A 51,140-nucleotide genomic window follows, 5' to 3' on the forward strand; every position below is an offset into this window, starting at 1 on the left:
GTCAAGAACACGTTCGCGCAAATCGGGAGAATAGGGCTGGGGCATGGCTCGCCTCCCGGGCCATATCCCAATCAACGCACAGACCACCCGAAGGGATTCAAGCCCAGATCAAAAGCGCTTTAGCCAACCGGCTAGGTGTGCGGCGACGGGTGCCATCCCATCATTGAAGCTGTGGGCACCGTTTCAATTGAATCTCATGGACAGCTTAAGCAGATCAAAGGTGCAGCCAAGTTCTGTACCTGTTGCGTATCACTGTTGCGTATCTTGTCAGAAACTCATCAATGCGTAGTATTGCATCGCAATAAGGATAAAGGCTCCTCCACGTGCCATTGCACACAGGGCTGAGAGCCGAAATTTGGAAGTATGGTGCTGCGTCGATAGTCCCGATCAGGAGGTTACGCATGCGCTTTCCTCGATCCGTGTTTGTTGCAAGCGTTCTTTTTTCATGGTTCGGCGCGGCGAGCCTGGCCTTGGCTCAGGGCACTCCTGCGCCGCCGCCGCCGGTCACAGTCGCAAAACCCCTCGTGAAGGATATCGTCGAGCGGGATGACTTCATCGGGCGCTTCGAGGCCATCGATCAGGTCGATATACGGGCGCGGGTCTCGGGTTACCTCGACAAGGTGCATTTTCAAGATGGCACCTTTGTCAAGGCGGGAGACCTCCTCTTCACCATCGACCAGCGGCCCTATCGCAATGCGCTTGAGCAGGCACAATCAGCCGTCACATCGACTCAGGTTCGCCTGGAATTCGCGCAGAGCGACCTCGAGCGCGCCGAGCAACTGCGCCGAACCGGCAATATCACCGATCAGCTTTACGATCAGCGGCGGCAGGCGTTCCTGACGACCAAGGCGGAGCTGGACCGTGCGCAGGCAGCGTTGCGGCAAGCGCAGCTCGATGTCGAATTCACGGAGATCAAAACGCCCCTGTCGGGGAGAATTTCGCGCAAGCTCGTCTCCGAGGGCAATCTGGTCAATGCCAACGAGACGATCCTGACAAACGTTCTCTCGCTCGATCCGATCCAGTTCTACTTCGATGTCGATGAGCGCTCCTATCTGGCCTTTTCGCGGCAAACCCGTGGCGGCACGAATACCTCGGCTAGCGGAGAGACCAACGAAGTCGTGCTCACATTGACGGACGAGCGCCTCGGGCAGCGCAAGGGGCATCTCGATTTCGTCGACAACCGGCTCGACTCGGCAAGCGGCACGATCCGTGTGCGCGCGGTCTTCGAGAACAAGGATCGTTTCCTGACCCCCGGCCTGTTCGGCCGCGTCACGGTGGGCGCCTCCGATCCTTACAAGGGCATTCTCCTGCCCGACGAGGCCATCGGCAGCGACCAGGACAGGCGCGTCGTCTACGTGGTCGGCGAGAATAACACCGTCAATCTCAAGCCCGTGCGTATCGGTCCAAGGATCGACGGTTACAGGGTCATCCGGGACGGGCTGACCGGCAACGAGACGGTGGTCGTGAACGGTCTTGTCCGGATTCGGCCCGGAGCGCCGATCACGCCGCAACTGACGACCCTTCCCCCGATGCGGGAACGAAACGGCAGCTGATCTCACGCGAGGAGGGCGCTTTTCATGCGCTTTGCCCATTTCTTCGTCGACCGCCCCATTTTTGCGACGGTCCTGTCGGTGCTGTTCCTGGTCATCGGCGGGATCGCGTATACGACTCTGCCGGTCGCGCAATATCCGGAGATCGCGCCGCCAACCGTGGTGGTCCGGGCGAGCTATCCGGGAGCCGATGCGCAGACGGTTGCGGCGACGGTTGCGACACCGCTGGAGCAGCAGATCAACGGTGTCGAGGACATGCTCTACATGTCCTCGTACTCGACCGGCGACGGCGCTATGGCGTTGACGATCACCTTCAAGCTCGGCGCCGATCTCGACAAGGCCCAGGTGCTGGTTCAGAACCGCGTGGCCATTGCAACGCCGCGCCTGCCGGAAGAGGTGCGGCGCCTCGGCGTGACGACACTCAAGAGCTCGCCCGATCTGATGATGGTCGTGCACATGCTCTCGCCGGACAATTCGTATGATCAGCTCTATGTCTCGAACTATGCCCGCAACTATGTGCGCGACATCCTGTTGCGGCTCGATGGCGTGGGCGATCTCATCATCTTCGGTGAGCGGCAATATTCCATCCGCATCTGGCTCGATCCGGAGAAGCTTGCCTCCTACGGCATGACGTCGAGCGAGGTGGTGCGCGCGATTCAGGAGCAGAATGTTCAAGTGTCCGGCGGCGCCTTGGGGCAGGAGCCGACACCGACGGATGCGGCGTTCCAGCTGACGGTGACGACACAGGGTCGCTTCGAGGATCCACGCCAGTTCCGGCAGATCATCGTTCAGGCGACACCGCAGGGCCGTCTCGTGCGGCTGCAGGACGTCGCCCGCATCGAGCTCGGCGCCCAGGATTACGTGACGAATTCCTATCTTAACGGCAAGCCTGCCGTCGCGCTCGCGATTTTCCAGCGGCCTGGCACCAACGCGCTCGCCGCGTCGGATCAGATCACCCGGACCATGGAGGAGCTCAAGGGCAACTTTCCGCCGGGCATCGCTTATCAGATCGTCTATAATCCCACGGAATTCATCGCCGAGAGCGTGAACGAGGTCTACAAGACCCTGTTCGAGGCCACGGTGCTCGTCGTGATCGTGGTGTTCGTGTTCCTGCAGAGCTGGCGCACGGCGATCATTCCCATCGTGGCAATTCCCGTCTCGCTGATCGGCACCTTTGCCTTCATGGCGGCCCTTGGATTCTCGATCAATACCTTGACCCTTTTCGGCATGGTTCTGGCCATCGGCATCGTGGTCGACGATGCCATCGTGGTGGTGGAGAATGTGGAGCGTAACATCGCTCTCGGCATGTCGCCGCGGGATGCCGCCCACACGACCATGGACGAGGTCGGCACCGCTCTCGTGGCCATCGCGCTGGTCCTGGTGGCAGTCTTCGTGCCGACGGCTTTCATTCCGGGTATATCCGGTCAGTTCTACCGGCAATTCGCCCTGACCATCGCAGTCTCTACAGTCATCTCGGCCTTCAACTCCCTGACATTGTCGCCGGCCCTCGCGGCATTCCTCCTGAAGCCGCACAGCCATGAGCACTCCAGGAATCCGATTGCCCGGTTTGGACGAACACTGGCCAACGGCTTCAATCGCGGTTTCGATGCCACAGCCAATGGCTATGCCAGGACTGTGGGAACGCTGGCGCGACACAAGCTGATTGTATTGCCGATCTATGTCGGCCTTCTGGCCGGCACCGTATGGATCGCCAACCACGTACCGCGTGGCTTCATTCCGACGCTCGACCAGGGCTATGCCATCGTGGTGATCCAGCTGCCGGATGGCGCCTCCCTGTCGCGCACCGATGCAGTGGTGCAAAGGGCATCGAAGATCATTCAAGAAACGCCAGGCGTGAAGAATGCTGTGGCCTTCGCGGGGTTTTCGGGCGCCACCTTCACCAATGCGACCAATTCCGCGGCGATCTTCGCCGGGTTCAAGCCTTTCGACGAGCGGATCGAGGCGGGCGATACCGGATCTAAAATCATCGGCGATCTTTTCGCCCGCATGCAGCAGATCGAGGAGGCGTTCATCATCGCCATTCCGCCGCCGCCGGTGCGCGGGCTCGGCAATTCCGGAGGCTTCAAGGTCCAGATCCAGAATCGGACAGGCGACGATGTGCGCGGCATTCTGGCGGTCGCCTATCAGCTGATGGGACAGGCGCGGCAGAACTCGAACCTGGCCGGCGTCTTCACGACATTCTCGGCCAATTCGCCGCAGGTCTATCTGGAGATCGACCGCCAGAAGGCGAGCATCCTGAACGTGCCGATCCCCAACATCTTCGAGACGCTGCGCATCAATCTCGGCACGGCCTATGTCAACGACTTCAATGCCTTCGGGCGCGTCTACCAGGTGCGCGCCCAGGCCGATCAGCGCTTCCGTATCGATCAGGAAGATATCAACCGATTGCGGGTTCGCTCGTCCACGGGCGCTCTCGTGCCTTTGGGCACGCTCGTCGAGATGCGCGAGGTCTCTGGTGCCGATCTGATCCAGCGCTACAACATGTTCACCTCGGTGGCCCTGCAGGGCAATGCCGGTCCGGGCACGTCCTCGGGCACCGCCCTCGATACCATGGAGCAATTGGTTCGGCAAAATCTTTCGCCCGGCATGGGTTTCGAGTGGACGGAACTGGCCTTCCAGGAACGGCAGACCGGCAACACGGCGGTGTTCATCTTCGCCTTGTCGGTGCTCTTCGTATTCCTTGTGCTGGCGGCCCAGTATGAAAGTTGGTCGATGCCCATCGCCATCATCCTGATTGTCCCGATGAGCGTGCTCTCTGCGCTGATCGGCGTGATGATCCGTGGGCAGGACAACAACATCCTGACCCAGATCGGCCTGGTGGTTCTGGTTGGATTGGCTGCCAAGAATGCGATCCTTATCGTCGAATTCGCAAGGCAGGCGGAATTTGAAGGCAAGACGCCGGTCGAGGCCGTCGTCGAAGCCTGCCGGCTGAGGCTACGTCCCATCCTGATGACGGCATTCGCCTTCATCCTCGGTGTGCTGCCGCTTGCGATTGCGACCGGACCCGGAGCCGAGATGAGACAGGCCCTGGGCACGGCCGTGTTCGCCGGCATGCTCGGGGTGACCGTGTTCGGGTTGTTCCTGACGCCGGTCTTCTACGTGGCCGTACGGCTTGTGGTCCTTCGGATGTTTAGGCGCGCGGGCATGAAGCGAGCCGGTGCCGTGGAAACTCAACCGAAACCCGCCGAGTAGATCGATGGCAGGCGCGCCGCTTGATCGACATTCGGCTTTGACCAACCATCCAATGTGCCGTCATGGATGGCTGACAGAATCATCGTTGTGAAGAGACCCCTATGGACGCAGCCAGGGCAGCCAGCATCGCGAAATGGGTCACCGAGGCCGGATTGATCGGTATGTCGGAGCTTGAGCTCCTGCATGGCTTCTGCGACCGCCTGATTGCGGAAGGATTGCCTGTCTCGCGGGTCAATATCGTCATCGACACGCTGCACCCGATCCATGAGGGACGCGTTTTCCGCTGGCGTCGTGACGATCAGGAAAGCCTCAATCCGGTGGTCGAATATGGCCGCACCAATGTGGAAGGCGAGGCGGCCGAAAACTGGCGCCGGAGCACCTACTACCATCTTCTCGTCAGCGGAGAGGACTTCCTGCGACGGCGGATCGGCCCCGGCCATCCTGAGGACTTCTCCGTCCTCAAGGATCTGCGGGCCGATGGGCAGACGGATTATGTGGTTCTGATTCATCGCTTTGCTGTCGAAGGCGCGATCGGCGAGATGGATTGCTTCTATTCCTCCTGGACGACGGACGCTCATTCCGGCTTTACCGATGAGCACATCGCGCTTCTGCGCGAGCTGGCCTCACCCCTGATGCTCGCCTTGAAATGCGCTTCGCTCGCGCGTATTGCCAAGACCCTCGTCGAGACCTACCTCGGGCGCGATGCCGGCCGGCTCGTCCTGAACGGTCGCATTGCCCGCGGCGTCACGGACCGGATCCAAGCTGTTCTGTGGTTCAGCGACCTGCACAGTTTCACCCACATCACGGAGACGGCGGATCCCGAGCAGATCATCCCCTTCCTGAACGATTATTCGGAAGCCGTCATCTCGTCCATTTATGAAGCAGGCGGCGATGTCCTGAAGCTCATCGGGGATGGCGCACTTGCAATCTTCAAGGAGGAGGATGCGAGTGAAGCCTGCCGGTCCGCTCTCAAGGCGGAGCGACTGATGCGCTCTCGCATCCAGGCCCTGAACGACGAGCGCCGATCATGCAACCTGCCGGTCACGAGCGCTTATCTCGGCCTGCATATCGGCGAGGTCTTTTATGGCAATATCGGCAGCCAGGACCGCCTGGACTTCACGGTCGTGGGGCCGGCCGTCAATGAAGTGAGCCGGATCGGCGCTTTGTGCCGTTCCGTCGAGCGCGATGTCTTGGTTTCGTCCGCTTTTCATTCGACGGCCTCGGCGCATGATCAGGAATGCCTCGTGTCGGTCGGCCGTTATGCGCTGAGAGGGGTTGCCCGGCCGCAGGAGCTGTTCACGCTCGATCCTTCACGTTTGGAGGAAGAGGGATCTCGAGCGGAAGCGGAATAGGAAACTGGGCTCCGCTCTAAATCTTTGTTGCACCGCTTATTCCGAGCGAGCGGCTTTTGTCTTTCGCTCGACGGGGGTGATCGTCACAGTGCGCATTTCGCCTTTCTTGAGAAGCACGAGTTCGACGAAGCGCCCGATCCGCTCGCCGTTCAGCAGGCGCACCAGATCGTCGACGCCACCGACCGGCTCGCCGTCGAGCGAGAGGATGACATCGCCCTGTTCGAGCTGCGCATGTTCCGCTGGGCTGCCCGGTTCCACTGCGGCGATGACCACGCCGAATTTTCCGGTCAAACCGGCCGCATAGCTGATGCGCCGCGGCAGCGGCACCGTCTGTCCCGCGATGCCGATCGAGGCTCGGCGAACGCGGCCATGGCGGATCAGTTCCGACACGACGAAACTTGCCGTGTTGCTCGCGACGGCAAAGCAGATGCCCTGAGCTCCCATGATGACGGCCGTGTTGATGCCGATTACCTCGCCGGAGGTCGCCACAAGTGGGCCGCCGGAATTGCCCGGGTTCAGGGCTGCATCGGTCTGGATCACATCGTCGATGAGCCGTCCCGACTTCGCTCGCAGGCTTCGCCCGAGAGCGGAGACCACACCGGCCGTCACTGTCGACTCGAATCCCAACGGGTTGCCGATGGCGATTGCGACCTGACCGCGCTTCAGTCGTTTGGAATCGCCCAGGGTGGCGAAGGGAAACCTGTCGCCATTGGCGCGCAGCAGGGCGAGATCCGTGTCGGGATCGTCACCGATCACCCGGGCGTCGATGGTACGTCCATCGGATCCGGTGAGACGCGCCTCCCGCGCGCCCTGCATGACATGGCTGTTGGTGAGCAGCAGCCCATCGGGCGAGATGATGACGCCCGAACCCATGCCGGCTACTCGTCCCGAAGCCTGAGGCTCGACCCGTACCACCGCGGGACCGATGCGGTCCACGACGCTTGTCACGGCCTTCGAGTAGGAATCGAGCAGTTTATCGTCATCGCGGGCATCGGAAGCCGGTCGTGACGGCGATGTGGAGTCACTCGTGTGGAGGAGAAAGGTTGGAGTGCGATCGAGCATGGAGCCCTCCAGGGATAACGCTATTTCACATCATGTGGTGATGCGAAGTACAAGACCCAAGAGCTCGGAACGCATCGCCGGTATGTCACAGCAGGATGAGGCCGAGACGGACCGCCTGCGCGACGGCGTCCGTTCTCCCGGTTGCATCGAGTTTCGCCGCGATGGAGGAGACGTGGAATTTCGCGGTGTGGAATGAGATCCCGAGCTTACGGGCAATGAGTTTGTTCGATGCGCCTTCCGCCAGCAGCCGCAGGACTTCGAGCTCGCGCGGGGTGAGCAGGTCGTCCCGCGGCGGATCATGCGGAGCCGGACCCCGGCCGATCCCGGCAGCACTTTGCGGCAGGATGACGAAGCCCCGGCTGGCGGCCTCCATCGCCAGCAGAAGATCTGAGACGGCGACATCGCGGGGAAGAATTCCGCTCGCTCCGGCTTTGAGCGCTTCAAGTCCGTTCAGAATATCGCCGAGGAGGATTGTCGGGGCCATCTCGGAGAAGGACAGGTGATCCGTGAACACCACGTCAGGGTTGTCTGAGTGCAGGGTGCTGATTCCGGCTTCCTCAGCCAGGATCGTGGCGATGTGATCGAGCAGGCTCGCATCGTCGATGTGAAGAGCGACCTTCCACAAGGCTTCACCCCATCGGCGCCTTTCGCTACTGAGGCTTCGGGCGCTCCCTGATCTCTACCGCAAGAGTCATATGCGCACCCGTCCGCACAATTCCTAGATTGACGGATCGGCCCACGCTCTCGGGGCCTAGAAGCGTATAGACGCGGCGGACCGAGGGCAGGATGTCGGCATTCCATCGGACGAGGATGTCGCCTTGGCGAATCCCCGCCTTCTGTCCTGGACCGTCCTGGTCCACGCTGACGACGATCAAGCCACGCGGTTCCGCAAGCCCCGCCGCATCGGCTGCAGCCTTGTCGATGCGGATCGGCTGGAGCCCGAGGCCCAGATAGCCGCGGGCCACGCGGCCCTTGTCGAGAAGCTGGGGAGCCACCCGCTCGATGGTCTCTGATGGGATGACGAAAACGCGGCCTCGCGGGCCGAGGACCGTCATGCCGACGATCCGGGCGCTGGTATCGAGGGCGACGCCGCCTTCCGATTGGAAGTTGAGCCTGAGATCCAGATGGATCCTGCGGTCGATATGGCCGCCGCGCAGGCTCTTCCAGGGGCCACTTGCAAGGGCAACGATGCCCAGCGCCGCACTCAGGCCCTCCGGCATCCGCCCTACAGCGAGAACGAGGTGGCCGGTCCGGAGCCCGTCGGTCGCACTGAAGATGATCTCCTCCAGCGGCTGCTCTTCCGTGCGAAGAAGAGCGATGTCCGTGCTCGGGTCGCGGCCGACAAGACTGGCTGAGACCTGGCTTCCATCGGGACGAGTGATTGTCACGTCTCCATCGGCTTCCAGTGCTTCCTCTGCCGTCACGATGAGCCCAGGACGCCAATGGAAGCCGCTCGACGTTCCGCGTCTGCGACCGTGAACTGTCACGAGTCGGGGCGCGATGCCATCGAGCAGATCAGCGACATGGTTCGAGATCGCGTCGAGGGAAAAACCGGTTGATGGATCTGGCATGACAAACCTCTTCGGTCATCGTCCAGACGATCCTGCCGACAATCGGCCTTCTTCGGTACTGACCGAGCGGCTAGGTGGTGTGCGCCGCCTCACATGAAAAAGGCCCCGCCTTGCGGGCGGGGCCTGTATCGGTCAGCTGCGCTTCGGCGGAGAAGCGGGCCAGCTCTTGATGAGCGTGTCGTAATCCACCGTCTCACCCTTCGGCTTCTCGTTGGCCAGCTTGCGCTGGGGCGCGATGGTGCCGGCGGCTTCCGCCTTCTTGTACCATTCCTCGGCGGAGGTTTTCGGGTTCAGCTTCGGACCGCATTCGCCTTGCACATTGGCGCGCTCGAGACGGCCGAGCACTTCGTCCTGGGCTGCGGCAAGCGAGGTCATCGCTTCCTGCGGGGTCTTGGCGCCTGAAGCCGCGTCGCCGATATTCTGCCACCAGAGCTGCGCGAGTTTGGGATAATCCGGCACGTTGTTGCCGGTCGGCGTCCATTGCACGCGGGCGGGCGAGCGGTAGAACTCGACGAGGCCGCCGAGCTTCGGCGCGCGCTCCGTCATCGATGGGTGCCAGATATCGCTCTCGCGGATGAAGGTGAGGCCCACATGGCTCTTCTTCAGCGAGACCGTCTTCGAGGTGACGAACTGCGCATAGAGCCAGGCCGCTTTACGGCGGTCGACGGGAGTGGACTTCAGCAACGTCCACGATCCCGCATCCTGGTAGCCGAGCTTCATGCCATCCTTCCAGTACGAGCCGTGGGGTGAGGGCGCCATGCGCCATTTCGGCGTGCCGTCCGCGTTCACGACGGGAAGACCGGGCTTCACCATGTCGGCGGTGAATGCCGTATACCAGAAGATCTGCTGGGCGATGTTGCCCTGCGCCGGCACCGGTCCCGACTCGGAGAAATTCATGCCCTGCGCTTGAGGCGGGGCATATTTCTTCATCCAGTCGAGATATTTGGTGATGGCGTAGACGGCAGCTGGGCCATTGGTGTCGCCGCCGCGGTCGACGGAGGAGCCGACCGGGCGGCAGCCCTCCATGCGGATGCCCCATTCATCGACGGGCAGGCCGTTCGGGATGCCCTTGTCGCCGTTGCCGGCCATGGAGAGCCAGGCATCCGTGAAGCGCCAGCCGAGCGACGGGTCCTTGCGGCCGTAATCCATGTGGCCATAGACCTTGACGCCGTCGACCTCCTTCACGTCGTTGGTAAAGAATTCGGCGATGTCCTCATAGGCCGACCAGTTCACGGGAACGCCGAGATCGTAGCCGTACTTGGCCTTGAACTTCTCCTTGAACTCGGGGCGCTGGAACCAGTCGTAGCGGAACCAGTACACATTCGCGAATTGCTGGTCCGGCAATTGATACATCTTGCCGTCTGGTGCCGTGGTGAACGACTTGCCGATGAAGTCGGCGACGTCGAGGGTCGGCGAGGTCACATCCTTGCCTTCTCCCGCCATCCAGTCGTCGAGCGGGATAGCCTGCTTGTAGCGGAAATGGGTGCCGATGAGATCGGAATCGTTGACCCAGGCATCGTAGATGTTGCGCCCCGACTGCATCTGCGTCTGGATCTTCTCCACCACGTCGCCTTCCTGGATCAGGTCGTGGGTGAGTTTGATGCCGGTAATTTCGGAGAACGCTTTCGCAAGGGTCCGCGCTTCGTATTCATGGGTCGTGATGGTCTCGGAGACCACGTTGATCTCCTGGCCCGCGAAAGGCTTGGCCGCATTCACGAACCATTCCATCTCCTTCAGCTGCTCGTCCTTCGAGAGCGTGGAGGGCTGGAATTCGCTGTCGATCCAGCGGCGGGCTTCTTCCATGCCCGCGAGAGCAGCGCTGGAGCCCAGCGCCATAGCGAGGACACTCGTCGTGACAAACAGCTTTAAGTGCCGGTGAGATTGGGTGAGTTTCATTCGTTCCTCCCAAGTAATGCCCTGGCCGGCTTGTGCGCTGGTCTTGTTCCCTCCGGCCCGGGCTAACCGGAGGATTGACTTGAGCCTTTTCTCCTAGACGTAGCGAAATACGAGAGCTGCGTAGAGCAGGGAAAGGCCGGAAGCCCACCACAGGTCAGGACCGACGAAGCCCAGCCAGGCGAGGTGGATGAAGGCCGCACCAAGAAGCGAGATGAAGAGGCGGTCGCCGCGCGTCGTCGGGATCCGCAACACACCAACGCGCTCCGTCTCGGGACGATAGATCGCGAGCAGGGTCATGAGCAGCAGCAGGCTCGCGATGCCGGCAAAGAAGAGGCCGGTCTGCCATGTCCAGGCCATCCAGGCGAGATCAGGCATGATGCTCTCCTTAAACCCGGCCCAGGGCGAAGCCCTTGGCGATGTAGTTGCGGACGAACCAGATCACGAGCGCCCCCGGCACGATGGTGAGCACGCCGGCGGCGGCAAGCAGGCCCCAGTCCATGCCGGCGGCTGAGATGGTGCGCGTCATGGTGGCGGCGATGGGCTTGGCATTGACCGAGGTCAGCGTGCGCGCCAGCAGCAGCTCGACCCAGGAGAACATGAAGCAGAAGAAAGCGGCAACGCCGATGCCGGAGGCGATCAGCGGCATGAAGATCTTCACGAAGAAGCGCGGGAAGGAATAGCCGTCGATGGCGGCGGTCTCGTCGATCTCCCGCGGCACGCCCGACATGAAGCCTTCCAGAATCCACACTGCCAGCGGCACGTTGAAGAGGCAATGCGCCAAAGCGACGGCCCAGGGTGTGTCGAAGAGACCGATGGCCGAATAGAGGTTGAAGAAGGGCAGGGCGAAGACCGCGGCCGGCGCCATGCGGTTGGTCAGCAGCCAGAAGAACAGATGCTTGTCGCCGAGGAATTTATAGCGGGAGAAGGCATAGGCGGCCGGTAACGCGAAGGAGATCGACAGCACCGTGTTGATGACGACATAGGTCAGCGAGTTGATATAGCCCGAGTACCAGCTCTCGTCGGTGAAGATCTTGATGTAGTTGTCGAAGGTGATCTCCCGCGGCCAGAGCGTGAGGCCGGACGTGATTTCCATGTTGGTCTTCAGGCTCATGTTCACGAGCCAGTAGATCGGCAACATCAGGAACAGAAGATAGAGGGTCATCACTATCACGCGTCCGTTGACGCGCGGGCCGGACAGGGCGCGGTTCGCAGCCAGGGGCGCTGCGATGGGCTTGGTCTCGGAAGAACCGACGGCGATGGTTCCGGTCATGCTTCGACCCTCTCGCGTTCGGCATCCACATTGGTCATGACGGTGTAAAAGACCCAACAGATGACGAGGATAATCAGATTGTAGACCAGCGACATGGCCGCCGCCTTGCCGAGGTCGAACTGGCCGAGCGCCAGCTTCACCAGATCGATGGACAGGAAGGTAGTGGCATTGCCGGGACCGCCGCCGGTGATCACGAAGGGCTCGGTGTAGATCATGAACGAATCCATGAAGCGCAGCAGCACTGCGATCAGCAGCACGCGCCGCATCTTCGGCAGCTGGATCGTGCGGAACACCGCCCAGCGTGAGGCGCCGTCGATGCGGGCGGCCTGATAATAGGCATCGGGAATGGATTTAAGCCCGGCATAGCAGAGGAGGGCGACGAGGCTTGTCCAATGCCATACATCCATGACGATAAGCGTCACCCAGGCGTCGATGGGATCGTTGGTGTAATTGTAGTCGATGCCGAGATGGTTGACGGTCCAGCCGAGAAGGCCGATGTCGCTGCGGGCGAAGACCTGCCAGATCGTGCCGACTACGTTCCACGGGATGAGAAGCGGCAGCGCCATGAGCACGAGGCAGAGCGCAACCGTCCAGCCTTCGCGCGGCATGGCGAGCGCTACGGCAATGCCGAGCGGCACCTCGATCATGAGAATGATCGCCGAGAACAGGAGGCTGCGCCACAGGGCACTGAAGAAGCGTCCGCCAAGCTCCGTCGAAGGATCGAGCAGTTCCTGGAACCAGCCGATTCCATTCCAGAAGAACTGATTGTTGCCGAACGTGTCCTGGACCGAGTAGTTCACCACCGTCATCAGCGGCAGCACGGCCGAGAAGGCCACGATGGCAAAGACCGGCAGAACGAAGAGCCAGGCTCTGTTGTTGACGGTCTTCGTCATGCCCTGTGCCCTCCGATGGGCTCGCCCGAGACGAGATGCCCATTGGCATAGATGTGGATTTGGCGCGGATCGAGGGCGAGCGCGGCCTCGCTCCCCTCGATGGAAATGCCCTCCGGAACGCTGGCGGCAAGGGCGCGCCCGCTCATCTCGACGCGGGCGATGCGGGCACGCCCGATATCGTCGATGCGCCGGATCTGGACCGGCAGTCCGAATCCCTTCGGCTGGAGCCGCACGAACTCCGGCCGGATGCCGAGCTCGACCCGCTCGCCGTCCGACAGGATGCGATAGCTCCGCTGTAGGGGGATTGCCTCATTGCCGATGAATGCGGTGGCGCCTTCGACCCGGCAGGGCAGAATGTTCATGCCCGGCGAGCCGATGAAGTGCCCGACGAAGGTATGGGCCGGACGCTCGAACAGTTCGTCCGGCGTTCCCGTCTGCACCACGGCGCCATCATGCATGACCACGACCTTATCGGCGAAGGTGAGCGCTTCGGTCTGATCATGCGTCACATAGATCATGGTGATGTCGAGCGCGCGGTGGATTTCCTTCAGGGTCGAGCGCAGCTGCCATTTCAGATGCGGGTCGATCACCGTGAGCGGCTCGTCGAACAGGATCGCAGCCACGTCGGGGCGCACGAGGCCTCGCCCGAGGGAGATCTTCTGTTTCATGTCGGCCGTGAGATTGCTGGCCTTGCGGTCGAGCACGCGGGTGAGGTCGAGCAGTCGCGCGATCTCCTCCACCCGCTGGGCCGTCCTGTCACGCGGCACGTGTCGGTTCTTGAGCGGGAACGCCAGATTCTCTCGCACGCTCATCGTGTCGTAGACCACGGGGAACTGAAACACCTGTGCGATGTTGCGCGCTTCCGTCGGCAGATCCGTCACATCGAGGTCGTTGAAGAGCACGCGCCCGCGCGTTGGGCGCACGAGGCCGGAGATGATGTTGAGCAGGGTGGTCTTGCCACAGCCCGAGGGACCCAGCAGCGCGTAGGCGCCGCCCTGGTTCCACACATGGTTGATCTCCTTCAGAGCGTAGTCATCCGCCGTGCGGGGATCGGGCTTGTAGGCATGGGCGAGATGATCGAGCGTGATGCGGGCCATCTCTCTCTCCTCATGCCGCTTTCTGCGCCGGGTCGGCAGCGGCGAGGCGGCCCGCGGCATCGAACAGGAACAGGTGTCGCGGATCGATATAGGTTGTCACGGCGGATTTCGGCTCGAGCCGCCTCACGCCGGGGACGAGCGCCACGAGGCGGTGCTCGTTGGCGTCGAGATGGACATAGCTCTCCGACCCCGTGATCTCGGAGACGGACACGATGGCCGGAATGGCGATCTCGTCCGGATTGGCCGGCTCAAGCTCAAGATGATGGGCTCGGAATCCGATCGTGTATTCCCCGTCGGGTACGGCTTCGAGCGGGCCTGACGCCCGAATCTCGCCGCCTGTGCTCAAGGTCGCGCTGCTGCCGATCTTGCGGGCTTTCAGGGTGTTGAGCGGCGGATCGGAAAAAACGCGGGCCGTGGTCAGGTCGTGAGGGTGGCGGTAGACCTGCGGTGTCGATCCGAACTGGGTCACCCGCCCTTCGAACAAGGTGGCTGTATTGCCGCCGAGAAGCAGGGCCTCGGACGGTTCCGTCGTGGCATAGACGAAGATAGCGCCTGAGGCCGCGAAGACCCGTGGCAGCTCCTCACGCAGCTCCTCACGCAGCTTGTAATCGAGATTGGCCAAGGGCTCGTCGAGCAGGACGAGATCCGCCCGTTTCACCAGCGCCCGGGCGATGGCGGTGCGCTGCTGCTGGCCGCCGGAGAGATTCAGCGGCTTGCGGTCGAGATAGGGCTCCAGCTTCAGAAGCTTGGCCGCCTCGCGGACACGTGTCTCGATCTCATTCTTAGGTAGGCCGGAGACGCGCAGGGGTGAGGCGATGTTCTCGTAAACATCGAGCGAGGGATAGTTGATGAACTGCTGGTAGACCATGGCCACGCTGCGGCGCTGCACAGGCCAGCCCGTCACATCCTTGCCATCGACGAGAACTCGGCCGGTCGTGGGCGCGTCGAGCCCGGCCATGAGCCGCATGAGCGAGGTTTTTCCGGCAAGCGTCGCCCCGAGCAGCACATTGAGGGAGCCGCGCTCCAGGGTCAGGTGGACATCGTCGATATGTACCGCTGCTCCGACTTTCTTCGAAACGCCTTCGAGAGCGAGAGTCATCAGCACGTCCCTGGGATTTGAGCAGGTTCGAAGGCAGCAGCGGCAAGATATGTGGAGATTGTCGCGGCGCCATGTTCCGCCGCGTTTCGGGCCCTATCATGCCCGCATGCGCTAACCCTTACTGCGACGTCGAACGTCGCCGATTCTTGCGAACCCAAGAGCGCCTCTCCCGGCTGCAGACCCTTCAGAGCCTGAGCTTTCTTTTATTGTTATGGTGAAGGTATCTTGCCCCAAAAGCGAAAGCAACTGTCCGGCACCAGCCTGGAACTGGTCTTTGACTGGACTGAATCCACGGACGCTTGGCGTGGCGAGACCGGACGCTCGATCGGTAATTTTTGAACTGAAACGCCCTTCGAGAGTTCAAGCACCACGTGCCGGTTTCGCTTCTCCCCGATAGTGGCCGGTCCATTTCTCGAACCGGCTGGGAGAATGCCATGCCAGACACTGCAAAGCCGCTTGCCGTCGTGACGGGCGCGTCCTCAGGTATCGGCTATGAGCTCGCGAAACTCTGCGCCCAAAACGGCTACGATCTGCTGATCGCCGCTGACCGGCCCGCCATCCAGGATGCGGCCAAGGAGTTCCAGGGCCTTGGCGCAAAGGTCGAGGCTCTGGAGGTCGATCTCTCCACCCATGAGGGCGTTGACAAGCTCTACGCGGCTGCCAAAGGCCAGTCGGTTGATGCGCTTCTGGCCAATGCAGGGCACGGACTCGGTCATGGTTTTCTCGATCAGGATTTCGCTGAGGCACGCCATGTGATCGACACCAACATTACCGGCACGCTCTACCTGATCCAGAAGATCGGCCGAGACATGCGCACAAGGAACGAAGGGCGCATCCTCATCACCGATTCCATCGCCGGATTCATGCCGGGCTCCTTCCAGGCGGTCTACAACGGCACTAAGGCCTTCATCGATTCCTTCTCCTTCGCGCTCAGAAATGAGTTGAAGGATACGAATGTGACGGTCACCTGCCTAATGCCCGGCGCCACCGAGACCGAGTTCTTCAAGCGCGCCGGCATGGAAGACACACATGTCGGTCAGGACAAGAAGGACGATCCCGCCTTCGTGGCGAAGGTCGGCTTCGATGCCATGATTCGCGGTGACGGCGATGTGGTGAGCGGCTGGAAGAACAAGTTCACCACAATCCTTTCCAATGTGACGCCGGCCGGTATGCTCGCCGAGCAGCACCGCAAAATGGCCGAGCCCGGATCGGGCAAGCGCTAAGCGCAACTGTGCTGCGTCCTTCTCGCCGATATGTCCCTCGCGGTTCCACGTTGACGATCGCGCCCCGATCGGTCACAGGAGCGGTGGTCGAAACCGCGAGGAATTTTTCGATGACCAAGCCCACGGACCTGCTGCAGCGCCTGACGGGGCTTCTCGGCCCTTCGGCCGTCATCACCGAAGGGCCGGATCTCGAGCCCTATGCCGTCGACTGGCGCAAGCTCTTCCCGGGCAAGCCGGCCTGTGTCGTCCGTCCATCCTCGACCGAGCAGGTCGCCGAAATCGTGCGGATCTGCCGTGAGGCGGAGGTGGCCATCGTCCCGCAGGGCGGCAATACGGGGCTCGCCGGCGGCGCGGTGCCGGATGCTTCAGGCACGCAGGTTATCTTGTCTCTCAACCGCATGGCCACCATCCGCAATGTCGATCCGGTCGGCTTGACCATCGAGGCGGAGGCCGGGTGCATTCTGAAAGTGGCGCAGGATGCCGCCGCGGCTGCAGGGCGCCTGCTACCGATCAGCCTGGCGGCGGAGGGCTCGGCCACTATCGGCGGCGTGGTCGCCGCCAATGCGGGCGGCGTGAATGTGCTGCGATACGGCATGACCCGCAGCCTCGTGCTCGGCCTCGAAGTGGTGCTGCCGGACGGGACCATCGCCAATGGCCTGCGGAAGCTGCGCAAGGACAATGCGGGCTATGATTGGAAGCAGCTCTTCATCGGCAGCGAGGGCACGCTCGGAATCGTGACGGCGGCGATCTTAAGGCTTCTGCCGCGGCCGAAGCTTTCCGTGACCGCGCTGCTTTCGGTCGCTGACCCGGCGGCGGCCCTTCAGCTTCTCGCACTCGCCCAGGACGAATTGGGCGATCAGATCTCGGCCTTCGAGCTGATCTCGGCCACCTCCATGCAGCTTGTCGCCAAGCATGCCGGCTTGAAGGCTCCCATCGCCGAGGGCGATTGGTTCGTGCTGATCGAGGCGGCGTCCAGTCTCGTGGGCCTGCGCGAAGCGGCCGAGACGATGCTGGGCGTGGCCTTCGAGCAGGAGATCGCACTCGATGGCGTCATTGCCGAATCAGGCGCACAGGCGGCCCAGCTCTGGGCGCTGCGCGAGCATGTGACGGAATCCGAAGCACGGGAGGGCAAGAGCGTCAAACACGATGTCTCCGTGCCGCTGACGGAAGTTCCTCGCTTTCTGATCGAGGCTGGGGAGGCGCTCGCTGCCGGAGCCCCGGGCACACGCGTGAACGCTTTCGGGCATCTCGGCGACGGCAACATCCATTATAATGTGCTCGTCGACGCCAGCCATGATTCAGGCGTCGTGAACCGCATCGTGCATGACATGGTGGCGGCTTTCGGCGGTAGCATCTCGGCGGAGCACGGCATCGGCCAGTACCGGGTCGGCGAGCTCGCGCGCTATCGCGCCCCAACCGAGATGGATCTCGCCCGCACGCTCAAGCGGGCGCTGGATCCCGATAACCTGCTCAATCCGGGCAAGGTGCTTTCCGCTTAACCCCGGCCGAGTGTATAGAACTCGTCGTTCGGCCGCATGCTGGTGACATTAGCAAGACGGTTCGACATGGCGAAGAAGGCGGCAATGGCGGCGATGTCCCACACGTCGTCTTCCGTGAAGTCGTGTGAGTTCAGGGCCGCGATGTCGGCGTCGCCGACGGCATAGGCTTCCAACGATACCTTCATGGCGAAATCCAGCATCGCTTTCTGTCGAGGTGTGATGTCGGCCTTGCGGTAATTGATGGCGACCTGATCGGCGATCAGCGGGTTCTTGGCCCGGATGCGCAGGATCGCCCCATGGGCAACGACGCAATACTGGCACTGATTGGCGTTGCTTGTCGCCACCACGATCATCTCGCGCTCGGCCTTGGTGAGATTGCCGGGCTTGTCCATCAGGGCGTCGTGATAGGCGAAGAAGGCGCGGAACTCGTCCGGGCGATGAGCCAGCACCAGAAAGACGTTCGGCACGAAGCCCGATTTTTCCTGGACCGCGAGGATGCGCGTGCGGATATCCTCCGGCAGGTCGGCAATCTCGGGAACGGGAAAGCGGCTGATGGGCGGCTTGCTCACGAAGGGCACCTCGTTTCTGGACTCTGTAGGATGGCGTCGTTCAAGGGTCTTATTGTCAGATCGAGTTTATTCGGGTTGGATCCTGCGAACAACATTCCTGGAACGATCCGGAGGAGAATGCCCATGAGTGCTCAGCAGGCCATATCCGGCGACGACATTCTGCTGCGCGAGGATCGGGGTGGGGTAGTGACGCTCACGCTAAACCGTCCGGCCCGGTTCAATGCCCTGTCCGAGGAAATGCTGACGGCGCTTCAAGGTGCGCTGGACGATCTGAAGACAGATGAGGCGGTTCGCTGCGTTGTGCTCGCCGGTTCCGGCAAGGCCTTCTGCGCGGGGCATGATCTCAAGCAGATGCGCGCCAATCCGCGTCAGGACTACTATGAGGCGCTCTTCGCGCAATGCAGCCGGGTCATGCAGGGCATCGTCAATCTACCCGTGCCGGTGATCGCCCGCGTGCACGGCATGGCGACGGCCGCGGGTTGCCAGCTGGTCGCCTCCTGCGATCTCGCCGTTGCCGCGGAGAGTGCAACCTTTGCCGTTTCCGGCATCAATGTGGGGCTTTTCTGTTCCACGCCGGCCGTGGCGCTTTCCCGTAACGTATCGCCCAAGCAAGCCTTCGACATGTTGGTGACGGGACGTTTCATTTCAGCAACCGAAGCTTTGTCCTTCGGTCTCATCAACAGAATCGCGCCGGATGCGGAGCTTGATCGCGCCGTTGCCGCGTTGACATCCGACATCTGCGCCAAGAGCCCTGTCGCGATCCGCACGGGCAAGGCGATGTTCAGCCGCCAGCGCTCCATGAGCCTGGAGGAGGCTTATACCTATGCGGGCAGCGTCATGGCCTGCAACATGATGGCGGAGGATGCCGCCGAGGGCATCGATGCCTTCATCGAGAAACGCAAACCCGTATGGAGGGGGCACTGATCAGGCGCTTCTTCTTCAACTCGCCGCTTTGTAGGCCCGTGCCATCTCGCGCAGCTGGAATTTCTGGATCTTGCCCGTGGAGGTTTTCGGGAGCTCCGTGAAGATCACGGTGCGCGGGCACTTGTAGGACGCCAAGTGCTGTCGGCACCAGGCGATGATGTCCTCCGCCGAGATCGATTGATCGGGCTTCAGTTCCACAAAGGCGCAGGGCGTCTCGCCCCATTTTTCATCCGGCATCGCGACGACGGCGGCGGCCTGGATGGCGGGATGCTTGTAGAGCGCGTCCTCCACTTCGATGGAGGAGATGTTCTCGCCGCCGGAAATGATGATGTCCTTGGAGCGATCCTTCAGCTGCACATAGCCGTCAGGATATTTCACACCGAGATCGCCGGAATGGAACCAGCCACCCCCGAAGGCCTTGGCAGTGCCGGCTGGATTTTTGAGATAACCCTTCATCACCACGTTGCCCCGGAACATGACCTCGCCGAGGGTTCGGCCATCCGCAGGCACCGGCTGCATGGTTTCCGGATCGAGCACGTCAAGCGCTTCAAGTACCGGATAACGCACGCCCTGCCGGGCCTTCTTCGCCGCATAGCCGCCCGAGTCGAGCGCGTCCCACTCCTCGTGCCATTCGTTGACGACCGCCGGGCCATAGACCTCCGTCAGGCCGTAGAGATGCGTCACGTCGAAACCTGCAGCTTTCATCGCAGCGAGCACGGCTTCCGGCGGCGGGGCAGCGGCGGTCATGAATTTGACCGTGTGGGGCAGGGAGCGCTTCTCGGGATCGGGTGCGTTGAGCAGTGTCGACATGACGATGGGCGCGCCGCACAGATGCGTGACGTTATGGTCGGCGAGCGCGTCATACATGGGCTTCGCCCGCACGGCGCGCAGGCAGACATGGGTGCCCGCGACGATGGAGAGCGACCAGGGGAAGCACCAGCCGTTGCAGTGGAACATGGGAAGCGTCCACAGATAGACCGGGTGCTGTCCCATGCCGGCGGTGAGGATGTTGCCCAAGGCGAGCAGATAGGCGCCGCGATGGTGATAAACCACGCCTTTCGGATCGCCAGTGGTGCCGGACGTATAGTTCAGGGTGATCGCATCCCACTCGTCCTGCGGCGGGCTCCAGGCGAAGTTCGGATCGCCTGCGGCGAGGAACTCCTCATATTCCATGGTGCCAAGCCGTTCGCCGGGGCCGGTGAATTCCGGATCGTCGTAGTCGATGACGAGGGGTTTGACCGAGGACAGCTCAAGGGCCGCCTTGATGATGGCCGAGAATTCCCGGTCGGTGATCAGAACCTTGGCTTCGCTGTGCTCAAGCGAAAAGGCAATGATCTTGGCGTCGAGGCGGGTGTTCAGCGTGTTGAGCACCACGCCGGCCATGGGGACGCCGTAATGGCATTCGAGCATGGCCGGCGTATTGGGCAACATGACCGATACCGTGTCGCCGCGTCCGATTCCGCGCTGGGCGAGCGCCGATGCTAAACGTCGGGAGCGGGCATAGAGGTCACGATAATTGCGCTTCAGGGCCCCGTGAATCACAGCCGGGCGGTCCGGATGGACGCTTGCTGCACGTTCCAGGAAGGAAAGCGGCGTCAGCGGCTGATAATTCGCCGGGTTCTTGTCGAGGTTCGTGTCGTAGATCGTCGAGACCACTATCTTTCCTCCCCTTGGTAAGGAGTATCACCAAGGGGGAAGGGCCTGACAATCCTACGAAATGTCAGCGACTATGCCGGCCCTAGAGCATCGGACCCAGAAGTGGACCCCACTTCTGGGTCCGATGCTCCTTCTCTTGGCTGGTGCATCCTTGGGCGCGGCCCTTCGGGTCCGCACGATGCGCTAGGATCATTCCTTCACGGACATGACTGCGCGTTGCGCCTTCGCTGTGATCTCGCCCCAGGCCTGAGCGCGGATGTCGGAGGTCTGGCACACCCACGATCCACCGACAGCCACTACATTCGACAGGGCAAGCCAGTCGCGGGCGTTCTTCTCGTCGATGCCGCCCGTCGGGCAGAAGCGTGCCTGCGGGAAGGGGCCCGCGAGAGCCTTCAGCGCCGGGATGCCTCCTGCTGCAACGGCCGGGAAGAACTTGACCGTCTGGAAGCCGTGGGCGAGGGCCGCCATGAGTTCGGACGCTGTAGCGATGCCGGGAATGAACGGCATCTCGCTCTGGCTTGCTGCTTCGAGCAGGTCTGGTGTCGCGCCCGGGCTCAAGGTATAGCGTGCGCCGAGGGCTTGCGCGCGCTCCAGATCCTTCGGAGTCAGCACGGTCCCGATGCCGACGATGGCGTCCGGAACTTCCTTGATGATGGCGGCTGCCGAATCCGCCGCCGCCGGCGTGCGCAAAGTGATCTCTAGCAGCCGCAATCCGCCCGCCACGAGAGCTTGGGCGAGGGGAACCGCATCCTCCACACGCTCGAGCGTGATGACCGGAACGATGGGACCGGCACGGAGGAGGTCGGCGAGCTTCTTGTTGCGGGAGCCGGCGATGTCCTTCTGGTCTTGAGGCATGGGAGGAGCTCCTCGTGTGGAGATTGGTATGAAAGGCTTATGGCATCGCATCGCGCGGGATGATCGCGCCGCGGTAGCGCACGACCTGGCCGGCAAGGCGGTGGCCTGCCGCAGCAGCAGCTTGTGGGCCCTTGCCTGACAGGCGCGCGTTTAGATAGGCCGCCGCGAAGCTGTCGCCGGCCGCCGTGGTGTCGACCACATCGTCGGCAGGCTCGCCTGGCACGACGATGTCTTCACCTTGCGACAGGACACGGCAGGTCAGATCGGGATATTTGAACACGATTTCGGCCCTGTCGGAGAAGGCCAGGAGTTCATCCACACCGCTCTTGCCGAAGAGGAGATCGAGGTCTTCAGTCGAGGCGAGAATGATGTCGGCATGCTCAAAGGCCTGACGGAAGGCAGCCCGAGCGATGTCCGGATCGGGCCAGCCGCGCGGGCGGAAGTTCGTGTCGAAGGCCACGCGCCCGCCTTTGGACCGCGCGGCGCGAAGCACGTTGAACAGGTGTTCCCGTCCATTGTCTCCGTACAGAGAAAGGGAGATGCCTGAGAGATAGACGAGGTCGTATGTGCCGATAGCATCAATGATATTCTCGGCTTCAGGCGCCTGGAACAGCAGGCGCGCGGCAGCAGTCTCGCGCCAGTAGGAGAATCGGCGTTCGCCTTTCGGATCGGTCTGGATGATGTAGAGACCCGGAAGACGCCCCGGCAGGCGCAGCACGCGTTGTGTCCCAACGCCTTCCGCGTTCCAGGCCGCGATCAGCTCCTCGCTCCAGCTGTCGTCGCCGAGCGCGGTGATGTAATCGGTCTGGGTTCCCAGGCGAGCCAGATAGACGGCGGTGTTGACCGTGTCGCCGCCATAGCCGCGGGATAGCCGGCCGTCGGCCTCCTCCCGAAGCTCGATCATGCACTCTCCGATGCAGGCGACCTTTGTCATGCTTTCACCGTGGCGTTTCCCGAATGTGGCGAGCTTAAGCTCGTTAATCGATCCAATACCCGCAAAGCTGCGATTTTGCGACAGGGGAAGTGACATCAAATTTTCCACTGATGTCCAGCCCCTAAGTACCCGAAAAGGTCAGGCAATCACGGGATAACTCGCCTCCGATCTTCAAGAAGCCGTTCTGCCAGTGATGTTTCTTTGCATTCAAGCCACTCTGGCCTCGTTCAGGGTTTGGCTGCAGAGCGCCATTCAAGGGCCCTAGAGGCAGCAATCAGGCCCGAATTGACGAGAAATCGACAAGTAATCCTTACTATTATGCGGAAACCGAGCTTTGCCATCTTTAATTCTCGGCTGAACGCGTTATGGAGATTCTGCTGTCTTACGCATTCACCATCTACAAAGGAGTTTCTGATGGCCAAGACTGCAACCAAAGTTTCCAAGAAGGCTCCGGCCAAGAAGGCCGCGGCGCCGAAGGCTGCAGCAAAGGCATCGAAGGCTGCCAAGGCACCTGCAAAGGCTGCGAAGGCACCGGCGAAGAAGGCGTCTGTGAAGAAGGTCGCGAAGGCTTCCTCCTCGGCGTCGTCTCCGATCCTGACGCTGCGCCACATCGCAGAGAAGATCTCCGAGCTGCACGAGCTTCCCAAGCGCCAAGCTAACGAGCTGATGACCCAGGTGGTCGAGATGATCACCAAGAGCCTGAAGAAGGGTGACAAGATTCGCCTGTCCGGCCTCGGCATCCTGCAGGTGCGCAAGCGCGCCGCTCGCATGGGCCGCAATCCTCAGACCGGCGAGCCGGTGAAGATCAAGGCCTCGAAGAAGATCGCCTTCCGCGCGGCCAAGGACCTCAAGGAAGCCATCTAATCTTCCGGCGCATGGAAAACCGCCTCGCGTGTTTTCCGATCAATCGAGCAGTTGGTTCGATGCAAAGAGCAAGGCAGGCTACCTGCCTTGCTCTTTTTGTTTATGGACGCGTATCCTCTTGCTGGGCTCGGGCATCTCCGTTTCAGGGGCGGTCCAGCTGTCTCTCTCAGCCGGGTCCGATGCTCCAGCCCTTGAAGAGCGCATCGTTGAGAGCGGAACCGGAAGTCTGCGTCACCGACCCGAAGGGCCACGTCAGTGAAAACCGGATCCACTTTTCCTTACGACGCGCTAGAACAGAGTTGTGCAGACTGATCAGCCCCAACCGCAGCGCCGCTCGCGAATCGCCCGGGTCATTCTCGGTCGGTTGGCTCTTTCGATCCTTCTGGGGCTCGGGATCGTCGGCGGATTGATCTGGGGCGAGGTCATTGCAATTCCAAACCGCCTCAATCCATTCACGTCCTTGCGCATCGCCGACGATGTCAGCTGGCTGACGCGTCTCAAGCTCTCCCGTCTCGAGCGGGATGGCGCGCAATGCCGCGCGGTTCTGAGGGAATCGTCCGTCTCGCACAGATCCGTGCCGGATCGTGCCATGGAGCAGGGATGCGGTCTCTCCGACGCCGTTGAAGTGTCGAGATCCTCGATAGGTCTGAACCGAGAATTCACCGCGACCTGCCCGCTCGCGGTGGCCTGGGCGCTGTTCGAGGCACATACCTTACGTCCGGCCGCGCGGCAGCATTTCGGGCAGAATGTGGCGCGGGTCACGCATTTCGGCACTTATGCTTGCCGCAATGTCAATCATCGTGCGGGCAGCCGGCGCAGCGAGCATGCGACCGCCAATGCCATCGACATCGCCGGCTTCGCGCTGGCGGATGGGCAGCAGATTACAGTGAAGGCCGACTGGGCGGGGAGCAACGCGCACCGGGCGGCGTTCCTGCGCGCCCTGAGAGATGGAGCGTGCAACTTCTTCGATGTCGTGCTCAGCCCCGACTATAACGAGGCTCACCACGATCATTTCCATTTCGACATGGGATCCTACCGGGCCTGCCGGTGAGGACCCGGATCGAAGACGATTCCCGACAGAGAACGAGGATCAGTTGAACGCGTAGCTCGGGGCCTCGCCCATCTGGGCGGCCTTGGCAGCCAGCAGCAGTGCTTCGCCAAGTTCCCGGGCATGCTCGGGCGTCATGGCGACAGGCATCTGGCGGCGAATGCCGCGCTCGTATTCCTCAGGCGTGGTCGCGAGTTCGATCACCATCATCGCATCGCGGCCATCGAGGGTGCCGACGGAGAAGCTGGTGAGAGCGCCGATCAGGTCCATATCCGGTTTCATTGTTTGCCCCTTGCGTAGCGTAAGAGATTTTTACCCGAAACGCCCACCCCCTGTCTGCTCTGCGTATAGAGAGTGGATTTTGTTACGTTTCCTCGGGGCCAGCATTTTTCTCAACCTAGCCGTTTTCACGGCTCCTTGGCGCCAATCGCCGCATCAGAGCCAGAAGCCGCTCGGCCGAAGCATCAAATGCCGGATTGGAGCGTTGACAGACAATAAACTTGGCAGCGGTCGACGGATCGAGGGCTGGGAGCGGAGGTGGTCATGGCGAATAGGTTCCTGAGTACTCTCGCGTTTTTTCTGCTGGCCGGTGATGTTCTTGCAGGCAGCCCCAGCGTCCCGGAAACCCAGCTCGATGTCGCTCTCGTCATTGCAGTTGATGTTTCGTCATCCATGGAGAGCGAGGAACAGGGCATTCAGCGTGAAGGCTTCATCGACGCATTCCGTTCGTCTCTCGTCCATGAGGCTGTCGAGAATGGGCCGCATGGCCGCATTGCCGTCACTTATGTCGAATGGTCGGGTGTGAAGGACCAAAGGGTCATCGTGCCCTGGACGGTCATCGACAGCCCTGAGAAGGCGAGGTCATTTTCCAACCAGCTTGCCTATCAGCCCATTCGTCAGGCGGGAATGACTTCGATCTCCGGCATCATCGACCACAGCCGCAAGCTCTTCGAGCAATTGGGCGGCGCTCCGGTTCGCCGTGTCATCGACATATCGGGAGACGGGCCCAACAATGATGGCCGCCACGTCGTCTATGCGCGCGATGAGGCCATTGCAGACGGCATCATCATCAACGGCCTGCCGATCATGTTCAAGCGAGCCTCGGGCAGCACGGAGCTGGAGGATCTTGATCTCTACTTCAAGGAATGCGTCATCGGCGGTGTCGGTTCCTTCGTGCTGCCTCTGCACGATCCCGAACAATTCGCCATGGTTGTTCGAACGAAGATCATGCGCGAGATCGCAGGAATCGATGACAAGCGATCCCTGATCGTCCCGACCCAGCTAGGAAGCATGAACTGCATCACGGGCGAACGGCGCAGGCAGGAGGATCTGCTGAGCCAGGAGAAGAAACCCTAACGAGCCAAGCGCCAAGTGACGCTTGGCTCCTAGAGGCGCCGACGCTGCTCCCGACTCCGAGGCGCTCACTTCATGAGGCCTGCCGCCCTGAGGGCCTTCGTGATCACCGAGCCGATATCCAGATGCGCGGAGGCCGATTGCCGGCTCTGCTGCTGCGGCTTGCGTGCGGCAGCCTCCGCTTTCGGTGCTTCCACTTCCGCCGGAAAAACGTGAAGAACTGTTTCCGCTCCTTGCAGAGTGCGTTCTTGCAGAGTGCGGTTAGGTTCCGGACGATGCCAGGTGTTGCTTTCGGTCGGCTTCGTTAGCCCCCAGAATTTCGCAATCTGATAGCTCGATGATATGCCGACATCGAGAAGAAAGGGGCCGGCTGCGCCGTAGCTGTTTTCATCGTTGCCGATGGCCAGCGGTGTGCCATGCGCCATGCCGGTGATGACGTATTCCTCGATGATCTCCTGGCCTGCCGCATCGGTCCAGGCGCGCCTGGGATAGCCGTTCACGATATCGCTGTGGCTCGGATCGGCTTGAAGACCATGGATGTTTGTCCATTGCTTGATGATTTCACCCGCATTCATCGGTTTGACCGTCGCATCGGCGCTGCCGTGCCAGACGGAGACTTTCGGCCAAGGGCCCTCGTGGGTGGAGGCGCTTCGCACGAGGTCGCCCCATTCGTCTGCCGTGCGCGTCTGGCCCTGGAACATGCACTCGAAGGCCTCCGGAACGCTGGTGGCGCAGCGATAGGGAAGGCCCGCGATGATGGCCCCGCCGGCGAACACTTCCGGATAGGCTGCGAGCATGGTTGCGGTCATCGCTCCACCGGCCGAGAGTCCGGTGACGAAGATACGGCTGCGATCGACTCCGTGTTGCTGAACGGCGTGGTCGACCATCTGTCGGATCGAGTGAGCCTCGCCGCGGTTGCGTTCGATGTCGCCGAGCTGAAACCAGTTGAAGCACCGCTTCGGATTGTTGGCCTCCTGCTGTTCCGCATAGAGGAGAACGAATCCATAGCGATCTGCGAGCGCCGACCAGCCCGAGCCGCGATCGTATCCGGAAGCCGTCTGCGTACATCCATGCAGGATGACTACGAGAGCCGGCGAGGGCTGAAGATCTTCCGGAACGTAAGTCAGCATTCGCAGGTTGCCGGGATCGGAGCCAAAACCGCTGACCTCCGTCAGCCGGCTTGGCATCGATGAACTCTCGAACGCGGTGGATGCCGCACTCGACGCCTTCATCATGGTTTCCCATTGGCGTCGGTAATGAGCCAATTGGCGAATCATCTGCCCTAAGCGCTGCATGATGGCGGGCCCTTTCGGTAAGGAGTTGTTATCTCAAAGCTAACGCCTCATATGGGGATTATGTTGCGATGCACAATATGTTTGCTGCAATGCAATATTGCAAGCGATGCGTTCAGGACAACTCACGCTCTCAGCGTGGCCGTTTCTTGACTGAGGTCAATGCTGCGATGGACGGTCCCGGCTAATCGTCCTGCATCCGCCTGTCGGATGAAATGCCTTTGCAAGGACCAAAATCATGCCGGATTTCGCAAGACTTGTTGAGGACCTCAAGCGCACCCGCGATGAGATCAAGCTCAAGATCCATCTCGGCTCGGAGGACATGCAGGACGAATGGTTCGAGATCGAGCAGCGCTGGAGCAGTTTCGAGAGCAGGGCGGAACTCGACAAGAGTGCCAAGGACGTGAGCGATGCAGTGAAAATTCTGGCATCCGAGCTCAGAGACGTTTTCACCAGGATTCGAAAGGCGCTTTGATCATGGCGAGAGGATCGGACCTCCATAACGAGCTCGACATGTTGCATGCGGATCTTCGCAAGACCTCGGAGGCTCGGCGAGATGCAGCCAGGACAGAGCCGGCCCCGCCGAAGGATGACGCTCCGGCTGCGAAGGCGCTCGGCGGAAAAGTCGAATGTGAAGAGCAGTTGCACGAACTGGGAAAGATGCTGTCCGAACATATGGAAAGCGTCGAGGATTTCCTGAAGGAACATCAATTGGCATCGACCCTGGCAGCCTTCGTGCTGGGCGTCGCGGTTGGGCGATCGATGGTGAGAGCGTGAGGCCATGATGGATAACGTCGCCCGCAATCTGCGCATCCTGTGGCGCGCCGAATCGATCATTGCGGATATTCGTGTCCGGCAGATGATGACCCGCTCCTCCCTGCGGGGCGTTGCCGCTCTGCTGGGTGTCTTCGCTTTCCTGATGGGCAGTCTCTCCCTGTTCTTCGCGCTGCAGCAGGCCTGGGGCCCGATCTGGGCGGCCGCTTTGATCGGACTTGCCAATCTTCTGCTGGCGGTCGTGCTGCTGGTGATTGCTCAGCGATCGAAGCCAGGGCGGGAGATGGAACTGGCTTTGGAGGTGCGAAACACCGCGCTGCAGGCTCTCGAGACGGATGCACAAGCCGTCCAGCAGCAGCTTGCGGAGTTTCGTGATGAGGTTCGCGGTGTCCGGGAAGCGGTGGTCGGTTTCGTGCGCCACCCGCTCGACTCCGTTCTTCCGAGTCTGCTCGTGCCGCTCGCCGGCGCAGTGCTCAAGGGATTGAAGAAGCCGGAGTAGCGTCGCTCCTTACGCCTTTGGAGCCTTCTTTCGGCGAACCGGATCCACTTTTGACTGTTGGGGCCCCTCAGGTCCGTACAATGCGCTAAGCAATGAAATAAATCAGGCCGGGACATGTCCCGGCCTGCTGTATTGATTAGGAGCGCTTGTCCGATGACCGCTTCTTGTCCTTCGGGCGCTTGTGATCATTCGGACCCTTGCTGTCCTTCGATCTCTTGTGCGGGGGAGGCCCGCCTCGTTCCTTCGGACCTTTCCCTTTCGGCTTATCCCAGGGCTTGCTGTCACGAGGCTTCATGTCACGGGGCTTGCCGGGACCGGCGTCGGCGGGCTCGATCCGGATGTCCTCGTCGTTGGTCTTGCGCACGGCGGAGGCAAATTTCGGCGCGTGAGACTTGGCGATCTCGAACTTCGTCTCGCGGTCGAAGATCTTGATCGAACCGATCTCCTTCTTCGTCACGTGGCCGAGGCGGCAGATGATCGGCAGGAGCCAGCGGGGATCGGCATTGTTGCGCCGTCCGACGCTCATACGGAACCACACCATGTCCTCGGACGAGCGCTCGAACCCGCCCTCGGACGAATCCCGGCCCCTGTCCTTGAAGCCGCGCAGGCGCTCATCCTGCCGCTCGCGCTTGTCCTTGCGCTGGCGCGGTTCGCGATCTGGGCCCGTATCCACGATCTCCTCGGGGGCGGGCAGCCGCGAACGGTTGAAGCGCACCAGCGCATTGGCGATCTCTTCAGCCGAACGCTCTGCGAGGAGCGCCCGCGCCATGGAGAGATCTTCCTCCGTCGTCTCCTCGGTGAAGATCGGATCCTGCATCAGCCGTTCCCGGTCGCGCAGGCGGATCTCGTCCGCGGAGGGCGGGCCGGCCCAGGTCACGTCCACGCCTGCCATATCCACCAGCCTCTCGGCTTTGCGGCGGCGCGTATAGGGCACGAGCATCACGCAAGTGCCCTTGCGCCCGGCGCGGCCCGTGCGGCCGCTGCGGTGCAGGAGGGTCTCGTGGTCGTTCGGCAGATCGAAATGGATGACGAGGCCGAGATCGGGAAGGTCGATGCCGCGAGCCGCCACATCGGTGGCCACACAGACCCGGGCGCGTCCATCGCGCAGCGATTGCAGGGCGTTGCTGCGTTCGTTCTGGGTCAGCTCACCGGAGAGGGCGACCGCCGCGAAGCCGCGTTCGATCAGGCTAGCATGCAGATGCCGTACCGCCTCACGAGTATGGCAGAACACCATGGCGCCACGGCTCTCGTAGAAACGCAGTACGTTGACGACCGCATGCTCGACTTCATTGGGTGCGATCCTGAGCGCGCGGTATTCGATGTCGCCGTGGGGCTCGTTCTCGACCAGGGTGTCGATGCGATGCGCCTCGCGCTGATAGCGCCGCGCCAGGGTGATGATGTTCTTCGGCAGGGTTGCCGAGAACAGGAGCGTGCGGCGCTCTTCCGGCGTGGCGTCGAGGATGAATTCCAGATCCTCGCGGAAGCCGAGATCGAGCATCTCGTCGGCCTCGTCGAGCACCACGACGCGCATCTTCGAAGTGTCGAGACGCCCGCGTTCCAGGTGGTCGCGCAGACGGCCCGGCGTGCCGACGACGATATGACAGCCATCGGCGAGCGCTCGCTGCTCCCGGCGCACATCCATACCGCCGACGCAGGAGGCGACGCGTGCGCCGGCCGGGCCATAGAGCCAGATGAGCTCCCGGTTGACCTGGAGGGCGAGTTCGCGGGTCGGGGCGATGATCAGGGCGAGCGGCTCGCGCGGCGCATCGAAGCGCTCGGCATCGCCCAGGAGAGTGGACGCCATGGCGAGGCCATAGGCGACGGTCTTGCCCGAGCCGGTTTGGGCGGAAACGAGCAGATCGTGATCGAGCGCGTCCGGCTGCAGAACGGCCGCCTGGACGGGGGTCGGATCGTTGTAGCCTCGATCGGAAAGGGCGCGTTCGAGGCTGGGATTGGTCTTGGGAAAGGGCATGAGGGTGTGGCTGAACCGTGTCTGGGGAGCCGGCGAGGGCTCCGAATAAGGATGATCAGCCGGAGGCAGCGGCGTCGTCTATTTCGTCGATGGACACCAGGAACACGACATCGATATCGAGGTCGTCGTCATAGTCTTCGTCGTCTTCGACCTCGTCCTCTTCGTCCAGGGCCTCATAGAAGGCATCGATCTCGTCTTCCGATGCGGGCCGTGTCGTCAAGGCAGCTGAGCCGTCCCAGAGGGAGCGGCCCTCGCTCTTAAACGACTTCAGGTCATCTTTAAAGCTCTCGCTGAGAAAGAGTTCGCGGGCTTGCCCCTCATCTGCGTTCGTCACGGCAACCGCTCTGCCGGCTATTTCCAGGGTGACCATGGCTCTTCCTTCACCGATAGGTTGATCAAAGCACTAACGCTTAAGGCTCAGATTCGATCAAACCGACCCTGCGTAAGACTTTTGGGTGCCAGGAAGGGTGTGAAAAGCCCTTAAGACCAGTATAGACACGAAGCGACCAATATGAGACCAGTTAAGCCGTGAACGCGACTGGCCCCATTCCCCGTTTCCGGTCCCTGGACCGGCTGTCCCTGCCAGGCTCCCGTGTCAATGAGGACGGGATCGGCCTGCGCGGGCCCTTTGCCTGGGTGATTGATGGTGCCACGGGCCTGTCGGAGGAGCAGTTGACGTCCGGGGGGAGCGACGCCGCCTGGCTTTCCGGTCTGATCGACAACCGGTTGACGGCCTTGGCTGGCGTGAGAAGGGCGGACGCTGTCCTGAGCCGCCTGGAGGCCGATATCGAGTCAGCCTTCCGAACGGAAACGGAGCATATTGGCGAGATCGGCGATCACCATCCCCCCTCAGCCTGTCTCGGCCTGATCGGCGTGGAGCCGGGGGAGGGCGAGAGCATCAGGATTCAGGGGCGCTTCCTGGGCGATGTGATCGCCCTTGTGCCGACTGAAAATGGAATCGTCCGGTGGACGGATGAGCGGGCGAAGCCATTCGAGAAGAAGACACTGGCCGCCCTGGGAGCTCAGGAGCATGAGCCGGGCTTCATCCCCGCAGCCGTGCGACGCCAGATTCTCGAGAACCGGACCAGGCTCAATAGGCCGGATGGCTACTGGGTCGTGAGCCCGCTCCGCCCGTGGGCCGGGCACGAGTTGTGGTTCGAGGCACAGATCGGGCTAGGTGAGGTTATCGTGCTCGCGACCGATGGCTTCATGCGGCTCGTCGATGTTTTCGAAGCTTATTCGGATCGCTCCCTTCATGCCCAGCTTGCTGCGGGCCGGGGGAGCGATCTGATGCAGGAATTGCGGGAAAGGGAGCGGAGCGACCTTATGGCAGGCGCCTATCCTCGTGTTAAAACCCACGACGACGCAACTTTTCTCGTAATCGCAGCCGAGCCAAAGGGCTGAAGAAATTCCGCAGAGCCTGTTGGAAAGGCAGGCTTCGCGGTGGGAGGACAAGGACTTCAACAATGAGGGAACTCAAAATGAAACTGACCCGACGCATTCTGATGGGCGCTGCCGCCGGCAGCTTCCTGCTCTCAGGCACCGCCGCCATGGCCCAGACCGAGCTGACCTTCTGGAGCTGGCGCCAGGAAGACAAGGCCTTCTACCAGGACGTCATCAAGAAGTTCCAGGCGAAGGAGCCTGGGATTACCGTGAAGTTCGAGACTTACGCGCCCGAGAACTACCAGACCATCCTGTCGACGGCGCTCGCCGCCGGCCGCGGTCCGGACGTGATCCAGGTGCGCGCCTACGGCAACCTGGAGTCCATCGCGACGCCCGGCTACCTGCTTGCCCTCGACAAGCAGAACGTGCCGGAACTGGCGAACTTCCCGGAAGCAGCGCTCGCGGCCGAGACCCTGCGCTCGGACGGCAAGGTTTATGCGGTTCCCTTTGCCATGCAGGCCCAGCTCGTCGTCTACAACAAGAAGATCTTCAAGGATAACGGCCTCAACCCGCCGAAGACTTGGGACGAGATGATGACGCTGGCTCAGGCGCTGAAGGCCAAGAACATCAATCCGTTCTCCAACGGCACGGCAACGGCCTGGCAGAACGAGACGATTGTCGGCGGTCTGCTCTCGTCCATGCTCGGCAAGGAATTCGAGGCCGACATCGTTTCCGGCAAGGCGAACTTCACCGATCCGCGCTTCGTCAGCGCTCTCGCCAAGCTGAAGGACATCAGCCAGTACTTCTCGCCGAACTTCATCGGCGTGGATTATCCATCCTCGCAGCAGCTCTTCGTGGCGGGTCGCGCAGCCATGTTCGCGGGCGGCTCCTATGAGGTGGCAAACTTCAAGAACCAGAACCCGACGCTCGATCTCGGCGTGTTCCCGGCTCCCGTCCTGAAGGCGGGCGACCAGGCGCTGATCGCCACCTATTACGATGGCGGCTACGCGGTGAACGCGAAGACCGAGAAGAAGGACGCTGCGCTCAAGTTCGTGCGCTTCCTCGCCACGCCGGAATACGGCACGGCCTTCACCAACACGCTGAAGAACCTCTCGCCGATCAAGGGCATCAAGATCGAGGATCCGATCACTCAGGATGTGGCGAAGCTCGCCGAGAACTCCATGTCCTACCTGATGCTCGTGCGCTTCCGCTATCAGGAACCGAGCGGTTCGGTGTTGCTGCAATCGAACGTGCAGAAGATGCTCGCCGGCCAGCAGACCCCCGAGCAGGCCGCTGCCGAGATCAACAAGGGCATCGCGACCTACTACAAGCCCTTCCAGAAGTAAGACTCTAACGAAAGGGCGGCGGGCTTTGGAGCCTGCCGCCCATCCCGAAAGCTTTTGATTTCATGCATGCCTCGCGCCAACAGCCCCGCTCGCTGAAGCACCAATTATGGGTGGCGTTTCTCGTCGTCCCACCCATCGTCTTCATGTCGCTGTTCGTGGTCTATCCGATCCTCTCGGCCTTCGCCTATGCCTTCTACGATTGGCAGGGGCTGGCACGCGGCGAGTTCGTCGGCCTGAAGAATTTCAAGGAAGTGCTGTTCGGCGCCACCATGGCGCCGGTCGTGTGGAACGCTTTCCTGCACAACGTCTATGCGCTCGTCGCGCTGATGATCATCCAGAATGGCGGCGGGTTCTTCCTCGCCTGGCTCCTCTACAAGGAGCCCTTCGGCTTCCGCTTCCACCGCGTGGCGATCTTCGTGCCGGTGGTGCTGTCGACGATCATCGTCGGGTTCCTCTGGAAGCTTTTCCTCAATCCGAATTTCGGCATCGTCAACCAGGCACTTTATTCAGTGGGGCTCGATTCTTGGGCCAAGCCATGGCTTGGCGATTCCTCGACGGCGCTCGGTTCGCTCATCCTCGCCAATGCCTGGCACTTCGTCGGCTTCCCGGCTCTCGTCTATCTCGCCGGCATGCAGCGCATCCCGCCTGAGGTCATCGAAGCGGCGCGGCTCGACGGCACCAATGAGTGGCAGCTTCTGAGGAATATCGTGTGGCCTCTGGTGGCGCCAAGCACCACGATCCTCTTCACGCTGCTCTTCATCGGCGCGTTCAACTGGTTCGAGATCCCTTACGTGATGGTGGGTCTCGACGGCTCACCCTTCGGCTCCACGGACGTGCTGGGCCTCGTCTTCTACCGCACGGCCTTCGGCAACCAGAGCGCCAGCATCCAGAATTTCGGCTTGGGTTCGGCTCTCGCCACGCTTCTTTTCCTCTTCATCGTCGTCTTCGCGTCCATGCTGACCCTGTGGCTGCGCCGTCGGGAGATCCAGTTTTGACCGCCATCACCTCCGATACGCCGGCAACACGCCAAGCCATTCCCTTTGTTTTGCTTGCTCAGGTCATCCTGATCGCGAACTCATTCATCATGCTCTATCCGGTCGTGGTGATGGTGCTCTCCGCCTTCAAGACGACGGGCGAGATCTTCGAGCATCCCTTTGCCTTGCCCGATTTCACGCAAGTCGGGAACTTCGCCAAAGTGCTCGGCGAAACCGCGATGCCGATTTATTTCGTCAATTCGGTCCTCGTGACTGGCACTTCGATCATCCTGATCCTCGTGCTCGGCACCATGGCGGGCTATGCGGTGGCACGCTACGAGTCGCGCACCAACACCTTCATCCTGCTGTTCTTCCTGGCAGGGCTGATGCTGCCGCTGAAGCTCGCCGTCATCCCGCTCTTCATCCTGCTGCGGGATCTCGGCCTGCTCGACAGCCGGTGGAGCCTGATCGTCACCTACACGGCCATCGGCCTGCCTTCGACGGTGTTCATCATGGCGGGCTTCCTGCGCACGCTGCCGGCAGAGCTCGAGGATGCGGCGCGCATCGACGGCGCCTCGGAGCCTCGCATCATGTGGTCGGTCATGCTGCCGCTGGCGCGTCCGCCCATGGCGATTGCCGCCATTCAGAACGCGGTGCCGATCTGGAACGACTTCTTCTTCCCACTGGTCTTCATCCAGACCGATTCACGCAAGACCCTGCCGCAGGGACTCACCACCTTCATGGGCGAATACACCACCGATTGGGGCATGCTGTTTGCCGGTCTTACCATCGCGGCGGCCCCCATCACGCTTCTCTACATCGCCCTGTCGCGCCAGTTCATCCAGGGCATGACGGCCGGCGCGGTGAAGTAGGAGGCGAAAGATGCTGATTCCGAAAGGCGCGCTCGTCGTTTCCTGCCAGGCCCGTGCCGACAATCCGCTCCATGGACCGGTCTACATGTCCGCCATGGCGCAGGCGGCGGAGGCCGGCGGAGCCAGGGGCATTCGTGCCAACGGCGAGGCGGATGTGGCGGCGATCCGTGCCGTGACGCGGCTTCCGATCATCGGAATCTCCAAAGTGTGGGACGATCGCTTTCCGGTCTACATCACGCCGGGCTTCGAGCAGGCTGAGCATATCGCGAAGGCGGGCGCCGACATTATCGGCATCGATGCGACGCCACGTCCGCGCAACGGCGATCCCGTGGAGCGCCTGATCGGGCGCATTCGGACCGAGCTTGGCAAGGAGGTCTTTGCCGACATTGCCACCCTGGAGGAGGGGCGAGCCGCCCATGGGGCCGGCGCGACCTATGTTGCGACCACGCTTGCCGGCTACACGGAGGAAACCGCTTCCCGCAAAACCGAGGGGCCCGATCTGGAGCTTCTATCGGTTCTCGTGGCGGAATTCCCGGTGCCGGTGATTGCCGAGGGGCGCTTCGACACGCCGGAACTCGTGGCCGAGGCTTTCAGGTGTGGGGCGCATGCGGTGGTGGTGGGGACCGCGATCACGAATCCGCGCGAAATCACGAGAAAGTTTGCCCGGGCCACAAGGCCTTGAGCTCGCGATAAGGCTTTGGAAGAAAAACTGTAACGGAAACGTGAGAGCATCTCTGGCGTTCTCGGGTGTACCCATTCACAATGGGTTTCAAACGAGGTTGATGCCGTGCTGATCCGCCACCCTGCCGATATCCTGCCGTCCGAAATCACGCCTCGGGAGGTCTATTTCAGCCGCCGCCAATGGATGGCCGGCGCGGCTGGGCTGGCCTTGGCGGCAGCCCTGCCCAAGGGCCTGGAGGCCGCACCCCTCTCCGCCGCCAAAAGTCCCTTCTCCACGGACGAGAAGAAGACGAGCCGCGAGGATGTCACGAGCTACAACAATTATTACGAGTTCGGGACCGGCAAGGAGGACCCGGCGGCCAAGGCCCACACCCTCAAGACCTCACCATGGACGGTCAAGGTCGGCGGCATGGTCGGCAAGCCCGCCGAGTTCGCGATCGAGGATCTCATCAAGTCATCGGCTCTCGAGGAGCGCATCTACCGCATGCGCTGCGTCGAAGGCTGGTCCATGGTGATCCCCTGGGTCGGCTTCCCGCTGGCAGACCTGATCAAGCGCGTGGAACCTTTGGGGAGCGCGAAATACGTGGCCTTCGAGACCGCCTATCGGCCGGAGGAGATGCCGGGGGTGGATTCCATCTTTCCGGTGCTCGAGTGGCCGTATGTGGAGGGGCTGCGTCTCGATGAGGCCACGAACCCGCTGACCATCCTGGCGGTCGGCCTCTATGGCGAGACGCTGCCGAACCAGAATGGCGCGCCGATCCGGCTCGTGGTGCCGTGGAAATACGGCTTCAAGGGCATCAAGTCGATCACGCGTATCAGCTTCGTCGATAAGCAGCCGGAAACGTCCTGGAATAAGCAGGCCCCGGGCGAATACGGCTTCTACGCCAATGTGAACCCAAGCGTGGACCATCCGCGCTGGAGCCAAGCGACCGAGCGGCGCATCGGGGAGGGTGGATTGTTCGTGAAGCGTCGTCCGACTTTGATGTTCAACGGCTATGCCGAACAGGTGGCGAGCCTCTATAACGGCATGGACCTTCGGAAGCTCTATTGATGGCGGGACAAGCCTCCGTTCAGGCAGACAAGAAAAGCTTTGCGCTGCCTCAGGTGCCGAAGATCGCCGTCTATATCGTCGGTTTCATCCCGGCGATCTGGCTGTTCTATGCCGGCATCACCGATCAACTCGGGGCCGACCCGATGCGCTATCTGGAGCAGGGGCTCGGCCTTTGGGCTCTGCGGTTCCTGATCGCGACCCTGACGGTGACGCCGCTGCGCCAACTCTTCAACATCAACCTGCTGCGCTATCGCCGGGCTCTCGGATTGCTCGCGTTTTATTATGCGGCCCTGCACCTCACCACTTATCTCGTGCTCGATCAGGGCCTCGATATGGCGGCAATCGTGGCCGACATCATCAAGCGCCCCTATATCACCATCGGCATGGCGACCTTCGTCATTCTCGTGCCCCTGGCGGCGACCTCCAACAATGCCGCGATCCGGCGCATGGGCGGACAGGCCTGGGCAAAGCTGCACCGCCTCGTCTATGTGGCGGCCATCGGCGCGGCCCTGCATTTCGTGCTCGTGGTGAAGTCCTGGCCGCCCGAGCCGCTTGTCTATGCCGCTATCGTGGCCGCGCTGCTTGGCTACCGGCTGGTCCGTTCCCTGGTGAAGAAACTCTCACCACGACGGCGGCCAGCTTGAAGGCCTGTCCAGGTTCGTTAGGATGCCTGCGCGGCAGACCATCACCGAGCGGGAGACAGGAGATGCGTTCGACACGAGCTTCAATCGGCAAATTTGCGAAAGGGATTGTCCTCGGGCTGTTTCTCTCAGGCTTCGCGCTGGTTGGCGGGGCCTCGGCCCAGACCAAAGACGTGGTGGTTTTCGCAGCCGCCAGTCTGAAGAACGCGCTCGACGATGCCAGCGCCGCCTGGATGCGCGAGACCGGCAAGCGGGTGACCATCTCCTATGCCGCCAGCAATGCCCTGGCCAAGCAGATCGAGTCCGGCGCTCCCGCGGATCTCTTCTTCTCCGCCGATCTCGACTGGATGGATTATCTGGCCTCGAAGGGACTGATCAGGCCCGAGAGCCGCGTCAGCCTGCTCGGCAATTCTCTCGTCCTCATCGCGCCCAAGGGCTCGACAATGCAGGTTGCGCTCCAGCCCGGGGTCGATCTCGCCGCGATCCTCGGCGGCAACCGACTGGCGATGGGCCACGTGGATGCAGTGCCTGCCGGAAAATACGGTAAGGCGGCGCTTGAGCATCTCGGCGCCTGGAACGGCGTGAAGGACAGGGTCGCGCAGGCGGATAATGTGCGCGCCGCTCTCCTTCTCGTGTCCCGCGGCGAGGCACCGCTCGGAATCGTCTACAAGACCGATGCCGTTTCCGATCCGAATGTGAGCATCGTCGCAACGTTTCCGGAAGAGAGCCATCCGCCGATCGTGTATCCGGTTGCGCTCACGAAGGACTCGACCAATCCTGATGCTCCGGCGTTCCTGGCTTTCCTGCGCTCGGACAAGAGCAAGCCGTTCTTCGACAAGCAGGGCTTTACATTCGTCGGGAAGGCGACCTCCGGTTCGTGACGGATTGGCTTTCCCCAGAAGAATGGACGGCCGTTCGTCTGAGCCTGAAGGTTGCCTTGGTGGCGATGACGGCAAGCCTCATTCCCGGCATTGCCGTCGCGCTGCTTTTGGAGCGCGGTCGGTTCTGGGGGCGGCAGATTCTTGATGTTCTCGTGCACCTGCCGCTGGTTCTGCCGCCGGTGGTGGTTGGCTGGTTCCTGCTGATCGGTTTCGGACGGCGCGGGCCCATCGGCTCATTTCTTGCCGAGCAATTCGGCATCGTCCTGTCGTTTCGCTGGACGGGTGCGGCGTTGGCCTGTGCCATCATGGGCTTTCCGCTGATGGTCCGCGCCATCCGCCTGTCGATCGCAGCGGTCGACCGCAAGCTCGAGGATGCCGCCGGTACATTGGGCGCGCATCCCGTCTGGGTCTTCGCCGTCGTGACGCTGCCGTTGATCGTTCCTGGCATCATTGCCGGCATGGTGCTGTCGTTCGCGAAGGCGATGGGCGAGTTCGGCGCGACGATCACCTTCGTGTCCAACATTCCCGGCGAGACGCAGACCATCCCGAGCGCCATCTATACCTATACGCAGGTGCCGGGAGGCGAGGGCGGTGCGATGCGGCTGACGCTCGTCTCCATCGTCATTTCCATCGCTGCTCTCTGGTGCTCCGAATGGCTGGCACGGCGGGCGCGTTCACGGATTCATGCGTGATGATCCTCGATGTCGATATCCGGCATCAGCAGGGTGCATTCGTGCTGCAGGCGCGCTTCCAGTCCGATGGCAAGCTGACGGCTTTGTTCGGTCCTTCCGGCTCCGGCAAGACGACCATCGTCAATGCCATCGGCGGTCTCGTCCGGCCGGATCACGGACGGATCGCCGTGCAGGGTGAAATGCTCGTCGACACGAGGAAGGGCATCTTCGTTCCCAAGCACAAGCGGCGGATCGGATACGTGTTTCAGGAGGGACGCCTCTTTCCACATCTCAACGTACGGCAGAACCTTCTCTTCGGCCGCTGGTTCACGCCTGGGAGAGAGCGGGAAGCGAGCTTCGATGGTGTCGTCGATCTTCTCGGCATCGGCCATCTGCTCGACCGGCGGCCATCCACGTTATCAGGCGGCGAGAAGCAACGGGTTTCCATCGGGCGCGCCCTTCTGGCCGATCCGCGATTGCTGCTGATGGATGAGCCGCTCGCCTCTCTCGACGATGCGAGAAAGGCCGAGATCTATCCCTATATCGAACGGCTGCGGGACGAGGGTGGCGTCCCCATCGTTCTCGTCAGCCATTCGGTTGCCGAGATTGCGAGGCTCGCCACATCTATCGTCACACTGTCCGAAGGACGGGTGACAGCGTTGGGCTCTGCTTCGGAAATCCTGCGGCATACCAATCTTTTCGCGCAATCCGGTCCGGTGGAAGCCGGAGCCTTGATCGAGGCCAAGGTCTTGAGACATGAGGACGCCTTCGATCTGACCGTGCTTCAGGCCAAGGCTGGTCCCTTGACGGTACCGCTTCTTGATCGGCCCGTCGGCGCGACGTTGCGCGTGCGCCTTCGCGCCCGTGACATCATCCTGTCCCTGAAGCGGCCCGAGGGACTGAGCGCGTTGAACGTCCTAGCTGGAAAGATTTCCTCCATCGACGACATCGGCGGGCCGAGCGTCGACGTGATGCTGGATTGCGGCGGCGACAGTCTTGTCGCCCGCGTGACCCGTAAATCGGTGAGCGAGCTTGGCCTTGCGCCGGGCCTCTACATCCACGCCGTCATCAAGAGCATCGCTTTCGATCCGGAGGCTCTTGGCGCGGCAAAGCCGCAGGATATGTGAGATTTTTGCCCCTCGAGGTTGCACCGGTGGCGGAGCCGTGTAGCCTCTCCAGCCAACTTTTTCCAGCTTCGAGAGCCTAAGATCATGAACGAACAGTTCCGTAACCCGGCCGATGCCACGTCCCATGCCAAGCTTCTCGACCGCCTGGCGGAGGTCGCCGTCCGCGTCGGGCTGGGGCTGAAGCCGGGACAGGAACTGGTCGTGACCGCGCCGCTCGACGCCGTCGCGCTGGTGCGGCGCATCACGGAGCATGCCTACAAGGCCGGTGCCTCTCTCGTGACGACGATCTTCTCCGATGAGGAGAGCACGCTCATGCGCTTCCGCCATGGGCGCAACGAGGGTTTCGACACGGCCCCGGCCTGGCTCTACGAGGGCATGGCGGCCGCCTACAAGAACGGCGCAGCCCGGCTCGCCATCGTCGGCGAGGACCCGTCGCTGCTCGCCAAGGAGGATCCGGAAAAGGTTTCCCGTGCCAACCGGGCCCGCTCCAAGGCTTATATGCCGGCGCTCAACATGATCGCGGGCTTCGATATCAACTGGACCATCGTCTCCGCCGCCACGCCGGCCTGGGCCAAGACGGTCTTCCCGGACGATCCGGAGGAGGTGGCCGTCGCCAAGCTCTGGCAGGCGATCTTCTCGGCCTCCCGCGTCGATACGCCGGATCCGATTGCCGCATGGGAGAAGCACAACGCGAACCTCCAGGCGCGCACGCGGATGCTCAACGAGAAAAACTATGCCGCCCTTCATTTCCGCGGCCCTGGCACGGATCTGCGCGTCGGACTGGCGGACGGGCATGAGTGGAACGGCGGCTCGACCGCGGCGAAGAACGGCATCGTCTGCAACGCCAACATCCCGACCGAGGAGGTCTTCACCACGCCGCACAAGGACCGGGTCGACGGCATCGTCACCAGCACCAAGCCGCTCTCCTACAACGGCACCCTGATCCAGGACATCCAGGTGCGGTTCGAGGGCGGGCGCATCGTGGAGAGCAAGGCACGCACCGGCGAGGCTGTACTGAACAAGGTTCTCGACACGGACGAGGGCGCACGCCGCCTCGGCGAGGTCGCCCTCGTGCCTTATTCCTCGCCGATCTCGCAGAGCGGGCTTCTTTTCTTCAACACCCTGTTCGACGAGAATGCCTCGAGCCACATCGCCCTAGGGCAGGCCTATAGCAAGTGTATCCGCAACGGAGGCTCCATGAGCGAGGACGAACTCACCTCGCACGGCTCCAACAAGAGCCTGATCCATATCGACTGGATGATCGGGTCCAATCAGATCGATGTGGATGGTCTCACGCAGGATGGAAGGGCAGAGCCGCTGATGCGGGGCGGAGAGTTGGTTACTCAGTAACAAAGGGCTGGCGTTTTTTGCCGCAGCGGATCTATGATCGTCACTATTACCTGATCTGATGCAAACAGAGCTTGACGCATCGGGCCTGTGGCTGTGATTGAAGACAGGTATCAAAGAGGTACTGGCCTTGCTCTCCGTAAGGCCGGTGCCTTCGCAAGAGCGTAGATGGATGTCGGACACAGCCAATCGTAACCCTCAAGATCGGGCTCTCCTGTCGGTTCGCTCCCTGTCGGTGGAGTTCGGCGGGGGAAATGGGGCCTTCAAAGCCGTCAAGGACGTCAGCTTCGACGTGCAGCCGGGCAAGTCCCTCGCGGTCGTCGGAGAATCGGGATCCGGCAAATCTGTCACTTCTCTCGCGATCATGCGCCTGACCGATTACACGGGCGGGCGCATCACCGGAGGGCAGGTGCTGTTTCGCCCTGACAGGGGCGAGGCCATCGATCTCGTCAAGGCATCAGACAGCAAGCTCAGGGAGATCCGCGGCAACGACATCGCGATGATCTTCCAGGAGCCGATGACGTCGCTGAATCCGGTCTTCACCATCGGCAATCAGATTTCCGAGACTCTGATCCTGCATCAGGGCCTCAACGGACGCGATGCACGCCTGCGGGCGAAGGAGCTGCTGCAGAAGGTGCGTCTACCCGATGCGGACAAGCTCCTCGACCGTTATCCGCACCAGCTTTCCGGCGGCATGCGCCAGCGCGTGATGATCGCCATGGCGCTCGCCTGCAATCCGAAACTCCTGATCGCCGACGAGCCGACGACGGCGCTCGACGTGACGATCCAGGCGCAGATCCTCAACATCATCCGCGATCTGCAACAGGAGATGGGGACCGCCGTCATCTTTATCACGCACGACATGGGCGTGGTGGCCGAGATGGCCGACGACGTGGTGGTGATGTGGAAGGGCGAGAAGGTGGAGCAGGCGCCCGTGCGCGACATCTTCGCCGCACCCCAACACCCCTATACCCGCGCGTTGCTCTCCGCAGTACCGCGCCTGGGCAGCCTGAAGGGCCAGCCGCTGCCGAAGCGCACGCCTGTGACGGTGATGGATGGCGGCGTGGCGAAGTCCGTTGGCGAGACGCATGAGCAGAACACCGCTGACTATACCAGGCCCATTCTCCAGGTGGAGAAGCTCACCACCCGCTTCGATGTCGGGAAAACCTTCTTCGGCCGCGTGACCCATCGCGTCCATGCGGTGGAGGAGGTGAGCTTCGACATCTATCCCGGCGAGACCCTGGCTCTGGTCGGCGAATCCGGCAGCGGTAAGTCCACGATCGGGCGCACGCTGCAGCAGCTTGTCGAGCCGACGGGCGGCACGGTACGCTTCGACGGGCGTGACATGGCCGCCATGAGCCATGGCGAGCGGCGGCGTCTGCGCCAGGAGATCCAGTACATCTTCCAGGACCCCTTCGCCTCGCTCGATCCGCGCCATACCGTGGGCTACAGCATCGCCGAGCCGATCATCGTCCACGGCTTGATCAACGACAGCAAGGCGCGCGAACGGCGCGTACATGAATTGCTGGAGCAGGTCGGCCTTCAGCCGCAGCATGCCAAGCGCTATCCGCACGAATTCTCGGGCGGTCAGCGCCAGCGCATCTGCATCGCACGGGCGCTCGCAAGCAATCCCAAGCTCGTCATTGCCGACGAATCCGTTTCCGCACTCGACGTGTCGATCCAGGCGCAGATCGTCAATCTGCTCATGGAACTGCAGGAGAAGAGACGGCTGTCCTATCTCTTCATCACCCACGACATGGCCGTGGTGGAGAAGATCAGCCATCGGGTCGCGGTGATGTATCTCGGACAGATCGTCGAGCTCGGCACGCGACAGGCAATTTTCGAGAATCCACAGCATTCCTATACCCGCAAGCTGCTCTCGGCGGTGCCGATTGCCGATCCGCAGCGCGAGCGGGCCAAGACGCGGATCGAGGGCGAAATCCCAAGTCCCGTTCGTCCGGTCGGACAGGAGCCGGCCATTCATCGCATGCGCGAGGTCGAGCCGGGACATTGGGTTGCGATCGAGCCCGATCAGCTCCGTGGGGCTGCGTGAGACACGATTTTCCAAAGGGAGGCAATAAGATGAAGTTCTCTAACACCATGAAAGCGCTCGGCCTTACGGCCGCCGTCGCCTTGGCGCCGCTGATGGCATCCGGCGCTCAAGCCGCCGGAGCGCTGACTACGGCCGTTGCCATCGATCCCGGCAGCTGGGATCCGATCGACACCTTCCTGGTCGACTGGTCGTCCGCCGCCAACAACATCTTCGATGGTCTGACCGCTCGCGGCGCAGACATGAAGCTGAAGCCCGGCCTCGCGACGTCGTGGGAGTTCCTCGACGACAACAATCGCATCCGCTTCAAGCTGCGGCAGAACGTGAAGTTCCACAACGGCGAGCCCTTCAATGCTGCAGCGGTGAAGTTCACCTTCGACCGACTCCTCGGCGAAGAAGGCAAGAAGGGGCCGCAGCAGTCGAACTATACCTCTATCGATCATGTGGAGGTCGTGGACGACAGCACCGTCGATTTCGTCATGAAGCAGGCCGACCCCGTCCTGCTGACGAAGCTTGCCGGCTATGGCGCCATGATCGTGCCGCCGAAATACATTCAGGAAAAGGGCGACGCTCATTTCAACATGAATCCGGTCGGCACCGGGCCGTTCAAGTTCGTGGAGTACAGCCCGAAGGTCAACCTGACGCTGGAAGCCTTCCCTGAGCATTGGGGTGGCGCACCGAAACTCGACAAGGTCGTGATCCGCTTCATCTCCGAGGCGAACACGCAGGTCGCCGAGCTCCAGTCCGGCCGCATCGATGTCGCGACGCTCATTCCCTTCGGACTTGCGCCGACGGTCGAGAAGAGCCCCAACCTGAGCCTGCTCAGCATCACCGGCCCGACCGTCGTCGCACTGCGCCTCAACACCAAAGAGGGCATTACGAAGGATGTGAATGTCCGCAAGGCGCTCATCATGGGCATCGACCGTGAGGCGATCATCAAGGCCGTGCTCCTCGGCCATGGCAAGCCGATTGCGAGCTTCCAGGCCGATCTGTCCTTCGGCTACGATCCGAGCCTGAAGCCGCTGCCCTTCGATCTCGCCAAGGCGAAGCAGATGCTGCAGCAGGCGAAGGTCCCGGCCGGTGCACCGGTGCGGATCGACTTCCGCGGCAATGACGCGACCTTCCGCGAGGTCGCGCAGGCAGCCGCCGGCTTCCTCCAGGCTCTCGGCCTCAAGCCCTCGCTCCAGCCGCACGAGCCGCCGGTTCTGCTCAACGATATCATCCCGAACGGCAAGACCGGCGAGGCCTGGCACCAGGCATGGGGCGGCTGGACCTTCGATTACGACAACACCGCTTACCTGATGTACCATTCGGGCGAGAAGTGGAATCCTTACGACAACGATCCCAAGCTGAATGCTCTCCTTGAGAAGCAGCGCACGATCTATGACGTGAAGGAGCGTGAGAAGGTTCTGCAGGAGATCGCCCGCTACGTGGCCGATCAGGCGCTCGAAATCCCGCTTTACAACCAGAACACGATCTATGGCGTGAACAAGCGTGTGAAGAATTTCGATGCTCCGGCCGACCGCCGCTTCCGTTTCACGGAAACCACGGTGGAATGACTTGAGGATCTTTGGGCATTTGCAGTAAGGGCAGGCGCCCGAAGATCGGACAATACAAGAGAAGGCCCCGCGCAAGCGGGGCCGTTTTTCCAAGCGCCAGAAGAAGGATCACCGCGTGGCGGGCTTCATTCTCAAGCGATTGCTGCAGGCCATCTTCGTGGTCCTCGCGGTGACGCTGATCGTTTCCTTTGCGATCAGGTTGTCGGGCGACCCGGCCATCATGATGATGGGAGGCGGCAACGTCACCGAGGCGGATCTCAAGAACATCCGTCAGGCCCTCGGCCTCGAACGCCCGTTCTATGTCCAATATCTGAGTTTTCTCCAGGGGCTCTTCGTCGGGGATTTCGGGAACAGCTTCATGGGCGGGACGCCGGTTTCCCTGCTCATTTCACGCGCGCTTCCGGCAACGCTCCTTCTGGCTTTTGCCTCTCTCTTGACCTCTATCGTCCTGTCCGTGCCTCTTGGCGTTTACGCGGCCGTGAACCGTGGGCGCTGGCCCGATCAGCTCATCCGCATCCTGTCGCTTGTGGGCCTGTCCTTTCCGAATTTCTGGCTTGCCATCATGATGGTGCTTCTGTTCTCCATCGTGCTCGGCCTGCTGCCGCCGAGCGGCATGGAGGGGCCGGAGAGCTTCGTGATGCCGGCGCTTACCATGGCGATCATTCTGACTGCCACGAATGTACGCCTGGTGCGTACCTCCATGCTGGAGACGCTGTCGCAGCAATACATCATGGTCGCACGCTCCAAGGGCTTGCGCGACCGCGTCGTCCTCTACAAGCATGCCCTGCGCAACTCGGCCATTCCGCTCGTCACCTATATCGGTCTGCAATTCGGCGGCCTCATCGGCGGCATCGTCATCATCGAGCGCGTGTTCAACTGGCCCGGCATGGGCACGCTTGCGTTTGACGCCATCTCGAACCGCGACTATCCGGTGCTTCAAGGTACCATCACGGTGCTCGCGCTGTTCATCGTTCTCATCAACCTTCTGGTCGATATCGCCTATGGGCTGATCGATCCGCGTATCCGGACGGAGTGAGGCCATGGCATCCGCTCAGGCTGTGTCGTCGGCGCGCCGGCATTTTCGCTCGATCGAACTCGTCCTCGGTCTCCTGCTCACCGGCGGCATGGGGCTGGCCGTGCTGTTCTCGGGTTTCCTCTTTCCCGATGGCGGTGAGAGCATGGACCTCATGGCGCGTCTCACGCCGCCGTTCCAGGATCTTGCCCATCCTCTCGGCACCGATCCCCTCGGCCGTGACGTGCTGGCGCGCGTGATCGTCGGCGGCAAGATCTCGCTCACGGTCGGCATTCTCTCGGTGATGGGAGCGGTCGTCGTTGGCACGATTGTCGGCCTTGTCGCCGGATATTACCGCGGTATCGCCGAGATCCTGCTCATGCGCTTTGCCGACATTCAGCTGGCGCTGCCCTTCATCCTGCTCGCCATCATGTTCCTCGCCATTCTCGGCACGGGTGTCGACAAGATCATTTTCTTCATGATCGTCGCCCAATGGGTGCAATATGCACGCCTCGTGCGCGGCTCCGTTTTGGCCCTGCGGGATCGGGAGTTCATCCTCTCGGCTCGCGCCATCGGGGTCGGCAATGGGCGCATCATCTTCACGCATATCCTGCCCAACGTGCTCGGCCCCATTGTCATTCTCATGACTCTGCAGGTGGCCAACAATATTCTTCTCGAAAGCAGCCTGACCTTCCTCGGCCTCGGCGTCGATCCGCTTATTCCAAGCTGGGGCGGCATGCTGGCCGACGGGCGCACCTACTTGCAGACGGCTTGGTGGGTCAGCGTCTTTCCAGGCCTTGCCATCATGTTCACCGTGCTCGGCCTGAACCTTCTGGGCGATTGGCTGCGCGATCTTCTTGACCCGACAGGACAGACTTCACGATGACGACTTTGCTCGACGAGCATATCCCGCGCACTCTCGATATCCTCCTGCGTGAATGGGCCAAGAGCGATCATCGCGGCGCGATACTCGAGGCGTGGCTGTTCGAGGGCGAGGCGGAGCGGCGCGCGGCAGAGGCCGTGTTGTCGGAGGCAGGCGTCCGGGCGCGGCTGCGCAGCGCTTACAAGCCGCTCGTTCATGCCTTTCTCGAAGAGATCGATACCGCTGATCTGAAGCGCGTCACCGTGCGCTATCCCGTGCATGAGGACGCGGACCGCCTGCGCTTCCTCTCGGAGGGTTATCCTCTCGCAGCCCTGCTCGACGGTATCGAGACTCTCTTCGAGTCCGGCACCGCGGATCTGACCTATCGCATGATCCTTGAATATAAGGACGGGCGCGTGGCGGAGCATGCGGTCTTTGCGCCGAACCGCCTGCGCACCAACCATCTCGACGAAGTCGATCTTACGCCGACCGGCTGGCTCAAGGTGACCGGACGGGCGGATGGTGCACCGGATGTCGACGAGGTGCTTGAGACCGAGGCCGAGCAGGTTTTTCACAAGGTCATGGCAAGTGTTGCAGCTCATGACTGGCCTGAGACGGAGCCCTACGCGGAGATCATCGCCATTGATGTAACGATCCCCGGCATCGAGCGTCCGCTCGACTACGGCGACGAGGTCATGAGCACGCGCGAGGCCCTACACGAGGACTTTTACTTCTCGCTGCTCGAATTCTTCAAACGCAAGTCGGGCCGCCCGCCCGAGGATCGCAGCGTACAGCCGGGCCAGATCGTGCCGGATATCCGCGCCGGCGGGGGCGATGCGCATGTGCGCGTGACCCTGCGCTCGTTTGGACCGCCGCAGAATCCTGTGAAGCCGGAACAGGACATCGAGACGGCTGATGCCGCACCGGGCCTCGCGCAGATTTACCGTGAACTCGCGGCGCTTCCGGGCGAGACCTTCGAGGGGATCTCCCGCGAGGAGCGTCCGGTGCGCGGGATCTATCGCGCCGGCTCGCGTCCGCCGGTTCTCGTCACCAGCGGCCAGCATGCCAACGAGACGTCGGCGCCGGTGGGGACGTTGCGGGCCGTGCGCCGGCTACTCGCCAATCCGGAGGCTAACATCGCGTATATTCCGGTCGAGAACCCGGATGGCTATGCGTTGCATGGACGGCTCTGCGAGGGCAATCCACGCCACATGCATCATGCGGCGCGCTACACCTCGCTCGGCTGCGATCTGGAATATGGACGAAACGAACCGCTCTACGAGATCGGCGCGCGCAACCAAGCGCTGGAAATGTCCGGTGCCCAACTGCACCTCAACTTCCACGGCTATCCGGCGCATGAGTGGACGAGACCGTTTACCGGCTATCTGCCACGCGGCTTCGAACTCTGGACGATCCCGAAGGGCTTCTTCCTGATCATGAGGCATCATCCCTCATGGGGCGACACGGCGAGGACCCTGATTGAAGCCATTACCACCGGCCTGTCGGCCGTACCGGGCCTTGCCGAGTTCAACCGCCGTCAGATCGAAATCTGCTCGATCCATTCCGGCGGGACGCCGTACGAGATCATCAACGATGTGCCGTGCCTGATCACCGCGGACGAGCGCCATCCTTCTCCCTTGACCCTCATCACGGAGTTCCCGGACGAGACGGTTTACGGGGACGCCTACCGGTTCGCCCATACGGTGCAGATGGCGACCGTGATCGCCGCCGAGGAAGCCTACGCGTCGATCCTGGCGGCAACGACCTGAAGACGCTCCAGACGCCGGGGCGTCGACTCACCGGCTACGACAGGAAAGGGCACGCCACGGGTGAGGCATGCCCTTTCTTTTATGAGGGTCGGATTGGGTTGCTGGATGAAGGGCAGACTTCAGTATAGCCGGCACATGAATATTTTCTTCTGATATCCCGGCCCGTGGCTATGCATTACTTCCAGCGTAGCCGGAATTGCTTTCCGCCTTCTCAGAAACGGAAGCTTAACTTTATTTCTTCCTTTCGCACTTGCGAGATTTTGTTTGTAACACTATATCGAAATATAAATGCTAGAAGCCTATTCAGCGTAGCCAGCTATCCTCAGGGACCCATCCATTATGCCCAAATTATTCGACTTCCAGGCTGAAAGTCTCCCGTCGTGGTGGGACGGCAATTATCGGATGCCGTGGACGGAGACGAATCTCGACCTGATCAAGGGCGATGGTGCTTCTCAAGTTGTGATTGTCCCGACCGTCTACATGGACAGTCTGACGTCTACCCGGGTCTATCGCGACAACAACGATCCGGGTGGTCACAACGTCGACGGAAATCCGCGCACGGAGAGCGACGGCTCGATCAAGGAGGCGATCGCCAAGGCTCAGGCCCGTGGTCTGGAGGTCATCTTCAAGCTGCATGTCAACATGCAGAACGACGATTGGAACGCGCTTATCGGTCCTCCGGAAGGTTCGACGCCCGCACAGGCCAAGGTCTGGGCTGATGCATGGTTTGCTTCCTATAAGGAAGCCGTGGTCCACTACGCCAAACTTGCGCAGGAGCAGGGTATCACGGCCTTCGCCATCGGCAATGAATGCGAAAGCATGACAGGTGCGCAGTATCGCGAGTATTGGGTCGATATCATCGAGGCGGTCCGCGACGTTTACGATGGACAGCTGACCTATGCCGCGACCTGGACCGAGGCTCTCAACCTCAGCTTCTGGGACAAGCTCGATTACATGGGGGCAAATCCCTATATCAGCTTCACTCAGGACAGCACCAATCCGTCCCTGCAACAACTGATCGACGGCTGGACCAAACCGTCCAACGTCTGGGGAGTGAGAACGCCCATCGAGGAGAGGTTCGGAGAGAACATCTCCGCCATGGATGCTCTGAAACGGATCGCCGAGCAGTATGGCAAGAAGCTGATCTTCACGGAAACAGGCTTCCGCAGCCTCGACGGCAGCAACGCCACGCCGTGGATGTGGGGCAATGGCCGCATCGACGAGCGCGAGCAGTACATGATGCATCAGGCCTTCTACAAGATCATCACTGATCGCGCCGGTGAAGGTTGGATGGGTGGCTACTGGCTGTGGAACTACGACGCCAGCGAGGCCGTCTCCGATCCAAGCCCTGACGACGGCTTTTCTACGCATGGCAAGCGCACCGATGCGCTGGTCGAGCAGTATTTCAAGAACCCGGTTTCCGTCGCCGGCCGCGCTCTTGTCGGTACGGCAGGTGGCGACTCCCTCCTTGGCGGCTTCAACCATGACACGCTGATCGGTGGACATGGAAACGACACGCTGCTCGGCGGAGCCGGCGCCGACGTCTTCATGTACTACGCTGGAGACGGCGCGGACACGATCACCGACTTCAAGTTTTCCGAAGGCGACAAGATCGCCCTGATGAATACGGGGGCAACGGGCTTCGGCGATCTCGATATCTCCAGCACATCGGGTGGCTACGTCGTGCGCTTCGCTGATGGCGGGAGCCTGACCATTCGTACCACGGAGGCTCTGTCCGCGGATTGGTTCGCTTTCAATGGCACTGGCCAGTCTGGACCTTCGACCAAGCCGACATCGGGCGACGATGAGATCACCGGCACTGCCAAGGCCAATGTGATCAATGCGCTCGCGGGCAACGATCTCATCAATGGCCTTGCCGGCAATGACAACCTGACCGGCGAGGTTGGCGACGACACGGTCGATGGCGGTACAGGCAACGACGCACTGTATGGCGGTCTCGGCGATGATTTCGTTGATGGCGGCGATGGCGTCGACCGGATCTATGGCGGCGACGGTTATGACATCCTCTATAGCGGTGCCGGCAACGATCAGATTCGCGGCGAGAATGACGACGACATGCTCTATGGCGATGCCGGCAACGATCTTCTCCGCGGCGGCAACGGCCATGATCTTGTCGACGGCGGCGATGGTGACGACAAGCTCTATGGCGAAGCCCAGGACGACCAGATCACCGGTGGCGAGGGCAACGACGTCATCCAGGGTGGCGATGGAAACGACGAACTCGAGGGCGAGAACGGCAACGACAAGCTCTATGGCGGCAATGGCGATGATGTGCTGCTGGGCTGGTTCGGCACCGATCAGAAGCTATATGTGGACGGCTTCCTCCTCACAAGGGTGTTGGTCAGTACTATGATCGGATCGCTTGCGCCCATATGTCCGGCCTGTCGGTGCGGTCGCGCATGACCGCGGGCCAAGATGGTTTCCGCGA

General features: G+C 61.8%; 45 protein-coding genes and 1 pseudogene. 29 read left to right on the top strand and 17 right to left on the bottom strand.

The features are described 5' to 3' along the window. Window positions 1-401: 401 nt before the first annotated feature. The 3 genes from ACS5Q1_RS23835 to ACS5Q1_RS23845 all read left to right on the top strand — a co-directional run bounded on the left by ACS5Q1_RS23835 (window position 402) and on the right by ACS5Q1_RS23845 (window position 6,115). On the top strand, window positions 402-1,553 hold the full coding sequence (locus ACS5Q1_RS23835) for an efflux RND transporter periplasmic adaptor subunit (RefSeq protein WP_473100496.1): 1,152 nt from the start codon (window positions 402-404) through the stop codon (window positions 1,551-1,553). A 24-nt stretch (window positions 1,554-1,577) separates the two neighbouring features. Next, entirely contained in the window at window positions 1,578-4,763 is a 3,186-nt protein-coding gene (locus ACS5Q1_RS23840; RefSeq protein ID WP_473100497.1) for an efflux RND transporter permease subunit, read from the top strand. Window positions 4,764-4,864: 101 nt separating this feature from the next. Further along, the gene (locus ACS5Q1_RS23845; protein ID WP_473100499.1) at window positions 4,865-6,115 is read left to right on the top strand and encodes an adenylate/guanylate cyclase domain-containing protein; all 1,251 of its coding nucleotides are present in this window, start codon (window positions 4,865-4,867) and stop codon (window positions 6,113-6,115) included. 36 nt (window positions 6,116-6,151) lie between these two features. On the opposite strand, the gene ACS5Q1_RS23850 is transcribed toward ACS5Q1_RS23845, so the two are convergent. The 9 genes and pseudogenes from ACS5Q1_RS23850 to ACS5Q1_RS23890 form a co-directional block, all read right to left on the bottom strand. Then, window positions 6,152-7,177 carry a S1C family serine protease gene (locus ACS5Q1_RS23850; RefSeq protein ID WP_473100500.1) on the bottom strand — a complete coding sequence of 342 codons (1,026 nt, stop codon included), beginning with the start codon at window positions 7,175-7,177 and terminating at the stop codon, window positions 6,152-6,154. Between the two features lie 85 nt (window positions 7,178-7,262). Then, complete coding sequence (locus ACS5Q1_RS23855) at window positions 7,263-7,661, bottom strand: LuxR C-terminal-related transcriptional regulator (protein ID WP_473100535.1); 399 nt, start codon at window positions 7,659-7,661, stop codon at window positions 7,263-7,265. A 166-nt stretch (window positions 7,662-7,827) separates the two neighbouring features. Beyond that, window positions 7,828-8,748: a S1C family serine protease gene (locus ACS5Q1_RS23860; protein ID WP_473100501.1), complete on the bottom strand. Its 921-nt coding sequence runs from the start codon at window positions 8,746-8,748 to the stop codon at window positions 7,828-7,830. A 132-nt stretch (window positions 8,749-8,880) separates the two neighbouring features. Then, window positions 8,881-10,644: an ABC transporter substrate-binding protein gene (locus tag ACS5Q1_RS23865; protein ID WP_473100502.1), complete on the bottom strand. Its 1,764-nt coding sequence runs from the start codon at window positions 10,642-10,644 to the stop codon at window positions 8,881-8,883. Window positions 10,645-10,737: 93 nt separating this feature from the next. Further along, window positions 10,738-11,019, bottom strand: coding sequence for a DUF2160 domain-containing protein (locus ACS5Q1_RS23870; protein ID WP_473100503.1), 282 nt, complete (start codon window positions 11,017-11,019; stop codon window positions 10,738-10,740). A gap of 10 nt (window positions 11,020-11,029) precedes the next feature. Further along, window positions 11,030-11,788 (bottom strand): annotated as a pseudogene (locus ACS5Q1_RS23875) (carbohydrate ABC transporter permease); the annotation flags it as partial. A 122-nt stretch (window positions 11,789-11,910) separates the two neighbouring features. Then, window positions 11,911-12,807, bottom strand: coding sequence for a carbohydrate ABC transporter permease (locus tag ACS5Q1_RS23880; RefSeq protein ID WP_473100504.1), 897 nt, complete (start codon window positions 12,805-12,807; stop codon window positions 11,911-11,913). Further along, on the bottom strand, window positions 12,804-13,904 hold the full coding sequence (locus ACS5Q1_RS23885; protein WP_473100505.1) for an ABC transporter ATP-binding protein: 1,101 nt from the start codon (window positions 13,902-13,904) through the stop codon (window positions 12,804-12,806). Before ACS5Q1_RS23885 ends, ACS5Q1_RS23880 begins: the two co-directional genes overlap by 4 nt. Window positions 13,905-13,914: 10 nt before the next feature. Next, window positions 13,915-15,003, bottom strand: coding sequence for an ABC transporter ATP-binding protein (locus ACS5Q1_RS23890; protein WP_473100506.1), 1,089 nt, complete (start codon window positions 15,001-15,003; stop codon window positions 13,915-13,917). Between the two features lie 434 nt (window positions 15,004-15,437). Between ACS5Q1_RS23890 and ACS5Q1_RS23895 the strand changes: the two genes are divergently transcribed. Beyond that, the gene (locus ACS5Q1_RS23895) at window positions 15,438-16,226 is read left to right on the top strand and encodes an SDR family NAD(P)-dependent oxidoreductase (RefSeq protein ID WP_473100507.1); all 789 of its coding nucleotides are present in this window, start codon (window positions 15,438-15,440) and stop codon (window positions 16,224-16,226) included. A 110-nt stretch (window positions 16,227-16,336) separates the two neighbouring features. Then, a complete protein-coding gene (locus ACS5Q1_RS23900) occupies window positions 16,337-17,725 on the top strand; it encodes an FAD-binding oxidoreductase (protein ID WP_473100508.1) in 1,389 nt (462 codons plus the stop codon). Here ACS5Q1_RS23900 and ACS5Q1_RS23905 read toward each other — a convergent pair. After that, entirely contained in the window at window positions 17,722-18,294 is a 573-nt protein-coding gene (locus tag ACS5Q1_RS23905; RefSeq protein ID WP_473100509.1) for a peroxidase-related enzyme, read from the bottom strand. The genes ACS5Q1_RS23900 and ACS5Q1_RS23905 overlap by 4 nt on opposite strands. 123 nt (window positions 18,295-18,417) lie before the next feature. Here ACS5Q1_RS23905 and ACS5Q1_RS23910 point away from each other — a divergent pair, with 123 nt between their 5' ends. Beyond that, window positions 18,418-19,218, top strand: a complete 801-nt coding sequence (locus ACS5Q1_RS23910; protein WP_473100510.1) for an enoyl-CoA hydratase — start codon at window positions 18,418-18,420, stop codon at window positions 19,216-19,218. Between the two features lie 15 nt (window positions 19,219-19,233). Here the strand turns inward: ACS5Q1_RS23910 and ACS5Q1_RS23915 are convergent, their stop codons facing one another. The 3 genes from ACS5Q1_RS23915 to ACS5Q1_RS23925 all read right to left on the bottom strand — a co-directional run bounded on the left by ACS5Q1_RS23915 (window position 19,234) and on the right by ACS5Q1_RS23925 (window position 22,663). Beyond that, complete coding sequence (locus tag ACS5Q1_RS23915; RefSeq protein ID WP_473100536.1) at window positions 19,234-20,877, bottom strand: acyl-CoA synthetase; 1,644 nt, start codon at window positions 20,875-20,877, stop codon at window positions 19,234-19,236. 186 nt (window positions 20,878-21,063) lie between these two features. Continuing rightward, entirely contained in the window at window positions 21,064-21,729 is a 666-nt protein-coding gene (eda, locus tag ACS5Q1_RS23920; RefSeq protein WP_473100511.1) for a bifunctional 4-hydroxy-2-oxoglutarate aldolase/2-dehydro-3-deoxy-phosphogluconate aldolase, read from the bottom strand. Between the two features lie 37 nt (window positions 21,730-21,766). Then, the gene (locus ACS5Q1_RS23925; protein WP_473100512.1) at window positions 21,767-22,663 is read right to left on the bottom strand and encodes a sugar kinase; all 897 of its coding nucleotides are present in this window, start codon (window positions 22,661-22,663) and stop codon (window positions 21,767-21,769) included. Between the two features lie 549 nt (window positions 22,664-23,212). Here ACS5Q1_RS23925 and ACS5Q1_RS23930 point away from each other — a divergent pair. Both ACS5Q1_RS23930 and ACS5Q1_RS23935 read left to right on the top strand, forming a co-directional pair. Further along, window positions 23,213-23,527: an HU family DNA-binding protein gene (locus ACS5Q1_RS23930; protein ID WP_203444097.1), complete on the top strand. Its 315-nt coding sequence runs from the start codon at window positions 23,213-23,215 to the stop codon at window positions 23,525-23,527. A 301-nt stretch (window positions 23,528-23,828) separates the two neighbouring features. Continuing rightward, window positions 23,829-24,578 carry an extensin-like domain-containing protein gene (locus ACS5Q1_RS23935; protein WP_473100513.1) on the top strand — a complete coding sequence of 250 codons (750 nt, stop codon included), beginning with the start codon at window positions 23,829-23,831 and terminating at the stop codon, window positions 24,576-24,578. A gap of 39 nt (window positions 24,579-24,617) precedes the next feature. Here the strand turns inward: ACS5Q1_RS23935 and ACS5Q1_RS23940 are convergent, their stop codons facing one another. Continuing rightward, window positions 24,618-24,857, bottom strand: coding sequence for a hypothetical protein (locus ACS5Q1_RS23940; protein ID WP_203443019.1), 240 nt, complete (start codon window positions 24,855-24,857; stop codon window positions 24,618-24,620). Window positions 24,858-25,118: 261 nt separating this feature from the next. On the opposite strand from ACS5Q1_RS23940, the gene ACS5Q1_RS23945 reads away from it, so the two are divergent. Further along, a complete protein-coding gene (locus ACS5Q1_RS23945; protein WP_473100514.1) occupies window positions 25,119-25,931 on the top strand; it encodes a DUF1194 domain-containing protein in 813 nt (270 codons plus the stop codon). A gap of 65 nt (window positions 25,932-25,996) precedes the next feature. Here the strand turns inward: ACS5Q1_RS23945 and ACS5Q1_RS23950 are convergent, their stop codons facing one another. Continuing rightward, complete coding sequence (locus ACS5Q1_RS23950) at window positions 25,997-27,163, bottom strand: extracellular catalytic domain type 1 short-chain-length polyhydroxyalkanoate depolymerase (protein WP_473100515.1); 1,167 nt, start codon at window positions 27,161-27,163, stop codon at window positions 25,997-25,999. A gap of 295 nt (window positions 27,164-27,458) precedes the next feature. Between ACS5Q1_RS23950 and ACS5Q1_RS23955 the strand changes: the two genes are divergently transcribed. The 3 genes from ACS5Q1_RS23955 to ACS5Q1_RS23965 are packed head-to-tail and all read left to right on the top strand — an operon-like array spanning window position 27,459 to window position 28,493. Next, complete coding sequence (locus tag ACS5Q1_RS23955) at window positions 27,459-27,695, top strand: hypothetical protein (protein WP_473100517.1); 237 nt, start codon at window positions 27,459-27,461, stop codon at window positions 27,693-27,695. Between the two features lie 2 nt (window positions 27,696-27,697). Then, entirely contained in the window at window positions 27,698-27,997 is a 300-nt protein-coding gene (locus tag ACS5Q1_RS23960; protein ID WP_473100518.1) for a hypothetical protein, read from the top strand. A 4-nt stretch (window positions 27,998-28,001) separates the two neighbouring features. Next, complete coding sequence (locus ACS5Q1_RS23965; protein WP_473100519.1) at window positions 28,002-28,493, top strand: phage holin family protein; 492 nt, start codon at window positions 28,002-28,004, stop codon at window positions 28,491-28,493. A gap of 136 nt (window positions 28,494-28,629) precedes the next feature. On the opposite strand, the gene ACS5Q1_RS23970 is transcribed toward ACS5Q1_RS23965, so the two are convergent. Both ACS5Q1_RS23970 and ACS5Q1_RS23975 read right to left on the bottom strand, forming a co-directional pair. Continuing rightward, a complete protein-coding gene (locus ACS5Q1_RS23970) occupies window positions 28,630-30,465 on the bottom strand; it encodes a DEAD/DEAH box helicase (RefSeq protein WP_473100520.1) in 1,836 nt (611 codons plus the stop codon). Between the two features lie 55 nt (window positions 30,466-30,520). Beyond that, a complete protein-coding gene (locus ACS5Q1_RS23975; protein WP_203443026.1) occupies window positions 30,521-30,835 on the bottom strand; it encodes a hypothetical protein in 315 nt (104 codons plus the stop codon). A gap of 158 nt (window positions 30,836-30,993) precedes the next feature. Here ACS5Q1_RS23975 and ACS5Q1_RS23980 point away from each other — a divergent pair, with 158 nt between their 5' ends. From ACS5Q1_RS23980 to ACS5Q1_RS24060, 17 genes are all read left to right on the top strand, one after another. Continuing rightward, window positions 30,994-31,869, top strand: a complete 876-nt coding sequence (locus ACS5Q1_RS23980) for a hypothetical protein (RefSeq protein ID WP_473100522.1) — start codon at window positions 30,994-30,996, stop codon at window positions 31,867-31,869. Window positions 31,870-31,946: 77 nt separating this feature from the next. Next, the gene (locus ACS5Q1_RS23985; protein ID WP_473100523.1) at window positions 31,947-33,194 is read left to right on the top strand and encodes an extracellular solute-binding protein; all 1,248 of its coding nucleotides are present in this window, start codon (window positions 31,947-31,949) and stop codon (window positions 33,192-33,194) included. Between the two features lie 110 nt (window positions 33,195-33,304). Next, on the top strand, window positions 33,305-34,189 hold the full coding sequence (locus ACS5Q1_RS23990) for a carbohydrate ABC transporter permease (RefSeq protein WP_473100524.1): 885 nt from the start codon (window positions 33,305-33,307) through the stop codon (window positions 34,187-34,189). Further along, window positions 34,186-35,040, top strand: coding sequence for a carbohydrate ABC transporter permease (locus ACS5Q1_RS23995; RefSeq protein ID WP_203443030.1), 855 nt, complete (start codon window positions 34,186-34,188; stop codon window positions 35,038-35,040). Before ACS5Q1_RS23990 ends, ACS5Q1_RS23995 begins: the two co-directional genes overlap by 4 nt. A gap of 10 nt (window positions 35,041-35,050) precedes the next feature. After that, the gene (locus tag ACS5Q1_RS24000; RefSeq protein WP_473100525.1) at window positions 35,051-35,722 is read left to right on the top strand and encodes an N-acetylmannosamine-6-phosphate 2-epimerase; all 672 of its coding nucleotides are present in this window, start codon (window positions 35,051-35,053) and stop codon (window positions 35,720-35,722) included. Window positions 35,723-35,827: 105 nt separating this feature from the next. Next, a complete protein-coding gene (gene msrP, locus ACS5Q1_RS24005) occupies window positions 35,828-36,772 on the top strand; it encodes a protein-methionine-sulfoxide reductase catalytic subunit MsrP (protein ID WP_473100526.1) in 945 nt (314 codons plus the stop codon). Further along, complete coding sequence (msrQ, locus tag ACS5Q1_RS24010) at window positions 36,772-37,416, top strand: protein-methionine-sulfoxide reductase heme-binding subunit MsrQ (protein WP_473100527.1); 645 nt, start codon at window positions 36,772-36,774, stop codon at window positions 37,414-37,416. Before msrP ends, msrQ begins: the two co-directional genes overlap by 1 nt. Before the next feature lie 62 nt (window positions 37,417-37,478). After that, window positions 37,479-38,294 (top strand): molybdate ABC transporter substrate-binding protein, encoded by an 816-nt coding sequence (gene modA / locus ACS5Q1_RS24015; protein WP_473100528.1) that lies wholly within the window; start codon window positions 37,479-37,481, stop codon window positions 38,292-38,294. Next, window positions 38,291-38,986, top strand: a complete 696-nt coding sequence (gene modB / locus ACS5Q1_RS24020; protein WP_203443035.1) for a molybdate ABC transporter permease subunit — start codon at window positions 38,291-38,293, stop codon at window positions 38,984-38,986. The genes modA and modB overlap by 4 nt, the downstream gene beginning before the upstream one ends. After that, window positions 38,986-40,092 (top strand): molybdenum ABC transporter ATP-binding protein, encoded by a 1,107-nt coding sequence (modC, locus tag ACS5Q1_RS24025; RefSeq protein WP_473100537.1) that lies wholly within the window; start codon window positions 38,986-38,988, stop codon window positions 40,090-40,092. The genes modB and modC overlap by 1 nt, the downstream gene beginning before the upstream one ends. An 84-nt stretch (window positions 40,093-40,176) precedes the next feature. Next, on the top strand, window positions 40,177-41,442 hold the full coding sequence (locus ACS5Q1_RS24030) for an aminopeptidase (RefSeq protein ID WP_473100529.1): 1,266 nt from the start codon (window positions 40,177-40,179) through the stop codon (window positions 41,440-41,442). Window positions 41,443-41,611: 169 nt separating this feature from the next. After that, complete coding sequence (locus ACS5Q1_RS24035) at window positions 41,612-43,492, top strand: ABC transporter ATP-binding protein (RefSeq protein ID WP_473100530.1); 1,881 nt, start codon at window positions 41,612-41,614, stop codon at window positions 43,490-43,492. Window positions 43,493-43,521: 29 nt separating this feature from the next. Then, entirely contained in the window at window positions 43,522-45,048 is a 1,527-nt protein-coding gene (locus tag ACS5Q1_RS24040) for an ABC transporter substrate-binding protein (protein ID WP_473100531.1), read from the top strand. Window positions 45,049-45,163: 115 nt separating this feature from the next. Next, window positions 45,164-46,084 (top strand): ABC transporter permease, encoded by a 921-nt coding sequence (locus tag ACS5Q1_RS24045; RefSeq protein WP_203443039.1) that lies wholly within the window; start codon window positions 45,164-45,166, stop codon window positions 46,082-46,084. Between the two features lie 4 nt (window positions 46,085-46,088). Beyond that, entirely contained in the window at window positions 46,089-46,946 is an 858-nt protein-coding gene (locus ACS5Q1_RS24050; RefSeq protein ID WP_473100532.1) for an ABC transporter permease, read from the top strand. Further along, window positions 46,943-48,691: a M14 family metallopeptidase gene (locus ACS5Q1_RS24055; RefSeq protein ID WP_473100533.1), complete on the top strand. Its 1,749-nt coding sequence runs from the start codon at window positions 46,943-46,945 to the stop codon at window positions 48,689-48,691. The genes ACS5Q1_RS24050 and ACS5Q1_RS24055 overlap by 4 nt, the downstream gene beginning before the upstream one ends. Before the next feature lie 339 nt (window positions 48,692-49,030). Further along, the gene (locus ACS5Q1_RS24060; protein ID WP_473100534.1) at window positions 49,031-51,115 is read left to right on the top strand and encodes a glycoside hydrolase family 113; all 2,085 of its coding nucleotides are present in this window, start codon (window positions 49,031-49,033) and stop codon (window positions 51,113-51,115) included. Window positions 51,116-51,140 lie beyond the last annotated feature (25 nt).

The sequence above is a fragment of the Microvirga sp. GN3 genome, from assembly GCF_055792825.1.

Coding starts and splice junctions, on each gene's coding strand:
- ACS5Q1_RS23835 (WP_473100496.1), top strand. CDS start 402: ATGCGCTTTCCTCGATCCGTGTTTGTTGCAAGCGTTCTTTTTTCATGG.
- ACS5Q1_RS23840 (WP_473100497.1), top strand. CDS start 1,578: ATGCGCTTTGCCCATTTCTTCGTCGACCGCCCCATTTTTGCGACGGTC.
- ACS5Q1_RS23845 (WP_473100499.1), top strand. CDS start 4,865: ATGGACGCAGCCAGGGCAGCCAGCATCGCGAAATGGGTCACCGAGGCC.
- ACS5Q1_RS23850 (WP_473100500.1), bottom strand. CDS start 7,177: ATGCTCGATCGCACTCCAACCTTTCTCCTCCACACGAGTGACTCCACA.
- ACS5Q1_RS23855 (WP_473100535.1), bottom strand. CDS start 7,661: ATGGCCCCGACAATCCTCCTCGGCGATATTCTGAACGGACTTGAAGCG.
- ACS5Q1_RS23860 (WP_473100501.1), bottom strand. CDS start 8,748: ATGCCAGATCCATCAACCGGTTTTTCCCTCGACGCGATCTCGAACCAT.
- ACS5Q1_RS23865 (WP_473100502.1), bottom strand. CDS start 10,644: ATGAAACTCACCCAATCTCACCGGCACTTAAAGCTGTTTGTCACGACG.
- ACS5Q1_RS23870 (WP_473100503.1), bottom strand. CDS start 11,019: ATGCCTGATCTCGCCTGGATGGCCTGGACATGGCAGACCGGCCTCTTC.
- ACS5Q1_RS23880 (WP_473100504.1), bottom strand. CDS start 12,807: ATGACGAAGACCGTCAACAACAGAGCCTGGCTCTTCGTTCTGCCGGTC.
- ACS5Q1_RS23885 (WP_473100505.1), bottom strand. CDS start 13,904: ATGGCCCGCATCACGCTCGATCATCTCGCCCATGCCTACAAGCCCGAT.
- ACS5Q1_RS23890 (WP_473100506.1), bottom strand. CDS start 15,003: ATGACTCTCGCTCTCGAAGGCGTTTCGAAGAAAGTCGGAGCAGCGGTA.
- ACS5Q1_RS23895 (WP_473100507.1), top strand. CDS start 15,438: ATGCCAGACACTGCAAAGCCGCTTGCCGTCGTGACGGGCGCGTCCTCA.
- ACS5Q1_RS23900 (WP_473100508.1), top strand. CDS start 16,337: ATGACCAAGCCCACGGACCTGCTGCAGCGCCTGACGGGGCTTCTCGGC.
- ACS5Q1_RS23910 (WP_473100510.1), top strand. CDS start 18,418: ATGAGTGCTCAGCAGGCCATATCCGGCGACGACATTCTGCTGCGCGAG.
- eda (WP_473100511.1), bottom strand. CDS start 21,729: ATGCCTCAAGACCAGAAGGACATCGCCGGCTCCCGCAACAAGAAGCTC.
- ACS5Q1_RS23925 (WP_473100512.1), bottom strand. CDS start 22,663: ATGACAAAGGTCGCCTGCATCGGAGAGTGCATGATCGAGCTTCGGGAG.
- ACS5Q1_RS23940 (WP_203443019.1), bottom strand. CDS start 24,857: ATGAAACCGGATATGGACCTGATCGGCGCTCTCACCAGCTTCTCCGTC.
- ACS5Q1_RS23945 (WP_473100514.1), top strand. CDS start 25,119: ATGGCGAATAGGTTCCTGAGTACTCTCGCGTTTTTTCTGCTGGCCGGT.
- ACS5Q1_RS23950 (WP_473100515.1), bottom strand. CDS start 27,163: ATGATGAAGGCGTCGAGTGCGGCATCCACCGCGTTCGAGAGTTCATCG.
- ACS5Q1_RS23955 (WP_473100517.1), top strand. CDS start 27,459: ATGCCGGATTTCGCAAGACTTGTTGAGGACCTCAAGCGCACCCGCGAT.
- ACS5Q1_RS23960 (WP_473100518.1), top strand. CDS start 27,698: ATGGCGAGAGGATCGGACCTCCATAACGAGCTCGACATGTTGCATGCG.
- ACS5Q1_RS23965 (WP_473100519.1), top strand. CDS start 28,002: ATGATGGATAACGTCGCCCGCAATCTGCGCATCCTGTGGCGCGCCGAA.
- ACS5Q1_RS23970 (WP_473100520.1), bottom strand. CDS start 30,465: ATGCCCTTTCCCAAGACCAATCCCAGCCTCGAACGCGCCCTTTCCGAT.
- ACS5Q1_RS23975 (WP_203443026.1), bottom strand. CDS start 30,835: ATGGTCACCCTGGAAATAGCCGGCAGAGCGGTTGCCGTGACGAACGCA.
- ACS5Q1_RS23985 (WP_473100523.1), top strand. CDS start 31,947: ATGAAACTGACCCGACGCATTCTGATGGGCGCTGCCGCCGGCAGCTTC.
- ACS5Q1_RS24000 (WP_473100525.1), top strand. CDS start 35,051: ATGCTGATTCCGAAAGGCGCGCTCGTCGTTTCCTGCCAGGCCCGTGCC.
- msrQ (WP_473100527.1), top strand. CDS start 36,772: ATGGCGGGACAAGCCTCCGTTCAGGCAGACAAGAAAAGCTTTGCGCTG.
- modA (WP_473100528.1), top strand. CDS start 37,479: ATGCGTTCGACACGAGCTTCAATCGGCAAATTTGCGAAAGGGATTGTC.
- modC (WP_473100537.1), top strand. CDS start 38,986: ATGATCCTCGATGTCGATATCCGGCATCAGCAGGGTGCATTCGTGCTG.
- ACS5Q1_RS24030 (WP_473100529.1), top strand. CDS start 40,177: ATGAACGAACAGTTCCGTAACCCGGCCGATGCCACGTCCCATGCCAAG.
- ACS5Q1_RS24035 (WP_473100530.1), top strand. CDS start 41,612: ATGTCGGACACAGCCAATCGTAACCCTCAAGATCGGGCTCTCCTGTCG.
- ACS5Q1_RS24040 (WP_473100531.1), top strand. CDS start 43,522: ATGAAGTTCTCTAACACCATGAAAGCGCTCGGCCTTACGGCCGCCGTC.
- ACS5Q1_RS24050 (WP_473100532.1), top strand. CDS start 46,089: ATGGCATCCGCTCAGGCTGTGTCGTCGGCGCGCCGGCATTTTCGCTCG.
- ACS5Q1_RS24055 (WP_473100533.1), top strand. CDS start 46,943: ATGACGACTTTGCTCGACGAGCATATCCCGCGCACTCTCGATATCCTC.
- ACS5Q1_RS24060 (WP_473100534.1), top strand. CDS start 49,031: ATGCCCAAATTATTCGACTTCCAGGCTGAAAGTCTCCCGTCGTGGTGG.